Annotated in this window: 44 protein-coding genes, 1 tRNA gene and 3 pseudogenes (2 of these 48 running past the window's edge); 30 read left to right on the top strand and 18 right to left on the bottom strand. The window is 50.3% G+C overall.

Annotated features, from left to right (window positions below; genetic code table 11):
- The 6 genes from LCF41_RS15430 to ppiB form a co-directional block, all read right to left on the bottom strand.
- Positions 1-7: the 5' end (the start) of an L-serine ammonia-lyase gene (locus tag LCF41_RS15430; RefSeq protein ID WP_225085351.1), read on the bottom strand. Its footprint begins 1,361 nt before the window's first position; only the first 7 of its 1,368 coding nucleotides appear in the window; the start codon lies at positions 5-7; its stop codon lies beyond the left edge, outside the window.
- Between the two features lie 65 nt (positions 8-72).
- The gene (locus tag LCF41_RS15425; RefSeq protein ID WP_225085350.1) at positions 73-1,362 is read right to left on the bottom strand and encodes an HAAAP family serine/threonine permease; all 1,290 of its coding nucleotides are present in this window, start codon (positions 1,360-1,362) and stop codon (positions 73-75) included.
- Positions 1,363-1,894: 532 nt separating this feature from the next.
- Positions 1,895-2,965, bottom strand: a complete 1,071-nt coding sequence (gene purK, locus LCF41_RS15420; protein WP_225085349.1) for a 5-(carboxyamino)imidazole ribonucleotide synthase — start codon at positions 2,963-2,965, stop codon at positions 1,895-1,897.
- Positions 2,962-3,471 carry a 5-(carboxyamino)imidazole ribonucleotide mutase gene (gene purE / locus LCF41_RS15415; protein ID WP_225085348.1) on the bottom strand — a complete coding sequence of 170 codons (510 nt, stop codon included), beginning with the start codon at positions 3,469-3,471 and terminating at the stop codon, positions 2,962-2,964. The genes purK and purE overlap by 4 nt, the downstream gene beginning before the upstream one ends.
- A 190-nt stretch (positions 3,472-3,661) precedes the next feature.
- Positions 3,662-4,384: a UDP-2,3-diacylglucosamine diphosphatase gene (lpxH, locus tag LCF41_RS15410; RefSeq protein ID WP_225085347.1), complete on the bottom strand. Its 723-nt coding sequence runs from the start codon at positions 4,382-4,384 to the stop codon at positions 3,662-3,664.
- 10 nt (positions 4,385-4,394) lie between these two features.
- A complete protein-coding gene (ppiB, locus tag LCF41_RS15405; RefSeq protein ID WP_180741836.1) occupies positions 4,395-4,889 on the bottom strand; it encodes a peptidylprolyl isomerase B in 495 nt (164 codons plus the stop codon).
- A gap of 422 nt (positions 4,890-5,311) precedes the next feature.
- On the opposite strand from ppiB, the gene LCF41_RS15400 reads away from it, so the two are divergent.
- Together LCF41_RS15400 and cysS are read left to right on the top strand one after the other, a co-directional pair.
- The gene (locus LCF41_RS15400) at positions 5,312-5,743 is read left to right on the top strand and encodes a DoxX family protein (RefSeq protein ID WP_225085346.1); all 432 of its coding nucleotides are present in this window, start codon (positions 5,312-5,314) and stop codon (positions 5,741-5,743) included.
- 350 nt (positions 5,744-6,093) lie between these two features.
- Entirely contained in the window at positions 6,094-7,479 is a 1,386-nt protein-coding gene (gene cysS, locus LCF41_RS15395) for a cysteine--tRNA ligase (protein WP_225085345.1), read from the top strand.
- A 111-nt stretch (positions 7,480-7,590) separates the two neighbouring features.
- On the opposite strand, the gene ybcJ is transcribed toward cysS, so the two are convergent.
- The 3 genes from ybcJ to LCF41_RS15380 all read right to left on the bottom strand — a co-directional run bounded on the left by ybcJ (position 7,591) and on the right by LCF41_RS15380 (position 10,354).
- Entirely contained in the window at positions 7,591-7,803 is a 213-nt protein-coding gene (gene ybcJ, locus LCF41_RS15390) for a ribosome-associated protein YbcJ (RefSeq protein ID WP_225085344.1), read from the bottom strand.
- Positions 7,804-7,836: 33 nt separating this feature from the next.
- Positions 7,837-8,700 (bottom strand): bifunctional methylenetetrahydrofolate dehydrogenase/methenyltetrahydrofolate cyclohydrolase FolD, encoded by an 864-nt coding sequence (folD, locus tag LCF41_RS15385; RefSeq protein WP_225085343.1) that lies wholly within the window; start codon positions 8,698-8,700, stop codon positions 7,837-7,839.
- 106 nt (positions 8,701-8,806) lie between these two features.
- Positions 8,807-10,354: a sensor domain-containing diguanylate cyclase gene (locus tag LCF41_RS15380; protein WP_225085342.1), complete on the bottom strand. Its 1,548-nt coding sequence runs from the start codon at positions 10,352-10,354 to the stop codon at positions 8,807-8,809.
- 543 nt (positions 10,355-10,897) lie between these two features.
- Between LCF41_RS15380 and LCF41_RS15375 the strand changes: the two genes are divergently transcribed.
- The 8 genes from LCF41_RS15375 (at position 10,898) to arnF (ending at position 19,722) form a co-directional block, all read left to right on the top strand.
- Positions 10,898-12,064 (top strand): nucleotide sugar dehydrogenase, encoded by a 1,167-nt coding sequence (locus LCF41_RS15375; RefSeq protein WP_225085341.1) that lies wholly within the window; start codon positions 10,898-10,900, stop codon positions 12,062-12,064.
- 210 nt (positions 12,065-12,274) lie between these two features.
- Complete coding sequence (gene arnB / locus LCF41_RS15370) at positions 12,275-13,423, top strand: UDP-4-amino-4-deoxy-L-arabinose aminotransferase (protein ID WP_225085340.1); 1,149 nt, start codon at positions 12,275-12,277, stop codon at positions 13,421-13,423.
- Complete coding sequence (arnC, locus tag LCF41_RS15365; protein ID WP_225085339.1) at positions 13,416-14,399, top strand: undecaprenyl-phosphate 4-deoxy-4-formamido-L-arabinose transferase; 984 nt, start codon at positions 13,416-13,418, stop codon at positions 14,397-14,399. The genes arnB and arnC overlap by 8 nt, the downstream gene beginning before the upstream one ends.
- The gene (arnA, locus tag LCF41_RS15360) at positions 14,396-16,414 is read left to right on the top strand and encodes a bifunctional UDP-4-amino-4-deoxy-L-arabinose formyltransferase/UDP-glucuronic acid oxidase ArnA (protein ID WP_225085338.1); all 2,019 of its coding nucleotides are present in this window, start codon (positions 14,396-14,398) and stop codon (positions 16,412-16,414) included. The genes arnC and arnA overlap by 4 nt, the downstream gene beginning before the upstream one ends.
- Complete coding sequence (gene arnD, locus LCF41_RS15355; protein WP_225085337.1) at positions 16,411-17,304, top strand: 4-deoxy-4-formamido-L-arabinose-phosphoundecaprenol deformylase; 894 nt, start codon at positions 16,411-16,413, stop codon at positions 17,302-17,304. Before arnA ends, arnD begins: the two co-directional genes overlap by 4 nt.
- A 17-nt stretch (positions 17,305-17,321) precedes the next feature.
- Positions 17,322-18,992, top strand: a complete 1,671-nt coding sequence (arnT, locus tag LCF41_RS15350) for a lipid IV(A) 4-amino-4-deoxy-L-arabinosyltransferase (protein WP_225085336.1) — start codon at positions 17,322-17,324, stop codon at positions 18,990-18,992.
- Entirely contained in the window at positions 18,989-19,330 is a 342-nt protein-coding gene (gene arnE / locus LCF41_RS15345) for a 4-amino-4-deoxy-L-arabinose-phosphoundecaprenol flippase subunit ArnE (RefSeq protein ID WP_225085335.1), read from the top strand. Before arnT ends, arnE begins: the two co-directional genes overlap by 4 nt.
- The gene (arnF, locus tag LCF41_RS15340; protein WP_225088197.1) at positions 19,330-19,722 is read left to right on the top strand and encodes a 4-amino-4-deoxy-L-arabinose-phosphoundecaprenol flippase subunit ArnF; all 393 of its coding nucleotides are present in this window, start codon (positions 19,330-19,332) and stop codon (positions 19,720-19,722) included. The genes arnE and arnF overlap by 1 nt, the downstream gene beginning before the upstream one ends.
- 29 nt (positions 19,723-19,751) lie before the next feature.
- Here arnF and LCF41_RS15335 read toward each other — a convergent pair whose 3' ends face one another.
- From LCF41_RS15335 to LCF41_RS15325, 3 genes are all read right to left on the bottom strand, one after another.
- Positions 19,752-20,822, bottom strand: a complete 1,071-nt coding sequence (locus LCF41_RS15335; protein ID WP_225085334.1) for an ABC transporter ATP-binding protein — start codon at positions 20,820-20,822, stop codon at positions 19,752-19,754.
- Positions 20,823-20,824: 2 nt separating this feature from the next.
- On the bottom strand, positions 20,825-22,402 hold the full coding sequence (locus tag LCF41_RS15330) for an ABC transporter permease (protein ID WP_225088196.1): 1,578 nt from the start codon (positions 22,400-22,402) through the stop codon (positions 20,825-20,827).
- Positions 22,403-22,585: 183 nt separating this feature from the next.
- Positions 22,586-23,602, bottom strand: coding sequence for an iron ABC transporter substrate-binding protein (locus tag LCF41_RS15325; protein ID WP_225085333.1), 1,017 nt, complete (start codon positions 23,600-23,602; stop codon positions 22,586-22,588).
- A 499-nt stretch (positions 23,603-24,101) separates the two neighbouring features.
- Between LCF41_RS15325 and LCF41_RS15320 the strand changes: the two genes are divergently transcribed.
- From LCF41_RS15320 to LCF41_RS22455, 12 genes and pseudogenes are all read left to right on the top strand, one after another.
- Complete coding sequence (locus tag LCF41_RS15320) at positions 24,102-24,425, top strand: PTS sugar transporter subunit IIA (protein WP_225085332.1); 324 nt, start codon at positions 24,102-24,104, stop codon at positions 24,423-24,425.
- 63 nt (positions 24,426-24,488) lie between these two features.
- Positions 24,489-24,641, top strand: a pseudogene (locus LCF41_RS22290) (LysR family transcriptional regulator); the annotation flags it as partial.
- A gap of 1,250 nt (positions 24,642-25,891) precedes the next feature.
- Positions 25,892-27,028, top strand: coding sequence for a D-alanyl-lipoteichoic acid biosynthesis protein DltD (locus LCF41_RS15310; protein WP_225085331.1), 1,137 nt, complete (start codon positions 25,892-25,894; stop codon positions 27,026-27,028).
- The gene (locus LCF41_RS22285) at positions 27,025-27,147 is read left to right on the top strand and encodes a hypothetical protein (protein WP_005970020.1); all 123 of its coding nucleotides are present in this window, start codon (positions 27,025-27,027) and stop codon (positions 27,145-27,147) included. The genes LCF41_RS15310 and LCF41_RS22285 overlap by 4 nt, the downstream gene beginning before the upstream one ends.
- Positions 27,148-27,157: 10 nt before the next feature.
- Entirely contained in the window at positions 27,158-28,276 is a 1,119-nt protein-coding gene (locus tag LCF41_RS15305) for a membrane-bound O-acyltransferase family protein (protein WP_225088195.1), read from the top strand.
- Positions 28,273-29,706, top strand: a complete 1,434-nt coding sequence (locus tag LCF41_RS15300) for an AMP-binding protein (RefSeq protein WP_225085330.1) — start codon at positions 28,273-28,275, stop codon at positions 29,704-29,706. Before LCF41_RS15305 ends, LCF41_RS15300 begins: the two co-directional genes overlap by 4 nt.
- Before the next feature lie 16 nt (positions 29,707-29,722).
- A complete protein-coding gene (locus tag LCF41_RS15295; RefSeq protein WP_010300175.1) occupies positions 29,723-29,944 on the top strand; it encodes an acyl carrier protein in 222 nt (73 codons plus the stop codon).
- Positions 29,945-30,298: 354 nt separating this feature from the next.
- Positions 30,299-31,177, top strand: a complete 879-nt coding sequence (locus LCF41_RS15290; protein ID WP_225085329.1) for a TauD/TfdA dioxygenase family protein — start codon at positions 30,299-30,301, stop codon at positions 31,175-31,177.
- Positions 31,174-32,607 carry an FAD-binding protein gene (locus tag LCF41_RS15285; protein ID WP_225085328.1) on the top strand — a complete coding sequence of 478 codons (1,434 nt, stop codon included), beginning with the start codon at positions 31,174-31,176 and terminating at the stop codon, positions 32,605-32,607. Before LCF41_RS15290 ends, LCF41_RS15285 begins: the two co-directional genes overlap by 4 nt.
- A 145-nt stretch (positions 32,608-32,752) precedes the next feature.
- Positions 32,753-35,185 carry an EcoAI/FtnUII family type I restriction enzme subunit R gene (gene hsdR, locus LCF41_RS15280; protein WP_225085327.1) on the top strand — a complete coding sequence of 811 codons (2,433 nt, stop codon included), beginning with the start codon at positions 32,753-32,755 and terminating at the stop codon, positions 35,183-35,185.
- 72 nt (positions 35,186-35,257) lie between these two features.
- A complete protein-coding gene (locus tag LCF41_RS15275; RefSeq protein WP_225085326.1) occupies positions 35,258-36,730 on the top strand; it encodes an N-6 DNA methylase in 1,473 nt (490 codons plus the stop codon).
- Positions 36,730-37,761, top strand: a pseudogene (locus LCF41_RS22455) (restriction endonuclease subunit S); the annotation flags it as partial. The gene LCF41_RS15275 and the pseudogene LCF41_RS22455, both read left to right, overlap by 1 nt.
- 564 nt (positions 37,762-38,325) lie before the next feature.
- Here LCF41_RS22455 and LCF41_RS15265 read toward each other — a convergent pair.
- Positions 38,326-39,134: pseudogene (locus tag LCF41_RS15265) on the bottom strand (IS5 family transposase).
- Positions 39,135-39,394: 260 nt separating this feature from the next.
- Here LCF41_RS15265 and LCF41_RS15260 point away from each other — a divergent pair.
- Together LCF41_RS15260 and LCF41_RS15255 are read left to right on the top strand one after the other, a co-directional pair.
- On the top strand, positions 39,395-40,495 hold the full coding sequence (locus LCF41_RS15260; protein ID WP_180741861.1) for a DUF8606 domain-containing protein: 1,101 nt from the start codon (positions 39,395-39,397) through the stop codon (positions 40,493-40,495).
- Between the two features lie 178 nt (positions 40,496-40,673).
- A complete protein-coding gene (locus LCF41_RS15255) occupies positions 40,674-43,691 on the top strand; it encodes a reverse transcriptase domain-containing protein (RefSeq protein ID WP_225085324.1) in 3,018 nt (1,005 codons plus the stop codon).
- A gap of 302 nt (positions 43,692-43,993) precedes the next feature.
- On the opposite strand, the gene LCF41_RS15250 is transcribed toward LCF41_RS15255, so the two are convergent.
- Complete coding sequence (locus LCF41_RS15250; protein ID WP_225085323.1) at positions 43,994-45,208, bottom strand: tyrosine-type recombinase/integrase; 1,215 nt, start codon at positions 45,206-45,208, stop codon at positions 43,994-43,996.
- A 177-nt stretch (positions 45,209-45,385) separates the two neighbouring features.
- Positions 45,386-45,462, bottom strand: a tRNA-Arg gene (locus LCF41_RS15245).
- A 398-nt stretch (positions 45,463-45,860) separates the two neighbouring features.
- On the opposite strand from LCF41_RS15245, the gene LCF41_RS15240 reads away from it, so the two are divergent.
- Positions 45,861-48,314, top strand: coding sequence for a DUF3772 domain-containing protein (locus LCF41_RS15240; RefSeq protein ID WP_225085322.1), 2,454 nt, complete (start codon positions 45,861-45,863; stop codon positions 48,312-48,314).
- Positions 48,315-48,395: 81 nt separating this feature from the next.
- Here LCF41_RS15240 and LCF41_RS15235 read toward each other — a convergent pair whose 3' ends face one another.
- Complete coding sequence (locus LCF41_RS15235; RefSeq protein WP_225085321.1) at positions 48,396-49,256, bottom strand: D-amino-acid transaminase; 861 nt, start codon at positions 49,254-49,256, stop codon at positions 48,396-48,398.
- A 42-nt stretch (positions 49,257-49,298) separates the two neighbouring features.
- Positions 49,299-50,279, bottom strand: a complete 981-nt coding sequence (dgcA, locus tag LCF41_RS15230) for an N-acetyl-D-Glu racemase DgcA (RefSeq protein WP_225085320.1) — start codon at positions 50,277-50,279, stop codon at positions 49,299-49,301.
- Between the two features lie 384 nt (positions 50,280-50,663).
- Here dgcA and alaC point away from each other — a divergent pair, with 384 nt between their 5' ends.
- Positions 50,664-51,905, top strand: a complete 1,242-nt coding sequence (alaC, locus tag LCF41_RS15225; RefSeq protein ID WP_015841055.1) for an alanine transaminase — start codon at positions 50,664-50,666, stop codon at positions 51,903-51,905.
- 120 nt (positions 51,906-52,025) lie between these two features.
- A complete protein-coding gene (gspS, locus tag LCF41_RS15220; RefSeq protein ID WP_225085319.1) occupies positions 52,026-52,439 on the top strand; it encodes a type II secretion system pilot lipoprotein GspS in 414 nt (137 codons plus the stop codon).
- On the opposite strand, the gene gspB is transcribed toward gspS, so the two are convergent.
- Entirely contained in the window at positions 52,436-53,005 is a 570-nt protein-coding gene (gspB, locus tag LCF41_RS15215; protein WP_225085318.1) for a type II secretion system assembly factor GspB, read from the bottom strand. The two genes, gspS and gspB, sit on opposite strands and share 4 nt — an antisense overlap.
- Before the next feature lie 517 nt (positions 53,006-53,522).
- Here gspB and LCF41_RS15210 point away from each other — a divergent pair.
- The 3 genes from LCF41_RS15210 to gspC form a co-directional block, all read left to right on the top strand.
- Positions 53,523-55,091, top strand: coding sequence for a pectate lyase family protein (locus LCF41_RS15210; protein WP_431191540.1), 1,569 nt, complete (start codon positions 53,523-53,525; stop codon positions 55,089-55,091).
- 134 nt (positions 55,092-55,225) lie between these two features.
- Positions 55,226-57,205: a glycosyl hydrolase family 28 protein gene (locus LCF41_RS15205; protein WP_225085316.1), complete on the top strand. Its 1,980-nt coding sequence runs from the start codon at positions 55,226-55,228 to the stop codon at positions 57,203-57,205.
- A gap of 50 nt (positions 57,206-57,255) precedes the next feature.
- Positions 57,256-57,671, top strand: the 5' portion of a protein-coding gene (gspC, locus tag LCF41_RS15200; protein WP_225085315.1) for a type II secretion system protein GspC. Its footprint extends 448 nt past the window's final position; 416 of the gene's 864 nt are visible here — the first part of the coding sequence; it begins with the start codon at positions 57,256-57,258; its stop codon lies beyond the right edge, outside the window.

The raw sequence follows: 57,671 nt of genomic DNA, 5'->3' as shown, positions 1-57,671 counted from the left end.
TGACCATAGCGATTTCCTTAAAAAAACGCCGATAGTTAAATAACGTATCGGCGTTAAAGTCGAGTGGGGGGCTTACAGCAGATCGCGCAGGCTGTAAACGATGGCGGAAATAGCGATCAGTCCCATCAGGGTGACAAAGACGTTACTGATGTGGCCGCTGTATTTCTTCATTGCCGGGACTTTCTGAATGGCGTACATCGGCATCAGGAACAGCAGGCATGCGATAATCGGGCCGCCCAATGTTTCGATCATGCCCAGAATGCTTGGGTTCAGCGTCGCTACAATCCAGGTTGTGACCAGCATGAACAGCGCAGTGATGCGGTTCAATTTGGTGTGGGAAATGGTTTTTCCTCTGCTGCGCAGGGTTTTCACGATCATGCCGTTAAAGCCTTCGCCCGCCCCCAGATAGTGACCCAGGAACGATTTAGAGATCGCGATGGTGGCAATAACCGGTGCCAAATAGCCCATGACCGGGTTGTTAAAGTGGTTCGCCAGATAGGACAGAATAGAAATGTTCTGTGTTTTCGCTTCCATCAGCTCAGCCGGAGACAGGCTCAGTACGCAACTGAAGACGAAGAACATCACGGTCAGTACCATCATGATGTGGCTGTAAGACAAAATGCGTGAGCATTTTTTCTCTGCGTCATCGCCATATTCTTTCCGTTTGGCAACGGCGAAAGAAGAGATGATCGGCGAGTGGTTGAAGGAGAAAACCATCACCGGAATAGCCAGCCATAATGTTGCCAACAGACCGTTGCCCGTGACGCTGGAACTCAGAGAAATGTTTTCAAAAACAGAGGTATTCCAGTTTGGAATTAAATAAAACGCCAGCAACATCAGCACGGCAACAAAAGGATAAACCAGAATGCTCATTGCCTTAACGATCATTGCTTCACCGAAGCGAACAATAAACATTAGCCCGAGAATCAATATTAATGACAGCACGGCACGCGGTGGAGAAGGCAGATGTAATTGGTGAGTAATAAAGCTATCTACCGTATTGGTAATGGCGACGCTATAAACTAATAGGATTGGATAAATAGCGAAAAAATAAAGCAAAGTGATTAATTTACCTGCACCAACACCGAAATGTTCTTCAACAACTTCGGTAATATCTTCGCCACCTTTTTTGCCAGATAATACAAAACGGCATAAAGCACGGTGAGAATAATATGTCATCGGAAAAGCAATCAGCGCCATGGTAATTAACGGAATTAAACCGCCAATACCTGCGTTGATAGGTAAGAATAACACACCAGCGCCGATGGCTGTGCCGTAGAGACCCAGCATCCAGACGGTATCGCTTTTACGCCATCCTGAAGCCTGTTCTAACACCTGGCTGCTATCTTGAATTGTGCTCATTTACTGGTTTCTCCTCGGTGAACACATTAATACCCGTCGTACTGGGGTATAAAAATTACAGTACCGGCAACTTGCCGTTACAGAGTTTGAAAAACGAACAAGACATATTGCTAATTATGTCAACAGGTCAATACTGTTTTGTGGCGGCATTCTATATCGTGGTGGTCAGCGAATAATATTGAGGCGATCACATAAATGAATTGACGGGAAATATTTTAATAAATTTCCGCGGAAATTAAAATATCAATCCTGATACTTTATTTTAAATATTTTTAACGGCTCGTTATTGATACTTTATTTAATTGCTGGGTGATAAAAAATGAGCAATAAATAAAATAAAGGGTAGCTGAAATAATAAACGCAATTTTTCTGATGTCACGCGCAATGATGGTTTTTCTCTGTTTGACGAGACGGTATCGCAAGTGTGCTTCCTGCGCACGCATCGAATCGTGTTGTTATTCACCGTGGACGATTAACAGACGAGGCGGTTATCCGACAGGCTGTAACCTGCCGGATAACGGTTGCCTGGCCGTCAGGCGGTGAGTTTTTCTTCTGCCCACGCCAGACCGCTGTGGTATTCCTCTGGTAAGAGAGGGGCCAGCGATTGCAGCGAGCGTCTTAACTGTGCGGCGTTCGACGACGATAGGTTGAGATGTCCCACTTTGCGACCAGGGCGAACGGCTTTCTCATACCAGTGCAGATGTACCAACGGCAGTGTCAGCCAGTCGATATTTACGTCAGTGCCGATCAGGTTGACCATCACCGACGGTGTTTCGACAACCGGTACCGGCAGCGGCAGATCCAGAATGGCGCGCAGATGCAGCTCAAACTGGCTGATTGACGCACCATTTTGCGTCCAGTGTCCGCTATTGTGCACGCGTGGAGCCAGCTCGTTAATAAGCAGGCGATCGCCGACGATAAAGCATTCCATCGCCATCACGCCTACATAGCCCAGCGCATTCATAATGGCGGACAACATCTGCTCGGCCTGCTGTTGCAACTGTGGATCGGGCTGAGGGAAGGCGACGCTGGTGCGCAGAATGCCATCCTGATGCAGGTTGTGGGTGAGCGGATAGAACACGCATTTACCGTGCGTATTGCGCGTGCCAACCAGCGAGACTTCGCCGGAAAAATTAATGCCTTGCTCAACAATGCATTCGCCGTAGCAGTCAGCGGGCAGCGTCTGTTGTTCGCCGTCGCGCAAGCGCCACTGTCCGCGACCGTCGTAACCACCAACGCGGCGTTTAACGATAGCCAATTCACCTAATGAGGCGAAGACGTGTGGCCATTCATCGGCACTGGCCAGCAATTGCCAGGGGGCGGTTGCCAGATTCAGTGAGTCCAGCAGTTGCTTTTGCGTCAGGCGATCGGCCAGACGGGGGAAAATATCACGGTTCACAAACGCCGTGTGTTCGGCCAACTCACGAGTGAGGGCGGTTTCCGGCCAACGCTCAATCTCGGCGGTAATCACGCTGTTATGAAACGGCACCGATTCCGGCTCAGCATCCAGCCCCACGGGATAAACGGCGATCCCTAACGGTTCGCCAGCCTGACGCAGCATTCTGCCCAACTGACCATTGCCTAATACGCAGACCGGTTTCATGCCTCCTCCCGCGGATCGGGATGAGAGAGCACGTCATCGGTTTGCGCCTGACGCCAGTCGGCTAGTCGGATGGCGATGCCACGATCGTGCAGGGCGAGAATTTGTGCGGCCAGCAGCGCCGCATTTGCAGCGCCCGCTTTGCCAATGGCCAACGTGCCAACCGGAATACCACGAGGCATTTGGACGATAGAATACAGGCTGTCTACACCGCTCAGCGTTGAGCTTTGTACCGGTACGCCAAGCACGGGAACCAGCGTTTTCGCTGCCAGCATACCCGGCAGGTGCGCCGCGCCGCCTGCGCCTGCGATAATCACATCAAAACCATTCTGTACCGCTTGTTCTGCAAAGCTGAACAGCTTGTCTGGCGTCCGGTGTGCGGAAACGACTTCGGTATGAAAAGGAATGTTCAGCGTGGTGAGGATTTCCGCAGCAAACTGCATGGTGGCCCAGTCACTCTTTGAACCCATGACGATGGCAATTTTAGCCGGGGCAACGTTGGATGACATGCCTGTAACGCTCCTGTAGTTGTACCTATAATTGTACGTGTTCGTGACGCGTTCGCGTCGGCCAGACAGGGAGGGTCTGGCGTTGAGGGCGTAGAGCATATCACGCCATTATGGCGAGGAAAACGGTTGCGTATGCGGAAATGCTGGGGGAATAAGGTGAGAGACTGTTAAGTCAATGGCTGGAAACGCATTAAAATGGGAAGGAAATCAGTTCGATATTTTGTGGCGTGACCTTAATCATCGACCCTTCTTCATGCCAGGCTCCCAGAACCGCGCGGCGGCCATCAGACTCACCAAGATCGACCTGATGAATGGCAGGACGGTGGGTGTGGCCGTGGATCATCGTCTTCACCTGATAATGCCGTAGGCGTTCAAGCACGGCGTCGTGATTGACATCCATAATCTGCTGCGATTTTTTCTGGTTTTCCTGCTGGCTGGTCGCCCGCATCTTCGCCGCGATTTTCACGCGTAATGACAAAGGTAATAGCAGGAAGAGTCGCTGAATGAACGGGTTGTGGACCCGGCGACGGAATTGTTGGTAGTGATGATCGTCGGTACACAGCGTATCGCCATGCAGAATAAGGATCTTCTGGCCGTAGAGGTCGAGCACGGTTTCCGTTGGTAGCAGCGTCATTCCGCTTTGTCTGGCAAAACGCTTACCGATCAGGAAATCACGGTTACCGTGTACGAAATAGCAGGGAATACCGCGCTGATGTAAGGCATAGAGTTCCGCAGCAATGGTCGCATGCAGCGGCTGGGGATCGTCGTCACCAATCCAGGCATCGAACAGATCGCCAAGAATATACAGCGCATCGGCATGAATCGCATCATGGCATAAAAAACGCAGAAAACCGGCGGTAATCGCCGGTTCATGAAGACTTAAATGCAGATCGGCAATGAACAGCGTTGCCATGCAAGTCGAATTATTCGCTGACCGTTACGTGGGTAATCACCACGTCTTCTTTCGGTACGTCCTGGTGCATGCCGCTGCGGCCGGTGGCTACGCCTTTGATTTTATCAACGACGTCCATGCCTTCAGTGACTTCAGCGAAAACGCAGTAGCCCCAGCCATCAGCACGCTCTGAACGGAAGTTCAGGAAGTCGTTGTCAACAACGTTGATAAAGAACTGGGCAGTGGCAGAGTGTGGATCGTTGGTACGAGCCATTGCCAGCGTGCCACGCGCGTTTTTCAGGCCGTTATTGGCTTCATTTTTGATTGTCGCGTTGGTTTCTTTTTGATCCATACCGGGAGCGAAGCCGCCGCCCTGGATCATGAAACCATTAATCACACGGTGGAAGATCGTGTTGTCATAAAAACCGCTGCGGCAGTAGTTCAGGAAGTTTTCTACGGTAACCGGCGCCTTGTCTGCAAACGTATTAATAACGATATCGCCGTGATTGGTATGAAGCGTAATCATAATAATGAACCCTAGATAGCCTTAGTGATAAGAGTGTTGTTCACAAAAGGCGGTGAACAACAAGAGCGCTGTTATAGCATAACTGGTCGATTGAGTCAGCAGTTCACGTTTTACCGCGCAGCGGTTGGCGGTTAGCTGGATGAGAAAATCGTATAAAAAGGTTCACTACTCTGATTTTGGTAGGCGTTAGATCACGAGTGCACGGCAGAACAGTGCGCAATTAAGGCGTTAATCAGGTAAGAGAGACTTTTAAAAACAAATAAATTGATCAATTTTCGTAATTATAGTTAATTAATTTGAATGAAATTTTTATTGCCCCAGATCAATGTTTTGCGTAATCAACGTGTTCTTTTTTTGTGGCTCAGATTAATCTGAGAGTAATTCTTATTCTTCCTACATAACTCTAAAGAGATAGGTGAACTATGCTGGGTATTCTGGATGGTGTTAACCGTTTATTAGACAAACCGGACTTTGGCAAACTGTTTTTGCGCGTATCTTTCAGCGTGTTGATGCTGTTTCATGGCTGGCATAAACTACATGGCGGCATTGGTTTCATTGAAGGTATGCTGACCAATGCTGGTATCCCTGCTTTTGTCGGTTACGGGGTTTATATCGGGGAAATCATTATCCCTATCATGATGATTCTCGGTATTCTGACTCGTCCTGCGGCGCTGATTTTTTCTTTCACAATGGTCGTTGCTGCGTTGCTCGTTCATTCCGGCGATTTCTTGTCTCTGGAAAAAACCGGTGCGTGGGCGGTTGAAGGGGCGGCTGTGTTCTTCTTTGCGGGCATCGCCATTGCTCTGCTCGGTAGCGGTAAATACTCTGTGATGTCGAATCCGCGCTGGCGTTAATGGTTTGCTGTCGGCGGATTCTTTTTTGTCAGTAGCAACTAATGGTGTGAAATGACCCGGAAAATCCGGGTCATTTCATTTTTATCCTTTCTCGCCGATTCCCTCTTCTTATTCACCTTGCAATACAGTAGGGTTCAGGTTTCAATACGCCGTTGGGTATCAACCCTGAATGCATTGATGTTACTGACGCTAACGGCGGCTGTGATTGACCTATCGTGTGTATGCTACGTTTTTGAGTGCTATGTTTTTTAACACGATGCCTTTTGAACGTTGTGCGGTTGTGCAAACCATTTCTTTGAAAACCATTTTTTTGTGAAAACCATTTTTTATAAAAACACTGGAACGCCCTGATGCTAAAGATTTTTAATACGCTGAGTCGCCAAAAAGAGGAATTTAAACCCATCCACGCCGGTCAGGTGGGAATGTATGTGTGTGGCATCACCGTTTATGACCTGTGTCATATCGGTCACGGGCGTACTTTCGTGGCGTTTGATGTGGTGGCGCGGTATTTACGGTATCTGGGATATTCACTGAAATATGTGCGTAATGTCACCGATATTGACGACAAAATTATCAAACGTGCGGCCGAAAATGGGGAAACCAGCGACCAACTGACGACCCGCATGATTGCAGAGATGCACGCCGATTTTGATGCGTTGAATATTCTGCGCCCGGATGCCGAGCCGCGTGCGACGCACCACATTGCCGATATCATCGAGATGGTAGAAACGCTGATTGCCCGTCGCCACGCTTATGTTGCGAGTAATGGCGATGTGATGTTCTCCGTTGATACCGCGCCGGGCTACGGTGTGTTGTCTCGTCAGGATCTGGAACAATTGCAGGCTGGCGCACGCGTTGAAATTACCGAAGTGAAGCGCAATCCGATGGACTTCGTGCTGTGGAAAATGTCCAAGCCGGGTGAACCGCACTGGTCTTCTCCGTGGGGAGAAGGGCGCCCTGGCTGGCATATCGAATGTTCTGCCATGAACTGCAAACAGCTGGGCACGCATTTTGATATTCACGGTGGCGGTTCAGATTTGATGTTCCCGCACCACGAAAACGAGATCGCGCAGTCCAGCTGTGCACACGACGGTTCGTATGTGAATTACTGGATGCACTCCGGCATGGTGATGGTTGATCGCGAGAAGATGTCAAAGTCGCTCAACAATTTTTTCACCGTTCGTGATGTGCTGGCGTACTACGATCCAGAAACCGTACGTTACTTCCTGATGTCAGGCCACTATCGTAGCCAGTTGAACTACAGCGAAGACAACCTGAAACAGGCGCGTGCGGCGTTAGAGCGTTTGTATACGGCGCTGCGCGGAACGGATCCGGAGGTTGCGGCGCATGGCGGTGACGAGTTTGAAGCCCGTTTCCGCGAAGCGATGGATGACGATTTCAACACGCCGGAAGCCTACTCGGTGCTGTTTGATATGGCGCGTGAAGTTAACCGCCTGAAAGCGGAAGATGCGCAGGCGGCGAATCAGTTGGCATCGGCACTGCGTAAACTGTCTGGCGTGCTTGGCCTGCTGGAACAGGATCCAGAGCAGTTCCTGCAAAACGGCGCGCAGGTGGATAATGACGAAGTGAAAGAAATCGAAGCGTTAATCCAGCAGCGTAAAGATGCGCGCGCGTCGAAAGACTGGGCGCTGGCAGATCAGGCACGCGATCGACTGAATGAAATGGGGATCGTGCTGGAAGACGGCCCGCAAGGAACGATCTGGCGCCGTAAGTAACGCCGATCTTTCTGCTAATAAAAAGCCCGCAACGTCTACATTGCGGGCTTTTTTTTCACCATCGTCGATATCTTAAATGATCGATGTTTTAAATGATCGATGTCTTCAGTGTTAGTCGGCGATTTTTACCGTTTGGCCAGCGAACTGAACGGTTTGACCTGTGACGATTTTGCAACGCTTACGCGTTTCCGTCTGGCCGTCAACGGTCACGTCGCCAGCGGCGATAGACAGTTTGGCCGCTGCGCCGCTTTCACTCCAGCCCAGCAATTTCAAGAGGTCGCACAGTTCAACGTGCGGATGCTTTTCAAGATGAAACGTTGTCATAAATTCCTGCTTATCGGTGTTCTACCCACGGCGTTACTCGGCGTGGTCGTGATACTCTTCGCACGCCTGTAGCGTATTTTGAATCAGTGTGGCAACGGTCATTGGGCCGACGCCGCCCGGTACGGGGCTGATATAGGATGCTTTTTCCTGCGCGGTTTCAAATTCCACATCGCCGACCACTTTGCCGCTTTCCAGACGGTTGATACCCACGTCCAGCACAATCGCGCCTGGTTTAATCCATTCGCCAGGGATGAAGCCCGGTTTACCCACAGCGACAACCAGCAGATCGGCATTTTCAACATGGTGACGCAGGTTTTTGGTGAAACGGTGCGTGACGGTCGTGGTGCAGCCTGCCAGCAGCAGCTCCAAACTCATCGGACGGCCCACAATATTAGACGCGCCGACGACCACGGCATTCAGCCCGAAGGTATCGATATTATAGCGCTCGAGCAGCGTGATGATGCCACGTGGCGTACAGGCGCGTAGCAGCGGAGCACGCTGGCACAGCCGACCCACATTGTAAGGATGGAAGCCATCAACATCTTTACTTGGCGCGATGCGTTCGATCACTTTGGTGTTATCAATGCCTTCCGGTAAAGGAAGCTGAACCAGAATGCCGTCAATCGTCTGGTCGGCGTTGAGCTGGTCGATAAGCGCCAGCAGCTCAGGTTCCGTAGTGGTGATGGGTAAATCATAAGAGCGAGAGATAAAGCCGACTTCTTCACACACCTTACGCTTGCTGGCGACATAAATCTGTGATGCCGGATTTTCGCCGACCAGCACAACAGCCAGACCCGGTGCGCGTTTTCCTGCTGCTAAACGCTGCGTGACTCGTGCGGCAACTTCGTCTTTGACCTGCTGCGCAATCGTTTTACCATCAATAATCTTTGCTGCCATCTGAGATGAGACCCATCAATGTGAAATAGGGGGGAGATGGCCGCTATTCTGTCAGAAGCTGTGCGTGCTGTCAGGTATTGCATCAATATTATTGAGATTGCTTTCGCTATTCACAGACCTCGATACGATTTTTACCGCCTTTTTTGGCGCGATACAGCGCTTCGTCAGCGATCTCAATAACTTTCGATACCTCTTGTGGTGGGTTTGTCACGTTAAAGATATAGACACCTGCACTAATGGTGACAATTTTTTCCGGGAACAATGTGATTTCATGCGGGATTCGCGCCTCACGCACGGCATCCAATGCCCGTTGAGCCAGCATGATGGCGCCTTGTCTGTCCGTCTCGGTGATAATAATGGCGAATTCTTCGCCGCCGTAGCGGGCAACCAAGTCTTCTTTACGTTTTGGCATGCTTTCCAGTATCTGACCAATCTTGCGTAAGCATTCATCGCCCGCTACGTGCCCGTAATGGTCATTATATTTTTTGAAGGCATCAACGTCGATCATGATCAGTGCCATGTATTGCTCTGTGTTTGAAACACGTAGCAAATTTTGCTGCAAGAAAATATCAAACTGACGACGGTTAGCTAATCCTGTCAGGCTGTCAAACAGAGCCAGTGTGTGAAGGGTGCGGTTGACGGAGGTCAATTCATCACGAACAAGGGTCAAGTTGAGTTGGTTTCTTAAATTGATGCGGATTTGTTTTAGGATGATTAGACTCAGCAGTGTCATGGTGAACAATAAACTTAGCGTAATCACACCGTAGATGATGCTGTCAGTCCTCCATTGACTGAGTGAAAGATTGAGGTCGTAACCTACCGCCATAACAATGGAGTAGCGTTTTAATTTTGTGTAGCCATAAATCCGTTCAATGTTATCCAGTGTGGGGACGAATGTTGTGGCGCCACTTTCGGACTTTTTGAGATATTCAGACACGTGCGAGCCACTGAACAGATTACGGTCGATGTAAGAATCGTCATAAGGGCGGTTGTACAGTATTTTTCCGTCAGAGAGCAGGAGCGCGATCGTGTCTGTGTCTTCCATCGCGTAGTAACCGTAATACTGTTTGAAATAATCGAGAGAGAGTGAGGCGAGCAACACCCCTTTAAAACTGCCGTCTGGATTGTTGATACGCATAGAAACAGGAATGACCAGATCCCCTGTAGAACGGCTTCTGATGACACTGCCGATGTGCGGGCTTTGCCCTACATTATTTTGATGATATTTGAAATATTCTCTGTCTGTATAATTACTCTTTGATGGGTTGGTAATTCCAGAGTTGGTGACCCATTCTCCTTTCTCATTGTAGATAAAAATGCCGTGTAACTGAGGCATTGTGGCCTTTCTGACTTTTAATATTTCACCGAGTTTGATGAGTTGCTCTGGCGCTAACCCCTCTTTATCGATACGTGATTGTAAATCCTGTAACAGAACATCTATTTGCGAAAAGGTATCTTCAGCATGGCGTGCCAGCGACAGAGACAGATTTTTGACATCTCGCTCTGTGGAATTGATAAGCTGTTGACGAGAATTGACGATCTCCCACCCGTTCAACGTCACTATAGTCGTGATAATGAAGAGCATAAAAATGATCATCAATTTTTGCAGCGGCATTTGATAGTGGTCAGCGTTGTCGTGCGTGCTGTCCTTCATTGTGCGTCCCATCCCTAGCCAGAAATATGACTGATGATAAGTGTAGACGTTTCTGCCATTTGCGCTGTGATTGATGAGAATTGCTTATGATTTTTTGCCGGATTTTATCGAACAATAAGTCGCTTTGATAATAAGGTAACCCCTCTGGATTTCGTCTCCATCTACCGTTGATAAAAACGCTAAAATAAAGCGGTATCATCATGCTTATTTACTAAAATCATCTACGATAAATGATGTTGTGTCACATAACGTCATGAAAATTCGTTTTTATGCTAACGATTAGAGAACGTCACAAGGTGTAAGGAGATTTTTATTTATCATTAAACACGCTATGTTTAATTGGCGTTTAACTGTAATTGCTAATGATAAGGCTATTGTGTTTTTTACGTTTCGGATAATGAGAGTGACGTGTATGTGGTGTGACCATCGTGAGAAAGGGACAAGAAATAAATTGAAATGTAACCTCTCTATTCAGAGTGAAAAATAAGAAAGATACTGCGGTGCAATATGGTTTTCAGCCAGTGGTGAAATAAAGAGCCCTTCATGAAAATAGCGATTAGCGGAACGGGATATGTCGGTTTATCGAATGGATTATTATTGGCACAACAGCATCAGGTTGTGGCATTAGATATTGTAGCTGAAAAAGTGGCGATGCTGAATCAACGAAAATCGCCGATTAATGACGCCGAGATTGAGCGTTTTTTACAACACGAAACGCTGAATTTTTCCGCTACGCTGGATAAACATGAAGCGTATGTCGATGCGCAGTTCGTGATTATCGCGACGCCAACAGATTACGATCCGCAGACGAACTATTTCAATACGTCGTCGGTAGAGGCAGTCATTCGCGATGTGCTGGCGATGAATCCGCAGGCCATTATGGTGATTAAATCGACGGTGCCTGTGGGGTTCACCGAGAAAATCAGCCAGCAGTTGGATACGGATAACATCATTTTTTCACCCGAGTTTCTGCGTGAAGGAAAGGCGCTGCACGACAACCTTTACCCGTCGCGGATTGTGGTGGGTGAACGCTCGGAAAGGGCCAGATTCTTCGCTAACCTATTGATGGAATGCGCATTAAAAAAAGATATTCGCGTGCTGTTTACCGACCCGACAGAGGCCGAAGCGATAAAACTGTTTGCGAATACTTTCCTGGCAATGCGCGTCGCCTACTTTAACGAACTGGACAGCTATGCCGAATCGCTGGGGCTGAATACCCGGCAAATTATTGAAGGTGTGTGCCTCGATCCGCGTATCGGCAACTACTACAACAATCCTTCTTTCGGCTATGGCGGCTACTGTTTGCCGAAGGATACCCGACAGCTTTTGGCTAACTATCGTACGGTTCCGAATAACCTTATCAAGGCGATCGTGGACGCAAACCATACGCGGAAAGACTTCATCGCCGACACGATTATCCGCCGTCATCCGAAAACTGTCGGCGTTCATCGTCTTATCATGAAAGCCGGGTCGGATAATTTTCGCTTTTCCTCCATTCAGGGCATTATGAAAAGGATAAAAGCGAAAGGAATCAATGTCGTGGTTTATGAACCGGGGATTGATGGCGATGATTTCTTGGATTTCCCTGTCATTCACCAACTCGATAGTTTCAAACAACAGTGTGACATTATTATTACCAACCGTTATGCCGACGAATTAAAAGATGTGATAGGGAAAGTTTATACCAGAGACTTATTTGGTGAAGATTGATTTCTTGTCGTAAATCAATAAATCGACATTTCGCTATTAGTGGAAAGTTCATTTTTGCATTGTAATTAATTATGTTTTTTGCCGCTTGTCACGTTGTGCCGTTTATCTATGGTTTTATGATTGTCGTAATAAATTAAGGTTGGCTTAAGACTTCGTTATTTAGACTGCTCAATGATGATTTGTCGCCATTATTTATTTTGGGAATACGTTATGACGGATTTTTTGCCTTTTTCCCGCCCGAATATGGGCGAAGAGGAAATTGCTGCCGTGGCGGAAGTATTACGTTCCGGCTGGATAACCACGGGCCCGAAATGCCAGCAATTAGAACAGGCATTTTGCCAGCGGGTCGGGTGCCGACAGGCGATTGCGGTGAGTTCTGCGACGGGCGGGATGCACGTGACGCTGATGGCGCTTGGCATTGGCCCCGGCGACGAGGTGATTACGCCGTCCCAGACCTGGGTTTCAACCGTCAATATCATCACGCTCCTGGGAGCGGAACCGGTGATGGTTGACGTGGATCGGCATACGTTGATGGTGCGACCGCAGGATATCGAGGCAGCCATCACACCGAAAACCAAAGCCATTATTCCCGTGCACTATGCTGGCGCTCCGGCCGATCTGACGGCGCTGCGGGATATCAGCGAGCGCTACGGTATTCCGCTGATAGAGGATGCGGCGCATGCCGTCGGGACGCAATATCGCGATGAGTGGATCGGTGCACGCGGCACCGCCATTTTCTCGTTTCACGCGATTAAAAATATCACCTGTGCGGAAGGCGGCATGGTGGTGACGGACGACGAGGCGCTCGCAGAGCGTATACGCAGCCTGAAGTTTCACGGGCTAGGCGTTGATGCGTTCGACAGGCAGCGACAAGGTCGCAAGCCGCAGGCTGAAGTGGTGATGCCGGGGTTTAAATACAATCTGGCGGATATCAACGCGGCGATTGCGCTGGTTCAACTGGATAAACTCCCGGCAATCAACGCCCGTCGTCAGCAGCTTGCCGCACGTTATCTCACACAGTTGCGCTCGCTGCCGCTCCAGCCGCTGGCGGTTCCTGACTATCCCCATCTGCACGCCTGGCATCTGTTTATGGTGCGCGTGGATGAAACGCGGTGCGGCATATCGCGCGATAGCCTGATGGCGGCACTGCAAGCGCGCGGCATTGGCACCGGGCTGCATTTCAGAGCGGTGCATACGCAGAAATATTACCGTGAGCGCTATCCCCATTTGCACCTGCCGGAAACGGAATGGAATTCGGCGTCGCTGATGACGCTGCCGCTGTTTCCCGATATGCAGGACAGCGATGTCGATCGCGTTGTCGCGGCGCTAACCTCAATTCTGGAGTCTGTTCGTGATTGATGACATCAAAAATGTATCTGTTGTGATTCCCGTTTATAACGAAGAAGAGAGCCTGCCAGCGCTGATTGAACGCACGTTGGCGGCCTGTCGGCAGACTGGTAAACCCTGGGAAATTATTCTGGTTGATGATGGCAGCAGCGATCGCTCAGCGGACCTGCTGACTGAGGCGGCGAACGACCCGGAAAAGCACATTATCGCCGTGCTGCTGAACCGTAACTATGGTCAGCACTCGGCCATTATGGCTGGGTTTCAGCAGGCGGTGGGAGATGTGGTCATTACGCTGGATGCCGATTTGCAAAACCCACCGGAGGAAATTCCACGGTTGGTGGAGTATGCCGCGCAAGGGTATGACGTGGTTGGCACCGTGCGGGCAAACCGGCAGGATTCGCTGTTTCGCAAGCTGGCCTCGAAAACCATCAACCTGATGATCCGGCGTTCGACCGGGAAATCCATGGTGGATTACGGCTGCATGCTACGTGCCTATCGTCGTCACATTGTCAGCGCGATGCTGCACTGTCATGAACGCAGCACCTTTATTCCTATTCTGGCCAACACGTTCGCGCGGAAAACCATCGAGATCGACGTGAGACATGCCGAGCGCGAATTCGGCACGTCCAAATACAGCTTTCTGAAGCTGATTAACCTGATGTACGACCTGCTGACCTGCCTGACGACGACGCCACTGCGCATACTCAGCCTGATCGGCAGCGTCGTCGCGCTGTCGGGTTTCCTGTTGGCGCTGTTGTTGATCGGCCTGCGTTTGTTCTTAGGGGCGGAATGGGCGGCAGAGGGGGTGTTCACGCTGTTTGCCGTGCTGTTCATGTTTATCGGCGCGCAGTTCGTCGGGATGGGGCTATTGGGGGAATACATCGGTCGCATCTATACCGATGTGCGCGCCCGGCCACGCTATTTTGTGCAAAAAACAGTGAGTGCGGCAACGCCACTGACCACCAGTTTACGGGATGAAGAAGAATGAAAGCGATCGTATTTGCCTACCATGATATCGGCTGCGTCGGCCTTGAGGCGTTAAAGCTCGCGGGCTATGAAATTCAGGCGGTGTTCACGCACAGCGATGCGCCGGGCGAAAATCACTTCTATGCGTCGGTGGCGAAAGCGGCAGCCGATATGGATGTGCCGGTGTTTGCGCCGGAAGACGTTAACCACCCGCTTTGGGTGAACCGCATTCGCGAACTGGCACCGGATGTTATTTTTTCCTTTTATTACCGCACGCTATTAAGTGACGACATTCTACAGTTGCCGTCGTTTGGCGCTTTCAATCTGCACGGGTCGCTGCTGCCGCGCTACCGTGGACGGGCGCCGGTGAATTGGGTACTGGTGAACGGCGAAACGCAGACGGGCGTGACGCTGCACAAGATGGTGTCCCGCGCCGATGCCGGCGATATCGTTGCCCAGTCTGTGGTGGCGATTGACGATGAAGATACCGCGCTGACGCTGCATGGAAAATGCCGTACCGCCGCTGCGGCTTTACTGGCGCAGCAGCTACCGCTGATCCGCTCACGTGAGATTATGCTGACGTCGCAGGATGAAAGTCAGGCCAGCTACTTCGGACGCCGTACGGCGGCAGACGGGCTGATCGATTGGCAAAAAAGCGCCCGCGAGATCAATAACCTGATTCGTGCGGTGACGGAACCGTATCCGGGGGCGTTTACGTTCCTCGGTGAGCGTAAAGTGATCGTCTGGCGTGCCCGCGTGGTTAAAAGCAACGATGTGAGCGCCAATGGCGTGAAGCATAAACCGGGCTCGATTATCTCGACATCGCCGCTGGTGGTGGCCTGCGGTGAAGACGCGCTTGAGATCGTCAGCGGACAGAGTGAGACCGGGCTGTATATGTCGGGTAGCCGACTGGCGGCGGAAATGGGCATGGTGCCCCAGGCGAAACTGGGTAACCTCGCCAGCCGTGTGCAACGACGCCGCACGCGCGTCCTGATCCTCGGTGTGAACGGTTTTATCGGTAATCACCTGACGGAACGCCTGCTGCGCGACGATCGCTATGAAATCTACGGGCTGGATATCAGTTCGGATGCCATCGCTCGTTTTCTTGGCGATCCGCGTTTTCATTTTGTGGAAGGCGATATCAGCATTCATAACGAATGGATCGAATATCACATCAAGAAATGCGATGTCATTCTGCCGCTGGTAGCGATTGCGACACCTATCGAATACACCCGTAACCCGCTGCGCGTGTTTGAGCTGGATTTTGAAGAGAACCTGAAAATTGTGCGCGACTGCGTGCGTTACAATAAACGCATTGTTTTCCCGTCCACCTCAGAAGTGTACGGCATGTGTGATGACAAAGAGTTTGATGAAGATAACTCACGCCTGATTGTCGGGCCGATCAACAAGCAGCGCTGGATTTACTCTGTGTCCAAGCAGTTGCTGGATCGAGTGATCTGGGCGTACGGTGCGAAAAGTGGTTTACGTTTCACGCTGTTCCGTCCGTTTAACTGGATGGGGCCGCGTCTGGATACGCTGGATGCCGCGCGCATCGGCAGCTCTCGCGCCATTACTCAATTGATCCTCAATCTGGTGGAAGGATCGCCGATCAAACTGGTAGATGGCGGGGCGCAGAAGCGTTGTTTTACCGACATTCACGACGGCATCGAAGCATTGTTCCGTATTATTGAAAACCGCAACGGCCAGTGTGACGGGCAGATTATCAACATCGGTAACCCGCACAATGAAGCCAGTATCCGCGAACTGGGCGAAATGCTGCTGACCAGCTTTAATGACCATCCGCTGCGTGACCGCTTCCCGCCGTTCGCCGGGTTTATTGAAGTGGAAAGCAGCAGTTATTACGGCAAAGGTTATCAGGATGTGGCGCATCGCACGCCGAGCATTCGCAACGCCAAACGACTGCTGGAATGGGAACCGACGGTGAAGATGGAGCAAACCGTCGCGGAAACGCTGGACTATTTCCTGCGTACCGTTGATCTCCAGCACGCTGATGACGCCACGGATGCGCAGGGATGACGCGCGTCGGCCTGCGCATTGATGTCGATACCTGGCGCGGTACGCGGGACGGTGTGCCCGCGCTGCTGAATGTGTTGGCGGAGTTCGATATCCAGGCGAGTTTCTTTTTTAGCGTCGGGCCGGATAACATGGGGCGTCACCTGTGGCGCCTGCTGCGTCCGCGCTTTTTATGGAAGATGCTGCGCTCCAACGCTGCCTCGCTCTACGGCTGGGATATCTTGCTGGCTGGCACGGCATGGCCGGGGCGCCATATCGGCGCACGGTTTGGTTCGTTAATCCGCCAGACGCACGATGCCGGGCATGAAGTGGGGTTACACGCCTGGGATCATCACGGCTGGCAGGCGAATGTCGCCCGCTGGTCGGATGCGCAATTAGCCACGCAGTTCCGTGAAGGAATAGATGCGCTGACACCGATGCTGCCATCACCGGTGCGCTGTTCTGCGGTTGCGGGCTGGCGAGCCGACTCGCGCGTTGTTGAGATGAAGCAGCGTTGGAATCTGGACTATAACAGCGACTGTCGCGGCACCCGACCTTTTCGACCTCGCCTGAAAAATGGTGAGTTGGGTACCGTGCAGATCCCGGTAACGCTGCCGACTTACGATGAAGTTATCGGTGAGCGCGTGAGTGACGGTGAATTCAACGACTTTATACTTGAGGCGATCCAGCAGGATCGCGGCGTGCCGGTCTACACCATCCATGCGGAGGTAGAAGGGGGCGCGAAGCTGGCGCTGTTCCGCCAATTGCTGCTTCGTGCCCGTCAACAGCACATCGAATTTTGTCCGCTTTCCTCATTGCTGCCTGATGACCGCGCCACACTGCCCGTCGGGCGGATTGACCGTGCGCCGTTTCCCGGACGGGAAGGGTGGCTTGGCGTGCAAACGGAAGAATAAATAAAGCAGGAGATAGCATGGAAAAAGGCATGATAAAGCTAAAAAGTACCGTAATACTGGTGTTATTTGCTTTGCTCTACCTGTTGCCGCTTAATGGCCGCTGGCTGTGGTCACCGGATGAAACGCGCTATGCGGAAATCAGCCGCGAGATGCTTCAGCGTGGCGATTGGATCGTGCCGCATTTGCTGGACGTTCGCTACTTTGAGAAACCCGTTGCAGGCTACTGGCTGAATAACATCAGCCAGGGGTTATTGGGTCATACCAATTTTGCCGTGCGTTTTGGTTCGGTATTTTCTACTGCGCTGAGCGCGCTGCTGGTGTTTTGGCTGGCGATGCTGTTGTGGAAAAACCGGCGTACAGCTCTACTGGCGGCGACGATCTATCTGACATCGCTGTTCGTGTATGGTATCGGCACGTACAGCGTGCTCGATCCGATGGTGACGCTCTGGATGACGGCGGCGCTGTTCAGCCACGTGCTGATTCAGCGTGCCACGCTGACGCGCGAACGGCTTATGGCCTGGGGGCTGATGGGGCTGGCCTGTGGCATGGGATTTATGACCAAAGGCTTTCTGGCGCTGGCCTTGCCGGTCATCAGCGTGCTGCCGGTAGCGCTGGCGCAAAAGCGGATTAAGGAATTGCTGCTGTTCGGGCCGCTGGCGATTGTCGTTGCGGTATTGCTGAGTGCGCCGTGGGCGCTGGCGGTGCATGCGCGAGAAGCCGATTACTGGCATTACTTCTTTTGGATTGAGCATATCCAGCGTTTTGCAGAAGACGATGCGCAGCATAAAGCACCGTTCTGGTATTACCTGCCGGTTCTGATTGTCGGCGCTTTCCCCTGGTTGGCGCTGCTGCCGGGCGCGTTGCGTAGCGGTTGGACGGAACGAAAAGCGAACCCGGAACGGTTCCTCCTGCTGTGCTGGATGGTGATGCCGCTGCTGTTTTTCAGCATCGCTAAAGGCAAGCTACTGACTTATATTTTGCCGTGCTTTGCCCCGCTGGCATTGCTGATGGCGGCATGGATTTCCGGGCTGGCTCCTGCGGTACGCGAGCGTCTATTGCGCATCAATAGCTGGCTCAATATTGCGTTCGGTGGCCTGCTGGCGCTCGCTGTTGCGGCGCTTGGCCTCGGCATCATCATGCCGCATCTCTATCAACCGGGAGAAGGGCTGACTATCGTATCGGGCGTTGTCTGTTTTATCGGTTGGGTAGCCTTTGCCGTTGTCAGCCTGAAAAGGCAGCGATCGTGGGGGTATCTGGTCGCGGGCTGTCCGCTGTTTCTGGCGCTGCTTGTCGGCGGAAGCATTCCGGCGAGTGTGGTCGATTCAAAGAATCCTCAAACCTTCATTCGTAGCCACCAGCCACTGCTGGAGGAGAGCCGCTATGTCCTTAGCGATGAAGTTGGGCTGGCAGCCGGGCTGGCGTGGGAGCTCAAACGTAGCGATATCACCTTATTCAAGGCGCGGGGCGAATTGAATTACGGGCTGAACTACGCCGACTCCACTGACCGTTTTGTGGACGAGGGGGCTTTCCCGGCCTGGCTTGCTGAGAAACGGCGTAGCGGAAATGTTGCGTTGGTGCTGAAGGTTGATAGGGATACCGATGAAGAATATCGTAGCCTGCCCGCGCCCGATCAGTTGAAAAAATCGCACCGCTATGTGTTGCTATTTTATAAGCAGATAGCGCCATGAGTTATCTACTGGTGGCTATCGTCTGCCTGCTGACCAGCCTGGGACAACTGTGCCAGAAACAGGCGGCGGAGTGCTGGCGGCGTTTGCCGACGGCGCGACGCCAGCGCGTAACGCTCGGGTGGCTGATGCTGGCGGCGTTGCTGCTGGGTATCGGGCTATTGCTGTGGCTGGTGGTGTTGCAGCATATTCCGCTCGGCGTGGCGTACCCGTTGCTGAGCGTCAATTTTGTTCTGGTTACGCTGCTGGCGCATTACTGGTTTGGCGAACGCGTGGATCGTCACCACTGGTGGGGCATTGCGCTGATTGTCACCGGTATCTACCTGATGCAGGGGGGATGATGGCGAAGAAAGGCTATGCCTGGGCGCTTGGTAGTATCGTGTTAGCCAGCGCCGCGCAGGTGTTAATGAAAAGTGGGATGCTGGCGCTGCCGAGTATTTCCCTGACGCATTGGCCTCCGCTGAGTACCTTAATGGGCGGCTGGCCTGTGATTACGGTGATCGGCGGGATAGTTTGCTACGGCCTGTCGATGGTGTGCTGGTTCATGGTGCTGCGCTATCTGTCGCTCAGTCGTGCCTATCCGCTGATTAGCCTGAGCTATGCGGTGGTCTATCTGGCGGCGGTTTTCCTGCCGTGGCTGAATGAACCGATGAGCCTGCGTAAAAACCTCGGCGTATTGATGATCATGCTGGGCGTCTGGCTGGTGAGTCGTCACGCTCAGACGGCGCGCTAAACCGCCTGAGCGTGACGCTAGCGTTGATGTTACTGACTGAAGACGTGTGCAGTCCCTGTGACGCTCAGGCTGACCTGTTGGCCAACGGAAAAAGCGGCGTGGCTGACGGTTTTCAGTTCAATGATGTCGGCTGTGGCATGGTGGACGTGCAGCGTCAGCGTAGAGACGAAGCCGGAAAAATCAACTTTACGGATGGTTGCACGAATCGTCGCTGCGCGATTCCCCACAATATTATCGATCTCAGCGCTATCGACCCCTGCATCATGAATCGCGATCTGTTCCGGACGGAGCATGATTCGGGCTTTACCGCTTGCGGTTGGACGATCCACTGCGATGCGCCCAAGCAGGCAGTCGGCCTGACCGCCAGTCACCTGCGCATCGAGAATTAGCGTTTCGCCAAGGAAGGTCGCGATGTCTTCGCTGGCAGGCTGATGGTAAAGCATCCACGGCGAGCCGGATTGCGACAGTTGGCCGTCACGCATGACGACGACCCGATCGGCAAAAGACAGCGCTTCCCCCTGATCGTGGGTCACCAGAATCGATGCCACGTTAGCCTGTTGTAATACGTCCATCACCGCTTTACGGGTGGTGGCACGCAGGCCGGTGTCCAACGCGGAAAAGGGTTCGTCCAGCAGCATCAACGCAGGGCGCTGTGCCAGTGCGCGAGCCAGAGCGACACGCTGTTGCTGTCCGCCGGAAATCTCATGCGGCGAGTGTTTCTGTAAATGCGCGGGAAGGGAAACCAGCGCCATCAACTCATCCACGCGCTTTTGCTTTTCCGCCTTCGCGCCTTTTAGCCCAAAAGCGATGTTGTCCGCGATGGAAAGATGCGGGAACAACGCGCCATCCTGCGGGACATAGCCGATTCCACGCTGATGGGCGGGGACGGAAAGCCCGTTATCGCAGAGCGTTTGTCCATTCAGCGTGATGACGCCGGTATCCGGTTTTTCAAACCCGGCAATCAGGCGCAACAGCGTGGTTTTTCCCGAGCCTGACGGGCCGACAATCGCCGTGCGGCGGCTGTTTTCTAACGTCAAATGAATGTCAGACAGCACGGTGCGTCCGTTAAAGCCTTTACTGACGCGATGAAGTTCCAACATGATTATAGCCCCGCCATTTTTTGTGATTGCGTGTAGAGAAACCAGGTCCACGGTAGTGACAGTAACACCAGAATAAGCGCGTAAGGTGCCGCCGCGGGATAATCGATCTCACTGGTGAGCGCCCAAAATCCGGTTGCCAGTGTACGGGTGCCGTTGGGGGCCAGCAGCAGCGTAGCGGTCAGTTCGTTGACGATCGCCAGAAAGACGAGCGTTGCCCCGGTGGCGACGCCAGGCGCGGCCAGCCGAATGGTCACGGCCATCAGCGTCTGCAACGGTGAACGCCCCAGACTGGCCGCAACCTGCTCCAGCTCTACTGGCGCCTGGGCGATGCCCGCGCGTAGATTAACCAGCGCCCGTGGCATAAACATCAACAGATAAGCCAGCAGCACGGTGAATTCAGTCTGGTAGAGTGGCCTGATGAGGTGAATCGTGGTGGTCACCAGCGCTAGCGCGACGACGATACCCGGCAGAGAACTGGTGATGTAATTGCATCCTTCCAGAAACCGATACAGGCGACTGGGGTGGCGGATCGTCAGCCAGGCCATCGGGATCGCCGCCAGCGTCGTCAGTAGGGCACCGCTCAGCGCCAGCGTCATGGTCTGGCGAAAGGCATCGAGCAGTTCGCGGCGCAGCCAGACTTCCCAGCCGCCAAACCACAGCCAGCGAAACAGCGTAATAAAAGGCACGCCGAGCGTTAGCACGACCAGCGCTGTCAGTAGCAGCAACGCCAGTGAAAGATAAAGCGGCGACAGGCGTATTGGCGTGACAGCCTGCGGTGCGCCGGAACCGACATGTGCATAACGGGTGACGCCGCGTACGCGCGCATCGGCACACAGCAGAAACAGGCACAGCAGTGCCAGTACGCCAGCCAGCATATTGGCCGCCGGGCCATTAAACGTTGACTGAAACTGATCGAAAATCGCGGTGGTAAAGGTATCGAAGCGGATCATGGCGAACAGGCCATACTCCGCCAGCAGGTGCAGCGCAATCAGCAGCAGTCCGCCGCCGATGGCCAGTTTTAGCTGCGGCAGTACCACGCGAAAAAAGACGGTCACAGGGGGGATGCCCAGCGTGGCGGCGACATCTTCCAGCGCGGGATTGAGCCGTCGCAGCGTCGCGGCGCAGGGTAAATAAAGAAACGGTAAATAGGCGACGACGGATAAAAACACGCCAGCCGGTAGACCGTGCAGACCGGGAGCGGTGCTGATCCAGGCATAGCTTTGCACAAATGCGGGGATCGCCAGCGGTGCGGTGAGCAGCAGTGACCACAGACGCCGGGCGGGCAGGGTGGTACGTTCCGTTAGCCAGGCTAGCAGCACGCCTAAAACGGTGCAAATGGGCAGCGTCAGGGCGATCAGCAGTACCGTGTTGGTCAGCAGTTCGCCGACGCGCGGGCGAAAAAGCAGGGCGCGCGCCGTTTCCCAACCGGTATCAATACTTACGCCAATCACAAATCCCAGTGGAATAAACCCTAGCAGGGATAGCGTCAGGGCGACGAGGGTCAGCAATGCGGCTGGCTTACGCCGTGGCGGAGAGGATGCGGTGAGCGTGGTGGTTTCGCTGTAGCTAACGTTTGTCATACGGCTTGTTACTGCCTCGTCAGGACGATGTGTGGTGACGGTGAGGCCCTGCTGAGCAGGCTCTCTGGGTGATGATTCGTCAGGGCGTTCCCGCCCTGACGAAAGGGCTGTCGTTACCATCGGTGCATTGCAATCGATGTATAGCAATCGATGCGTGATAACCGACGTGCTACGGTCTATCGATTACAGCAGACCTGCCTGTGTCATCAGATCCACGACTTTTTTGCTGTTGAGCTTGGCGGCATCGACTTTTGGTGCATCCAGATCTTTCAGCGGAACCAGTTTGTCATTTGAGGCCGCGTTAACGCCAACGGCGTACTCAAAGGCATCGTTGGTGCGCAAGATTTCCTGACCGGACTTGCCCGTAATCCACTTAATAAAAGCCTGTGCGTCTTTCGCATGTTTGCTGGAAGCCAGTACGCCGCCACCGGAAATGCTGACAAACGCGCCCGGATCTTGATGTTTAAAGTAGTACAGCTTCGTGTTGTTACTGTTTTCACCGGTTTTAGCCTGATCGACAAAACGGTAATAGTGATAGATCACGCCGCTATCAATCTGACCCGCGTTTACGGCTTTCATCACCGTACTGTTGCCTTTGTAGGCGGTGAAGTTTTCTTTCATGCCTTTCAGCCAGTCTTGCGTGGCTTTCTCACCTTTCAGCTCCAGATAGGCGCTGACGATGGCCTGAAAATCTGCACCAGACGGGGAGGCGGCCCAGCGGCCTTTCCATTCTGGCTGCGCCAGATCGGCTAAAGATTTCGGCAGCTGCACGTCGGTAAATTTGGTTGGGTTGTAGACAAAGACGGTGGAACGCGCGGCAATCCCGATCCAGCGTCCGTGGGACGGGCGATAGTCAGACGGTACCTGCGCGAGGGTGGCTTTATCCAGCGGAGCAAAGAGGTTGGCGTTATCTACCAGCACCATCGACGGTGAGTTTTCGGTCAGGAACACATCGGCAGGCGACGATTTCCCTTCCTGCACCAGTTGGTTGCCCAATTCGGTGTCGCTGCCATTGCGCAACGTTACCTTGATGCCGGTTTCTTTGGTAAAACCGTCAACCCAGGATTTCACGAGGTTTTCATGTTGGGCATTGTAAATCACAATCCCTTCATCGTTTTCTGCTGCATTTGCCGACGCGCTGAGCGCCAAACCGGATGCGAATAAAACGGCTGAACTCAGTAATCCAAAACCAAGCTTCATATTATTTACCCTTATCAATACCTGTCGTCTTTGCGTATTGCTGGCCTACATGTAAGCCCGTGTGTCGCTCACGATAGCCGCGCTATTTTAGCGACACTGGCCGATATGTAGCGGCAGTCGAGGAGGGATTCTACATATCGGTAATAATAATGATAGTTATTATTATTTCGCTTTCTTAAGGTTAAATTAAGGTTTTGCTGGGTATGACATAGCGGTCATCACTTTATTTCAGTCCATGTCACAGTGTGAAATTGTATAAACCCAATGTTTAAAAAACAGTCGGGTGAGTTTGTGAAATTTATTTCACCAGAAATGAGATATAACATCATGATTTACAGAAACAAATCCTGATTCATCATCTATATTTACTGTGCAGGCTGTGAGTAGCGATACAATAAATGCACCGTATTTCTTCGGTGTCACGTGCGCTTGTCTGCAATTTGGGGTTAATTGACCGACAAAAAAGTGACACAGCAACTGATATTCGGGGGAGTGAAAAATGGATGTAGAAACGCGGATGATTGAGCTCATCGTTAAATCTGGCGAAACACGTTCCTGCGCAATGGAAGCTCTGAGATCCGCTCGCCGAGGGGAGTGGGATCATGTCGATGAATTATTAAAAATGGCTGCGGTGGCGCTGAACCGAGCACAATTGATTCAGACCGGATTTATTGGCAACCAGAGTAAGGAAAAAACGACTCTTGAGCTTATCGTGGTGCACGCACAGGATCATTTGATGAATGCGATGCTGTGCCGTGAACTGGCTGAAGAGATTATTGAGCTCAGGAAAGAGGTCTCTGGCGTTAATCTCCACATACGTTAACCGCATCGCAGAGTAAGTAGAAAAGCCATTCAGTCTTCACGCTGAGTGGCTTTGCTGTTTCTCTCGATTCGTGGCCTGGAAGAGAGACTGGACGTGCGTTTACTGACCCGAACCACACGCAGCGTCGCGCCAACGGAAGCAGGGGAGAAGCTGGCAGATAGCCTCGCCCCGCGCTTTGCAGATATTGAAAACGAGCTGGTGGCCGCTACCCGCGTTAGCGGTTGGAATGTTGATTTTTTTAATATTCAAGGAAATGAAATGCACTCTGATAAGAATGACGCATGTTTCGATGTTTTTTCCGGTGAGTTTAGCGTGAGCGACGATGCCTGGACGCTGGATGCGGTAAGGTGGGTTTTTGTTGAGAAGAAAAGGATTATCGCCAGCCTGAAAGGGAAAATGGGGAGTGGCCCGTTTAGTGCTGAGATAGAGCTGGTATGGCGGGAATCACTCGAGGATTATTTTGGCAGAGGTGAAATCACTTATGATAATTATCGCTCGGAATATAAAACCAATGGTTTTGCAATAAAAATAATGGTATCAGATGTTTATATAGAGGACGGTATCTGTGTCGTTGACGAAGCTGAGTGGCTGGAAAATGGCTATCCGTATTCATTTTATGGCGATTTGGAGCAAGTAGCCACGTGATATAAATAGCGGCCATTTTTAATCATGACTGCTATTTGTTAGCTTATCTCTTAAAGGAATCTTTTTATTTATGGATAACCCTATTTTCTATAAATAAAACGATTCCTTTTTGGCCGCGGATAAAATACCACCGTATTAATATCTGGACTGTTCACACTGGTTTTTTAGCCTCATCACCACCGCTGGTGGCAAGGGCGCTGTCATCATAGAACGGTACTTCATACACGCTGGCGTTTCATCTGTTGGGGGGGGGGGCTGCACCCGATGAACAGGCGATAGCAAACAGGGCTAGCGAGGTAATTAATAGCTGCCGGATACTGGCTTGGTAGCGTTTCATCAACCCCCCTTTTACTTTTTTTTGCAATGACAGATAACTCTGTAAACCGGGAAAGGTATACCGGGCGGGCAGGCAATATTACGAATTTATTAAGCTAACATTAAGAGAACGGTTTGTCAGATGAAATAAAAAAAGAAGGTGAGAATCACACTATTATGACACTTATTCATCGCCTCAAAGATTCTTGAACTCAATCACTCCTGAAATCACTCATAATCCTGAGTGTACGGTGCCTGTCAACGCGCGTTGGCTATGGCATATTCTGACGGCGCAAGTGAGGTTGAATGCCGGAAACCCCTTCTCTTACCGGGTTATCAGCCTGATTATTGTGACGGATGTAAACACTGTACATACCGTTACACAGCAATGCTCATCATCGGCGATAAGCCTGGTATATAATCCCAAAAAACACAGGGATTGATTTACCGTGAAGATAAAAATTCACAAATTTCAAACAATAAATATCATGTAGCCTTATTTTATAATGAAAATCAAAAATACTCTCTGCCTACATATCCTGATGGCGACCCTTGCCATCCTGTTGCTTAGCGTTCCTCCGCTGGTGAAAAGCGTGGATCCGACGCTGACGTTCCTGCCGTTGATTAAAACCATGGAAGGGACAGAAAAGGAGCAAAAGGAAAAGATCGCCACCCTTTCTCATGCGTTGCAGGGCAATGCAATTTTCTTTCTCGGGGCGTCCGAAGTTTCCACATCTGAAGATGAACATTACGCTGTCTATAATTATTTTAATAACCAGCTACAGCGCCCGGTCGTGGCCTATGGCGATAGCTATGTCGATAACGTTACGCATTTTCTACTGCTCTCACGTTTTAAAAATGAGCTGAACGCTAACAGTAAAGTTGTTTTACTGCTGGCGCCCGATAGCTTTTATTCAGACGGCATTCCTCCGGCAATTTTCGCCAACAATTTTCCGGCATCTATTTTTAATCCTTTGATGCAGGATGACCAGACGCGCCCCTTTTTGGTCAATTACTTACGCCATATTGATAAAGACGAGATCAGCCATTTAACGTTCGGCCAAATGAAAGTCTATGGCTGGGATCCGCAAATTATCTGGCAGGAAGTGAGTTATCAATTTGCTAATTTCTGCGAGCTGATAAAAAACGACTGGCTGGCGATGCTGGGCATTATCCCCCAACCGACACAACCGTGGCCTCAGCAGCCAACGGTCAACACGGTCCCCGACTGGCCTCGCGAGTTGGAGCAGGCTCGGGTGCTCAACCAGTCCCGCCAGCAAAGTGCAGATACATTGTGGATGGATAAGTCTGTTTTTGCAGACGATCCAACGCAGGAAGAGTGGGATGACGCGCCGATTGTGCCAGCACAAATGGAGGCATTACGGGCGACGATCCAACTGCTGAAAGCACGCAACGCCCAGTTTGTGGTCATTGTCGATCCGATTAATCCGTGGGCGATTAAGAATTCCGAGAAATTCCAGTCCGTCGACAGCCAAATCAGAACGATGCTGGAAGAAAATCAGGTTCGCTATTTTGATATGTATGCGCAGCCTTATCAGAACGGCTGGAATTGGGATCGCCTGCACCCAACCGATCCGGCATGGGTCGCGATGGATCAATTTATTGCTGAGAGTTTTAAATGATGAAAACCGCCATTCGCCTTTTTTTCCTTTATCTCTTTCTGGCAGTCACCATCGTTGCATGGACCTCTGTTGATGAAAGCATGAGTTTAAAAGTGCATTTTGAATATCAAAAATTCTGAAGGATAAATGATGTACAGCTCCGGAATGTTTTTTTTCCTTCTGTTTTCATCAGCGTTACTGTTCGCGCTGGTTAATCGCGTATTCAGCTATCGACTGACGTATTTATCCGCCTTTTCCGTGCTGGCGGTATTGGGCTGGGGATATATTTTCCAGGGGGATTACATTGTTCCCGTGGCGGTTTTCCTGAGCTTTTATATTCTCGTGACCTTAAAAGAGAAAGGCTGGTTAAAAACCTGGCAGGCGGTCAGCCTGACGCTGCTGCCGCTGTTTTTGGTGAAATTACACCTCAATAACCATTGGGGCATGATCGGTCTGTCCTTTATGACCTTCCGCGCCATTGATGTGCTGCTTTATCGCAGCAAAAAAGACGGGCAGCATTTCCTGCATTACTTCTGCTATCTCTTTATGCCTTTTATTATTTTGGCCGGCCCGATGTATCGCTGGCGGACATGGGTTAATGATATTAATAAGCCCGTCTTCATCATTACCCGTGAGCAGTTTTTAGTGGCGATGGAACAAATTTTTACCGGCATTATTCAGAAGTTCTTATTTGCCATGCTAATCAATAATCTGGTGATTGAATCGTGGAGCCAGCGCCCGTTTACCTTAAGTGTGGGCGTCGTGATGTCGCTGGCCTACAGCGCTTATCTCTATTTTGATTTTGCCGGCTACAGCAATATGGCTATCGGGGCAGGGCGCTTATTTGGCCTGAATATCCCAGCGAACTTTAATCTGCCTATTCTGGCTAAAAACCCGCAGGATTTCTGGCGGCGCTTCCACATCAGCCTGTCTGAATGGCTGAGGGACGTGGTCTTTATGCCAATTTATATGAATCTGATGAAGCTCGACTTTTTCCGACAGAACAAAACGCTGGCGCAGAATATTGGCATCTTCTGCACCCTGTTTTGTATGGGGGCATGGAACGGGCTTGAAAGACACTATGTCATCAGCGGCGCGCTGTTTGGCGCCATTTCCGTTGCTCATAACATGTTGCTGTGGTCAGCCAAACGCAGCCCAGCGCTGAGCAATTGTCTACATCATCCGGTTATTGCGTTCATCGGTCGTATTCTGACGCTGGCAAGCGCTGCGGCCTCCCTTTACATCTTTAGCGGAATGTCTCCTCTATGAACCAACACTGCGAGCTTCAGGAACTGCAAGATTTCCTCCGTGCGGCATTGCTTAACCCCGCTAACCCCGATCGGTTGGCGATTAGTGGCAGCGATGAAGCGATGACCTGGCAACAGCTATCCGTTGCGGTGACAGACTGGGCGCAGCGCTACCAGCAATGTCGGCAACCTGCGGGGCCGCCGGTCGTGTTATATGGGCACCAGCAGGCGGAGTTTGCCGTGGCGATCTATAGCTGCCTATTGCATAACATTCCGTATATCCCGGTGGACTGCATCTATCCGCAGGAGCGGCTTAAAGAGATTTGTCATCTGGCGAGCGCCCCTTACTATTACGATGTCGCGACCCGACAGTTCATTGCGACCGGAGAAGCCGCACAGCCGCTGGTCGAGCAGGATCTCGCCTATATTATGTTCACCTCCGGCAGCACCGGAAAACCGAAAGGGGTGCAGATTGGACGTGAAAGTCTGTGGCACTTCATGAAGTGGGTGCGTCAGGACTTTGCGCTACCGGACGTGCCAGTGCTGATGAACCATGCGGTGTTCAGCTTCGATCTCTCGTTGATCCCGCTGCTGGCAAATCTGGCAACCGGAGGACATATCGTTCTGAATGCGAAAGAGGATATCGCGGCAGAAAACTGGCTCGATCGCCTGAAAGACAACGGCGTTTCCGCCTGGGTGTCAACGCCGTCTTTCGCTTACCAGAGGCTGCTTTCCCCCCAGTTCAACAGTGAATATTTACCTGAACTCAACGTTTTTGTGTTCATTGGTGAAGTACTGAATAAAGCGCTGGTCAAACAGCTACGCCGCCGTTTCCCGCACGCCAAAATTCTCAATTCCTATGGTCCAACGGAAGCGACTATCGCGACCACCGTCATCGAAATCACCGATGAAATCCTGCACAGCGACAACGATCTGCTGCCGGTTGGCGCGATGATGCCGGATTCCAGAATGGAAATTACCGCTGAAGGTGAGCTGATCATTTGGGGTAAAAACGTGATGCGCGGCTACCTTGGGCTGGCGAAAGAGAATGCCGAGAAATTGCTGCATCGGGAAAGTGAAGCGTATCGGGGTTACAGAACCGGCGATCTGGGCTACGAGGACGGGCTGCTATACTGTCAGGGTCGTAATGACAGCCAGATCAAACTGAATGGCTACCGTATTGAAATCAACGAGATTGAAAACCGCCTGCTGGCGATGTCTGATATCAGCGAAGCGGTGGTTCTGCCGCTGATGAAATCGGGCGGCGGTGTGCTGCGTATTGCGGCGTTCTGTGTGACGAATTTAGCGCCTGAAGCGATTAAAACGTCGCTCTCGAAGGTGATTCCGCCCTATATGGTGCCTTCCCAAATTATTATCAAAGATGCGTTGCCGCTTAATCCTAACGGCAAAATCGACCGTAAGCTGCTGGACACCCATGCCCGCACGATCTAATGACTTAGGAAAAATGATGGAACAAGAAATACTCGCGCTGTTTGAAAAGATCTTATCCCGTAAAGTGGGCTTTAACGATGAGCTTATTGAATCTGATATTCTCGACTCTATTCTGGCGGTCGACTTGGTGCTGGAAGTGCAGGACGTTTACGGCTGCGTGATCCCGCCGACCGAAGTCGCTACCGTCCTGAAGACCCCGGCAGACCTGGCTCGCTATATTGAAGAGAATCGCGGCTAAGCCTGAAATGGCAACGGTTTTTCATGATTTAAAAGCCCTGGATATTTATCTGTAATGCTGTTCGCTTAAGCATGGATTTAGGGGGAAACACGGTGATGAGGTTCCCGTAGGGATACCTCGCACCGTGGTAGCTCCCGGTATCTCGATTCTTAAACGATCGGTATTAGGATATTTATCTGGGGTTTTTTTATGGGTTTTTATTAAGGTCTATTATCTATTGGTGAAAAAATAGGGAGAGAGTGATTCTCTATTCAAATCACCCTAATTATTATAATTGTATCCGTGGTGTTGAATATTTGTTGCCGATATTATCTGAAAGATCTTTCAGCAATGGATAATACACGGAGAAGTAAAATGGACTCATTCACTTTAGAAGATCGCTTTGATTATCAACCTTTAATTAACTCTCAAGGTGAAACCTGTCATTTTGGTGTACGTATTGAACCTAAACAGTCAGGCGTGCATATTGGCGAATTATCACCTAACTGGCTGCGTACACTCGTAGAAACCCAGCAATTAGTGATACTGCGGGGCTTTGATAGCTTTACCAGTGCAGAAAATTTAACAACATACTGCACAGCCATGGGTGACATTATGCAATGGCCGTTTGGCTCTGTGTTAGAACTGGTTGAACAACCCGATGCGACCGACCATATCTTTGCTAACAACTATGTCCCCTTGCACTGGGATGGCATGTACCTGAAAACCGTGCCTGAACTACAAGTATTCCAATGCGTATCAGCCATTGGTAAAGAGCAGGGGGGGAGAACCACGTTTTCGAGTACCACCGCGGCGTTACGCCTGGCATCACCCGAAACCAAAGCATTGTGGGAGCGTGCAACCGGTCAGTATCAGCGTGCAGTCGAGTTGTACAGCAGTACCGCACAGGCGCCTATTATAGAACAGCACCCCTACCGCACTTATCCCGTCATTCGTTTTTGTGAGCCACCGATTGCGGGCGATAAAGAATTCCTGAATCCATCGACTTATCACTTCTCAGGTATTGAACCTGAAGAGCAAGAACACCTACTCAGCAGCTTGCAAGACGCCTTATATGATCCACGGGTTTATTATGCCCACCAGTGGCAAAGCGGAGATATTGCGATTGCAGATAACTACTCGTTATTACACGGCCGAGAATCTTATTCGAGCCAAAGTGGTCGCCATCTCCGCCGGGTGCATATCCATGCTAAACAGCCATTGAATAACCCACATTTGGTGCAACCGTCATGAAACCACAGCATGTTGATCTCATGATTATCGGCGCGGGGCCGGTCGGTTTGGCCTGTGCTTATCTTGCCCATCTGTCCGGTTTAAGCACCGTCATTATCGACAAATCGCAAGGGCCGTTAACGGTCGGCCGTGCTGATGCGCTAAACGCCCGCAGCTTGCAACTGCTTGAAATTATAGGTTTATTCGATGATCTTTACCCCTTGGGTAAAACCTGCAATACCAGCTCTGTCTGGTCAAAAGGCAAGTTTATTTCACGCCAGTCTACCTGGTGGGAGGCTCTACAAGGCTGTTTTCACAAACATTTCTTAATGATTGGTCAGGCTTATGTAGAACAAGTGCTCGATACTAAGCTCACCGAATTAAACAAAGACGTGCGCCGCAATACCGCCGTGCAAGATATTGTGTTAGAGGAAGACGGCTGCCTCACCACGCTTTCCAGCGGTGAGGTAGTTCGCTCCCGGTACGTGATTGGCGCCGATGGGTCACGATCGTTTGTGCGCCAACACTTCGCTATCCCGTTTGAGATTACTCGACCACAGATTACCTGGGCAGTGATTGATGGCGAAATAGACACTGATTTTCCCAAAGTTCCGGAAATTATTGTTTTCCAGGCAGAAACCGCCGATGTCGCCTGGATACCACGTGAAGGTAAGATTGATCGTTTCTATATCCAGATGGAAAGTGAGGATTTCACGCAACAGCAGGCGATAGATAAAATTAACCATGCTCTGCAACCACACCGTCTGCGCTTCAAGTCTATTGAGTGGTATTCACAATTCTCGGTTAAAGAGTCTGTAGCAGAACACTATAACCTTGAAAATAAAATATTTATCGCTGGTGATGCGAGCCACATTCACTCGGTAAATGGTGGGCAAGGGTTAAATACCGGGTTGGCTGATGCCTTTAACCTCATCTGGAAAATCGCGATGATTACCCATCATCATGCGCCCCAAACGTTATTACAGACTTACGAAACAGAGCGAAAAGCGGTCGCGCTGGAAGTGGTAAAAACGTCAGCGGAACTCGTGCGTTCAACCAAAACCTCAGATACCGGCACCCATGCCGATGACTACGTCAAGATTGTCGAAAAACGTGCGGGTTACATCACGGGAATGGGCGTTCGCTATGGAACAGGTGGAAGTGTTGGCGACAGGCTGCATGATTTTATGTGGTGTGATTCTCAATCTGGTCAGCCAAACCGCATTTACTCACAGCTAAATTATCACCATTACAGTTTGCTCATCATTGGTACGGCAGATGTTCCTGCATCACTGCCTGATATCGTCAATGTCCTGCACATTGAAGCGGGAAGTAGCCCCTATTCCGATCAGTACCTGTTAGTTCGGCCAGATGGCTATATCGCCGCCACCGCTCCTCTCGACCATCCTTCCGCGATCGGCCATTACTTTAGTGGCTGGCGAGTTCAATAGCATAAACGTTGCCGGCTCAGTGATTGTTGCACTGAGCTGGTCTTATTTTGTCGAGAAGAGTGACAGCAATAAGGTTTCAGGCCATTACCTGATGCACTAATCTGTGTAAAATCAGAGTTAACCCAATATCGTGGAGTGACCTGCTATGGCTGGCGTGAACAAAACGCACCTGACTGAAACGGATATCATCAGCAAATTTATCCTTCCTGCGGTTAAGGATGCAGGCTGGGATGATTTTGCTCAGATTCGTCAGGAAGTGAAACTGCGTGATGGCAAGATTGTGGTTCGTGGAAAACTAGCCTCACGTGTCAAAGTCAAATCTGCCGATATCGTACTGTACCACAAGCCGAACTTGCCGCTGGCAGTCATCGAAGCCAAAGCTAACAAGCACGCCATCAGCAAAGGGATGCAGCAAGGGTTGGACTACGCCAGTCTGCTTGATGTGCCCTTTGTGTTTGCTTCTAATGGCGATGGGTTTGTTTTCCACGATAAAACGAATCCGCAGCAGCTCGAATCCGAAATTGCGCTCAGTGATTTCCCAACACCAGAACAACTCTGGCAAAAATATTGTGTCTGGAAAGGGTTCACTCAGCAGCAGTTGCCCGTAATCAGTCAGGATTATTACGACGACGGCAGTGGGAAATCCCCCCGTTATTATCAGATGCAGGCGATCAACCGGACGGTGGATGCCGTATCGGCAGGTAAAAACCGTATTCTGCTGGTCATGGCGACAGGGACAGGAAAAACCTACACGGCGTTCCAGATAATCTGGCGATTGTGGAAAGCGAAAAACAAAAAACGCATTCTCTTCCTCGCGGACCGCAACATTCTGGTCGACCAGGCGAAACGTAATGATTTTCAGCCGTTCGGCACCGCGATGACCAAAGTCTCCGGGCGCACCATTGACCCAGCTTACGAGGTGCATCTGGCATTGTACCAAGCGATAACCGGACCGGAAGAACATCAGAAAGCCTATAAACAGGTGTCACCAGATTTCTTTGACCTGATCGTGATTGACGAATGCCACCGTGGCAGCGCGTCTGAAGATTCAGCCTGGCGGGAGATTCTGGAATATTTCGGTAGTGCCACACAGGTGGGGCTGACGGCAACGCCAAAAGAAACCGAAGACGTCTCTAATATCGATTACTTTGGCGAACCGGTTTACACCTACTCGCTGAAAGAAGGCATTGAAGACGGTTTCCTCGCGCCTTACAAAGTGGTGCGCGTCGATATTGACGTCGATGTACAAGGCTGGCGGCCCGTCAAAGGTCAGTTGGATAAATACGGCAAAGAAATTGAAGACCGTATCTACAACCTGAAAGATTTTGACCGCACCTTGGTGATTGATGAGCGCACTATGCTGGTAGCGCAGACCATCACCGATTATCTGAAACGCACTGACCCGATGGATAAAACCATCGTTTTCTGCAACGACATCGATCACGCCGACCGCATGCGTCATGCACTGGTGATCCTCAACCTTGAACAGGTATTGAAGAACGAAAAATACGTGATGAAAATCACCGGTGATGACGAGATCGGCAAGGCACAGTTGGAGAATTTTATCGATCCCAAAAAAGCCTATCCGGTTATTGCGACCACCTCAGAGTTGATGACCACTGGCGTCGATGCCCAGACCTGTAAGCTGGTGGTGCTGGATCAAAACATCCAGTCCATGACCAAATTTAAACAAATCATCGGGCGTGGCACGCGTATCAACGAAAAGCACGGAAAACTGTGGTTTACCATTCTCGACTTCAAAAAAGCGACAGAACTGTTTGCCGATCCCCGCTTTGACGGCTTGCCAGAAAAAGTGCTGGTGGTAAAGCCCAACGACATTTCCGATCAAAATTCCGATTTCAATGAAAAACTGGATGAGGAAAATGACGACGATAATGTCGCCAATGAAGCGCGAGAAGATGCCGCTGACTACCAGACCAATCATGATTATCACTGGGGCAGCGGCGAATTTCATGAGGATGATGAAGACAACGTCCGCAAATTCTATGTGAATGGGGTGGATGTAAAGGTGCTGGCTAAGCGCGTTCAGTATTACGATTCTGACGGCAAACTGGTGACCGAATCCTTCCAGGATTACACTCGGAAAACGATGCTCAAAGAGAGTGAGTACGCTTCACTGGATAGCTTTGTACGTAAATGGCAGGATGCGCCACGCAAGCAGGTCATCATCGAAGAACTGGCGCAGCTAGGCGTTCTGTGGGATGTGCTGGCGGAAGAGGTGGGTAAAGATCTCGATCCGTTTGATTTGCTCTGCCATGTGGTGTACGGTCAGCCGCCGTTAACCCGTCAGGAGCGCGTGGCGAATGTGCGTAAGCGTAACTACTTTACGAAATACGCTGAACCGGCGCGGCAGGTGCTTAGCACGCTGCTGGATAAATACGCCGATGAAGGCGTGCAGGAAAGCGAGGATGTTCAGGTGCTAAAACTGAAACCCTTCGATGCGCTGGGCCGCCCCATTGAGATCATTAAAACCCGTTTTGGTGACAAACAGGCGTATGAGAAAGCTGTCAACGAACTGGAGAACGAGATCTACCAGTTACCGCCGCGCTCAGCCTGATAACGCATAAACATTGTGCCACTGGTCGCGCCTGCGTCCGGTGGCATCCTTTTTTAAGAATGGAAAGAAAAGATGTCGATTAGTTCAGTCATTAAATCCCTTCAGGACATTATGCGTAAAGACGCCGGGGTGGACGGCGATGCCCAGCGCCTCGGGCAACTTTCATGGCTGTTGTTTTTGAAGATTTTTGATACCCAGGAAGAAGAACTGGAACTGGAGCAGGATCACTACCAGTTCCCGATCCCACAACGCTATTTATGGCGTAGCTGGGCGGCAAACAGCGAGGGCATCACCGGTGATGCGCTACTGGAATTTGTGAATGACGATCTGTTCCCGACCCTGAAAAACCTCACCGCGCCGATTGATAAGAACCCGCGTGGCTTTGTGGTCAAACAGGCGTTCAGCGATGCCTACAACTACATGAAAAACGGTACGCTGCTGCGTCAGGTGGTCAACAAGCTCAACGAAATCGACTTCAGCAGCAGCCAGGAGCGCCATCTGTTTGGCGATATCTACGAACAGATCCTGCGCGACTTGCAAAGCGCCGGTAATGCGGGCGAGTTCTATACTCCGCGTGCGGTGACGCGCTTTATGGTCAACCGTATTGACCCGAAACTGGGCGAGTCCATTATGGACCCGGCCTGCGGCACTGGCGGCTTTCTTGCCTGTGCGTTCGACCATGTGAAAGCGCATTACGTTAACACCACTGAAGACCACAAAACGCTGCAAAAACAGATCTATGGCGTAGAGAAAAAACAGCTTCCCCATCTGCTGTGTACCACCAATATGCTGTTGCACGGTATTGAAGTGCCGATACAAATCCGTCACGACAATACGCTCAACAAGCCGCTCTCTTCCTGGGACGAACAACTGGATGTGATTGTCACCAACCCGCCGTTTGGCGGAACCGAAGAAGACGGCATCGAGAAAAACTTCCCAGCAGAAATGCAGACCCGCGAAACCGCCGATCTGTTCCTGCAACTGATTATTGAAGTGCTGGCCGACAAAGGTCGCGCGGCGGTGGTGTTGCCGGACGGTACGCTGTTTGGTGAAGGCGTGAAAACCAAAATCAAAAAGCTGCTTACCGAGGAATGCAACCTGCACACCATTGTGCGTTTGCCGAACGGCGTGTTTAACCCGTATACCGGCATTAAAACCAATATTCTGTTCTTCACCAAAGGCCAGCCAACCAAAGAAGTGTGGTTTTATGAGCACCCGTACCCAGACGGCGTGAAGAACTACAGCAAAACCAAACCGATGAAGTTTGAAGAGTTTCAGGCGGAAATCGACTGGTGGGGTAATGAAGCGGATGGCTTTGCCAGCCGCGAAGAGAATAATCAGGCGTGGAAAGTCAGCATCGATGACATCATCGCTCGCAACTTTAACCTCGATAGCAAGAACCCGTATCAGGGCGAAACCCTCAGCCACGACCCGGACGAGCTGCTGGCGCAGTACCAGACGCAACAGGCGGAAATCAGCGAGCTGCGTAACCAATTACGTGACATCCTCGGTGCCGCACTGGCAGGTAACAAGGGGGCGAACTGATGACCGTTGAGACGCTGATTACCGACCATATCGATATCTGGACTTCCGCTCTGCAAACCCGCTCCACTGCGGGGCGGGGCAGCAATGGCAAAATCGACCTCTACGGCATTAAGAAACTGCGCGAGCTGATTCTGGAACTGGCGGTGCGCGGCAAATTGGTGCCACAGGACCCGAATGATGAACCGGCGTCTGAGCTGTTAAAGCGTATTGCCGCTGAGAAAGCGGAGCTGGTGAAGCAGGGGAAGATTAAAAAACAGAAGCCGCTACCGGAAATTAGCGAAGATGAGAAGCCTTTTGAATTGCCGAGCGGGTGGGAGTGGGTAAGGTTGGGGGATATTGCTGAAATTATCCGTGGTGTGACATATGGGAAAGCTCAATCTTCGGAAATAAAGAAAGACGGAATGCTACCCCTCCTTAGAGCGAATAATATCCAATCTGAAATTTTACTTGAGCCTCTTGTCTATGTTAATGAGGAATTGGTTTCCCCTGAACAATACCTACGTATGGGGGATGTATTAATAGCCATGTCAAGTGGTTCGGAGTCACTTGTTGGAAAGGCTGCTCAATTTTTTGAGAATGGAAATTACACATTCGGTGCTTTCTGTGGTGTTGTCAGAATATACTCTAAAATAATCGATGAGTTCATCGGACTCTTCCTCAAAACACCATTGTACAGAGAGCAAACAAGATCTTCGGGTAAAGGTATTGGAATTAAGAATTTAAACAAATCAAATTTGGAAATGCTATTAGTAGCTATGCCTTCCAAGAGAAACTGTGCTCAATTATTAGAAGAGACTACTTTTTTATTATCTTTATGCGACCAACTGGAACAGCAATCGCTAACCAGCCTGGATGCCCATCAGCAACTGGTGGAAACTCTGCTGGCAACGTTGACTGATAGCCAGAATGCCGAAGAACTCTCCGAAAGTTGGGCGCGAATGAGCCAGTATTTCGACACGCTGTTTACTACCGAAGCGAGTATTGACGCGCTTAAACAAACCATTCTGCAACTGGCGGTGATGGGTAAACTGGTGCCGCAAGATCCTAACGACGAACCGGCTTCTGAACTGCTCAAACGTATTGAGCAGGAAAAAGCGCAACTGGTGAAAGAAGGCAAAATTAAAAAGCAAAAACCGTTGCCGCCAGTGAGTGATGAGGAAAAACCTTTTGTATTACCGCAGGAATGGGAATGGATTCGGTTTGGTGAAATTTTAACAGAGTTAAAGTATGGGACTTCTCAGAAATGTGATTATTTAACTAATGGGTATCCAGTCCTGAGAATTCCCAACGTGGTTGGAGGCGAAATTTCTTTAGAAGATATGAAGTTTGGTAATCTATCAGAGCATGAAGTGAGAGAGTTATCACTAGAAAAGGACGATTTGATTTTTATTCGATCAAATGGAAGTCTTAGTATTGTTGGTCAGTGTACTTTACTTCGACGAACTTTAATTAACCATGCTTATGCCGGTTATTTAATTCGCGCAAGAATGTACAATGATTTTGTGTGTGCTGAATATATATCATTAATGATGAAGGCGATTTTTATTCGAGATCAAATCGAAAAGCCAATCAGAACAACTACGGGTGTTAAGAGCCTATCCCAATAGGATTTTATTCCAGACAATAATGCCGCAGGAAAAATGCAGCATCGCCTCATCGTTTTCGACTTTTTTCTCCCAACGAGTCAGAAGCCGACGGAAGCGGTTCATCCAGCTGTGCGTCCTCTCCACTACCCACCGACGGGCTTTGTCATTCATATTCTCTTTGCTGGCATCGGATTCTTCTTTACGCGACTGGATATGCGGTTCATAACGCCGATTTTTCAGTTCACTTTCCAGCCATTCCGCGTCATACCCCTTATCCAGACAGATATTCAGCCTTCTGCCCGGCCTCCCCGTCTGAAGCGCATCAAGGGTCTCTGTGACTAACCTGATATCGTGAGTATTTGCCCCTGCGACAACCACTGAGAGCGGCAGCCCGTTCGCATCGGTCATCAGGCTACGCTTTACCCCCTGTTTCCCCCGGTCCGTGGGGTTCCGGCCTGTTTTTTTGAGCCTGCCAGCGGGGATTTTGTCATACAGCCGTCCATCGACAACCATGACCAGTCGATGGCTTTCAGTTGCTCGCTGGTCATCAATCCGCTCTGCCAGAAACGCTCAAAAACCCCCGCTGCGCGCCATTCCTGAAAGCGGCGGTGTACAGAACTTGATGAACAGATCCCCGTTTAATTCAGTGCGTTCCATTGGCATCCGGTGCGAAGAACAAAGAAAATGGCGTCCATAGCCACTCGGTCATCAACCCGTTTTCGGTGCGTTCCCAGTGGATGGTTAGTTTTATGTTCAGGAATAAGCGGCGCTATTTTTTCCCAGAGTTCATCACTAATCCGCCACTTGCTGCCAGTCATGCTACGTCCTCAAAAATTCTCAGTTACTTATATTCTAACAATTCCTATTGGGATAGGCTCTAAGAATATTAATTCATCTGAACTATCAAATTTAAAATTAGCCTTTCCGCCTTTATCAATGCAGAAGGTGATAGTAGAAAAAACTAGTATTCTTTTGGGTTTCTGCGAGTCTCTCAAATCCCGCCTGCAATCCGCCCAGCAAACCCAACTCCACCTAGCGGATGCACTTACCGACGCAGCACTAAACTAAGGAACAGACGATGCCAGTTCATCATGCTATCTGGCGGGTGGGAGAGAATCCACAGCCACTGACCATCAGCAAACTCGCCACTGAAAAACTGTTGCAGAAGATGATTATTCAAGATTCGTCCATACTGTCCGACCAGTGGATGATGATTGGTGAGGAGGTCAATACGCTCGACAGCGGGCGTATCGACCTGCTGGCAATCGCACCGGATGCCTCGCTGATCCTGATTGAACTCAAGCGTGATCGCACGCCGCGTGAAGTGGTGGCGCAGGCGCTGGATTACGCCTCCTGGGTGGATGACTTAACCGCCGAGCGCCTGTCGCAGATTTATGAAAAATTCTCCGGTGGTGGGAATCTCGGTGAGGCGTTCAAGCGACGTTTTAATTCCGAACTGGAAGAGGAGTCACTCAACCAGTCGCACCAAATCATCATTGTGGCGGCTGAGCTGGATCCGTCCACCGAACGCATCGTCGATTATCTGAGCAAAAATGGTATTTCGATTAACGTGCTGTTCTTTAAGGTATTCCAGCACGGTGATGAGCAGTTCTTAAGCCGCACGTGGCTTATCGACCCGAGTGAGACACAAACCAATGCCGCACAGGCCACAGCCACCAGTGCTAACGCAAAGGAACCTTGGTACGGGGAGTTTTATGTCTCGTTTGGCGACATGCAAAGCCGCAACTGGGAAGAGGCGCGACACTACAATTTTATCAGTGCGGGCGGCGGAAGCTGGTATAGCCAGACGTTAAAACAGCTTCAGCCTGGCAACCGAGTGTGGGTAAAAATCCCAGCGAAGGGCTACGTTGGCGTCGGTATTGTGCAGGGGGCAGTTGAGCCTGCCAGTAGCTTCACCATCAACACTGACGACGGCGAAAAGCTGGCGATGGATGTGCTGAAGTATCGCGATCTCTATCGTCTGAATGCGGATGATCCCGATAAATCCGAGTATTTTGTCCCCGTAAAATGGCTGGAAACCCGCAGTGAGCAAGAAGCGGTGAACGAAGTCGGTTTTTTCGGCAACCAAAATACGGTCTGCAAGCCTACCGCGCCGAAGTGGCGACACACGGTAGAGAAATTAAAGCGTTATTTCAGAAATTGGGATGCGGAATTGTAATGCTCAGGTGATGATTTTCCCGACAAACAAGAAATGAGTACGTCAGTCAGGAGACGTCTAAAAGTGAATGGTTCGGTTTATTGAAACAGTTACATTCTCGCCAATCAAAGCGGTTGTTTCCAACTGGCTGACGGTAATTTAGAAGCTGACAATGTAGTTATTTTTAAAGAGGAATGGCATGATTATTAGCCTTGAAGACCTTGGCCTGGCCTACCGCAAAGCGAAAGTCGATCTGTACTATTCATCCCATGTTTCACTGGAAGCAATTGCGGAATACGAAGAATCCCTCCACTCGAATTTGACGGATCTGCTGGGAAAGATACAGGGAGACGACGAATCATGGGTGGAAGAGAATGAGTTTATTGGAAACTGGTTTCTGGCCACCAAATCTGTAGACATGACTTGCTGGGAACAGCAGCGCGAGCCGCAAGCTAACGGCCTCATATTTTCTTCACCTGCTGAAAAGTGGACGTATGCTTGCAACTCAATTGCTAAGAAAAACGAGCAAAAAAAAATCAAAGCCGAGTTTCGAGTAATGGCTCAATGCAGCCTGGATTTTCATGTTCTCTCGACTCTCTGGATGTTGGAAGTCGGACATCTTTTTGATGCCAAATTATCTACCTGTGCTTACGGTAACCGCCTGCGCCGTACTCTCGATGGAAAGAACATCAATTCACTTTCAATTGGTTCTTTTCAACCTTATCTCAAACCTTTTCGTGATTGGCGTGACAATGGCATTAACGCCATGCGGAGCGCGCTAAGTGACAGCAAAAGAATCGTAGCACTCACTGCTGATGTTAGTTCTTTTTATCACGAACTGAATCCCAGTTTTATGCTTGATCCGACCTTCGTCAAAGATATTTTGGAGTTGGAACTCACTGCTGAGCAAAGCAAACTTAATCGTTTATTTATTAATGCGTTAAAAGCATGGGCAATGGAGACGCCGTTGAAGAAAGGATTACCAGTAGGTCTCCCTGCTTCAGCTGTTGTCGCTAACATAGCTCTGATCGAGCTGGATCGCGTTATTGAGCAACAAGTCGCACCTATCTATTACGGGCGGTATGTTGATGACATCATGCTGGTCATGGAAAATGGTGCAAATTTCCATTCCATGGCAGATCTGTGGCAATGGTTGCTCGCTCGTTCTTCCGGCAAACTGGACTGGGTGAAGGGCGAGGAAAACAAACAGATCAGTTTTCAACCAACCTATCTGAATGACAGCCAGATACGTTTTGCAAATGCGAAGAATAAAGTGTTTATCTTGGCTGGTGATCCAGGCAAAACCTTGGTGGAAGCTATTGCTCATCAGATTTATGAACGAGCCAGCGAGTGGCGAGCCATGCCTCGGTTACCGCATTCCTCCAACAATGTTGGTACTGATTTGCTTGCTGCAACTCAAAGTAATGGCGAAGTCGCTGACAATTTGCGTAAAGCAGATGCACTGACTATGCGTAGGGCTGGTTTTGCCATCAAACTACGCGACTTTGAAGCCTATGAGCGTGACCTGCAACCGGAAACATGGAAAGGCCATCGCCAGGCTTTTTTCCGAGCATTTATTGATCATGTGGTAGTTCTGCCACAATTTTTTGATTTATCGGTCTACCTACCCCGAGTGATCCGACTTGCCACGGCATGTGAGGACTTTTTTGAGTTGAGAAAGCTTATCCTCGCGCTCGAGAATATTTGCATTGAAGTACGAGAAAAATGCCTCCTTAAGATCAAGGCTTGCCCTGATGATAACCTTCCTTCTGAAGAAGATATTATTGGCAAATGGAGGGCTCAGCTATTCAGCAGTGTGCTTGAAGCTATCGTTGCAGCATTTCCTCCGCGTATTTCCAAGGTAGGTAAGCAAACCTGGAATGACCATTTGAAAAATTGGCACAGCCGGTTTGGGCTAGACATAGAATATATAGGGCGTGATTTTTCATTAAAGGGCTACCAAGAACAGCAAGCGAGATTATTCTCGTTCGATTTAGCACATATGCCATTCCGCTTTATCGGTCTGCCAAAAGAGATGATTGCACAACGGGGCATACCCGCTCCGAAAACAGTAGCCCACTGTGCGGAAGCTTCAGAATTACTGCTTGATGATGTCGTTTTTGGTAATCAGATAGTAGCGAAATGGTGTAAATTTAAAATCCTACCACATGGACTATTATTTGCTACACGGCCTTTCAGCCTGCCGGAACTCTTTATCCTAAGCAATGAGGCTTATACAAACTCAGCTCGACAAGAAATGCGGGCTGTTGTTCTCGCAGTTCGTGGTTTTGTCCTCGGTAATAAAACACCTTGCGTCGATAAACAAGGCGTATTGCAAATTCCTGACGGCCAATCTTCTGGAAAATATGGGGTTGCCGTCGCTAGCTGGAAAACCTCAATGGCAAGCTGGACTGCGGCGGTCATGCGTTCAGCCGATCCGGATGCCAACCGTTACACTCGATTATGTCGCTTGCTTGATGGTGTTATAGCCCAACCGCATAACAGTCGTTACTTAATTCTGCCGGAGCTCTCACTCCCTGCGCACTGGTTTATTAGGATTGCCCGTAAGTTACAAGGTCGGGGGATTTCACTTGTCACCGGTATTGAATATTTACATGCCAGTAAAGCACGGGTGCGCAATCAGGTATGGGCTTCCTTGTCTCATGATGGGTTGGGTTTTCCTTCACTAATGATTTACCGTCAGGACAAACAACGCCCAGCATTGCATGAAGAACAGGAATTACAACGACTAGCAGGGCTGGAAATGAAACCAGAAAAGAGGTGGACAACGCCTCCCATCATTCAACACGGTGATTTTCGTTTTTCCTTGTTGATTTGTAGTGAGTTGACCAATATTAGTCATCGCGCAGCGCTACGTGGCAATATTGATGCGCTGTTTGTGCCAGAGTGGAATCAGGATACTGAAACTTTAAATGCTTTGGTTGAATCTGCTGCGCTGGATATCCATGCTTATATTATCCAATGTAATGACCGCCAATATGGCGATAGCCGCATCCGGGGCCCCTTCAAAGATAGCTGGAAGCGTGATGTACTGCGAGTCAAAGGCGGTATTACCGATTACTGTGTAATTGGTGAGATTGACGTACATTCTTTACGACAATTTCAAAGTAGCTATCGTTCTCCAGGTAAACCCTTTAAACCTGTACCAGATGGATTTGAAATAGAGCATTCCCGCAAAATCTTGCCAGAAGGATAAGGGAAACTGCCTTGAAATATCGATTTTAGATTATTGAAAATGGGGCATCATGACATTACGAACGCATAACCAACAGATGTAAGTTGAAATTGAATGTTGATCGCGACCGTTTATTTAAGTAGCTAATTTTTTTATAAAATAAGAGATTGCTCTCATGTGTGTCCTTGAAAAATTACGTAGAACTAAAGCGGGTATACATACAATTTGAAAAATTAAATAGCCATCTAGCTATGAGGATGGCTATTTATATTCTTATGCTAAAAAATATACTTGGATATCCTTTCTGCTAAATGTTTTCCTGCCTACTTCCGTTTCCCCATCACCACAACCTTCTTCACATCCTCATGCTCCAGCCCATCAATAAAATCCCCATACCACTGCAACATACCCCTTCGCTGCTCCAAATACTGCGCATGGTTATAAGTGCCACGAATCGTGTTCTTATCGACATGAGCAAGCTGCAATTCGATCCAGGCAGTGTTATAGCCTTGTTCGTGCAGTATGGTGCTCATTGTGTGGCGAAAGCCGTGTCCTGTTGCTTTGCCATGATAACCAATCCGTTTCAGTACCTGATTAATACTGGCTTCACTCATCGGTTTGGTGATGTCGTTACGTCCAGGGAAAACCAGATTATAGCGTCCAGTAACGGCATAGAGCCGTTGCAGCGCATCGATCACTTGATCGGAAAGGGGCACGAGGTGAGGGCGGCGCATTTTCATGCGTTCTTTCGGTATTTCCCAGAGCCCTTTTTCAAAATCAAACTCTTTCCATTCTGCTTGTCGTAATTCGATAGTACGAACGCCGGTAAGCATCAGGATACGTGTTGCCAGTTGCGTGATCTTACTCCCCGAATAAGTTGATAAAGCACGTAGAAAATCCGGCAGTTCATCAGGTAGCAGGTGAGGGTAGTGCGTAGCCTTTGGTGGGGGAAGGGCGCTTGCCAATTCTGATGCTGGATTGTTTTCCGCTCTGCCAGTGACAATGGCGTAGCGGAACACCTGATTACAGGCTTGGCGGATTTTACGCAATTTGTCGAGTACGCCACGTTTTTCCAGTTTGCGCAGCGAGGTTAGCATTTCCAGCGGCTTAATCTCTGCAATAGGGCGTTTGCCGATATCAGGGAAGATGTCATTCTCAAACGCTTCCATCAGGTCTTCAGCGTAACCCTTCGACCAGTTAGGGCGTTTGTATTCATGCCATTCGAGAGCGATGGCTTTGAAAGTGTTATCGATATTGATTTTCTTGGCCTGTCTTTCGACCTGCTTTTGTTCACTAGGATCGCCGCCTGAGGCGACGATTTTGCGAGCCTCTTCCCGTTTTAGTCTCGCTTCTGCCAGCGAGATATCAGGATAAACGCCGATAGATAATTTTTTCTCTTTGCCTGCAACGCGGTATTTCAAACGCCAGTATTTGGCTCCGTTCGGCTTTATCAGAAGATAAAGGCCTGCGCCGTCAGTGAGTTTGTATTCTTTATCTTGTGGCTTGGCGGTTTCTATCTGTCGAGCATTAAGTGGCATCGTGGGGGCCCCTAATAGTCATTGAACAAGAAGAGCCCCCATAGAGGCCCCCAACATCGACTTGATTTCCGGTATGCTGGGTTGACCTCGGTGGAGCTCAGCGACAGAAAATCCTAGTGGTATCAATGAATATAACGGGGTTTTGTTGAATTCGGTAGAGTCTGGGAGAACTTAAAATGGTACGCCCTACAGGATTCGAACCTGTGACCTACGGCTTAGAAGGCCGTTGCTCTATCCAACTGAGCTAAGGGCGCATTGCGCGAAAGAAGTGGCTGCTGCTTGTCACAACAGTGGGCTGGATTATACCCACACGTCCCAATGAGTCAACGGGTTGGCGCTGGATTTACGCTATACGGTGAATCCCTGTACAACTTTGGCGAATGTCGCTTTTCCTGATGTGACTTTTTTGCACAATTGCGAGCGTCATCCACATGAATGACATAGAGCAGTGAAAATTTCAGTTTTATCTGCTGGATGCGTTCAGTAATTCTTTTCAAGTTATGATCGGACGTATTCTGCACCCTACGCTGTTGGTACACTATGTCCGCATTCGTTGGGTTTTGGATGGGTGTGGGCTGCTTTCACGTATCGGGTTTACCGCTCGGTCATTTGTGGATCCGCTATTTTGTCGAACTTTGGAACCTTCTGATTTATGAACATTCTTTCATCCGCATTCTTGCGTGTTTGTTTGCTGGCAATGTTGATGCTGCCTGTTGGGTATGCATCGGCGGCGAGTGCGGATTCTGATCCTGACCCACAGCCTGTGCAGACCGATGCGCTAGTACAAATCAATGTTGATACCGAGTTGGTCAAGCTGCAAAAACAGTTAGATAACATCAAGCAGCAGGTTTCAGGCACCAATAGCGACAGCAAATTTGGTGCGTTGAATGACACCACGCAGGAATTGGTAAATAGTGCCAATGAGCTTGCTAATGCGGTGGCACCACAGCGCGCTCAAATTCAGGCTCAGTTGGACGTTTTAGGGCCAGCGCCGGAGCCAGGCTCCAGTATTAATGAAACCAGTGAAGTGACGCGTAAGCGCAATAGCCTGAATGCGCAAAAAGCAAAAATGGATGCGCAGATCGAGCAGATTCAGGCTCTACGCACCAGCGCGACTAACTTGTCAGCACAAATTGTTACTCTGCGCCGTAATGCGCTGAAAACACAACTGGCATTGAATTCCGGCAGTATTCTGGGTGGGCGCTTCTGGTCGCCGGTTGTGACTCCGCAGGCTGAAGATGTTCGTCGCCTGAGTGCGTTTCAGGATCAGATCAGTGATGCCTTTAGTGTCGCCTGGGAACCTGACTGGCGTTACGGTTCTGCATTCCTGATTTTGATCGCCATAGTTATGAGTTCGGCAGGGCGCCGGTATTTGGAAAAATATCTGGCCTGGGCGGGAATTCACTGGCTACCGGAAGGGCGTCTGCGGCGGAGTTTTTTAGCCATAGCGTCGGTTATTTCAACCGTGGTCACGATCGGTATTGCGGTAAATCTGATCGACTTTACGTTTACGCGCCACGGCGAGGCTTCTGAACGCGTCGTGTCGTTCCTTGATGCGCTGGTGAAACAGGCCATTTTCTGCTCGATGGTGGCAGGGTTAGGGCGAGCGTTTCTTTCGAATCAGCGTCCTTCCTGGCGTTTGCCTGCGATTGCTAACCCCGTCGCAAAAGCCATGAAGCCGTTTCCTGTGGTTGCCGCAGGCATTATTCTGATCTTTGGTTTTATTGAACAAGTGACCGCGACGGTGGGTACATCGGTCGCGGCAACTATTATGGTGAACGGCTTATCTGCGGTGTTCCTCGCGTTCACCGCAGGGACGATAACGCTGAAAAGCGATCAGATTCGTCGGCAGATGGTGCATTCAGGGGAGCAGCCGGAAGCCCGTTCGACGTTATCCGGCGTGATTCATCTTGCGGTATTAGCGACATCGTTCTCGATTTTGGTGTCGCTGGTTATCGGTTATATCTCACTGGCCCGTTTTCTGGCGTTCGAGCTGGTGTGGATTGGCATGGTGTTCTCCTGCCTGTATTTGTTCTCAACGTTTATTACCGATATCTGCGAAAGCCTCTTTTCCCCTAACAATGCCAGCGGCAAGCGGATGAAAAATTCGCTCAATCTGGACGACCGCCATCTGGCTCAGGCCACCTTGATTCTGTCGGCCAGCGGCAAAGTGCTTTTAATCTTAATGGCAGCGGTTGCCTTACTTAACGGCACGTTTGGTACCACTACGCCTCTGGAACTGGTGCAAAAAGCCGTTGAAATCTGGGGCGGAAAAGGGCTGGAAACGCTGAGCATCGTGCCTGCACATCTGGTCAATGCTGTGCTCTTTCTGGTCGTGGGGGTGTATGTTTTACGCTCCTCAAAACGCTGGTTGGAAGATGAATTCCTTCCGAAAACGACGTTAGAGCGCGGAATCCGAGCGTCGTTGGTGACGCTGTTCAGCAACATCGGCTACATCCTGATTATCCTGCTGACGTTGGCGACATTGGGGATTGAATGGAACAAGCTGGCATGGATTGTCAGTGCGCTGTCGGTGGGTATTGGTTTTGGTTTACAGGAGATAGTGAAGAACTTTATCTCCGGCCTGATTTTGTTGACGGAGCGCCCGGTGAAAGTAGGGGACTCGGTCAGCATCAGCGGGGTTGAAGGGGATATCCGGCGGATTAACGTGCGTGCAACGGAAATCCAACTGGGTGACCGTTCGACGGTGATCGTGCCGAACTCTCAATTTATTTCACAGAATGTGCGCAATATTACGATGGGGAATCCGTTTGGGGTTGCCACGCTGGCGTTGACGTTCCCGCTGGATATCGATCCTGAAGAGGTCCGGGCGCTGCTACTGGATGCTTATATCAACCACGATGCGATTCTGGAATCACCAGCACCGTCAGTGAAGTTCAGTCAGTTGAACCCAACGGGCATGGTGCTGAGCGTAACGGGCTATGTCAGCAGCCCGAGAATGGTATCGGAAGCGAAGAGCGATCTGTTGTTTGCAATCATCAAGCGGCTGCGGGAATCTAATATTCCGCTCGCCGTACCGCAGAAGATGGTGCTGGAAAACTCGGGGTTTGCGCTGCCTGACAGCATTTCGGGTGACGATAAGTAGTGCGCTTAGTCATCCGTTATCCGGCATTGAACGGGTAACGGATGAAGATCGAAAGCCGTGCTTGCAGGATGTGACGCGCGGCTATTTTCCCTGTTGTTTAATCATATCAAGATAGATTTCACGCAACCGCTGAGTGATTTTTCCGGGCTTGCCATCACCGATCGTTTTTCCATCCAGCATCACGACGGGGAGGACTAGCATGGTGGCCGAGCTGACAAAAATCTCTTTGGCGTGATAAGCCTCTTCCGGTGTAAAGCACCGTTCTTCCAGCGTAATGCCATCCTTTTCTGCCAGCTTGAGCAGCGACTGACGGGTAATACCGTGCAAAATATCGTTGCTGAGTGGGCGCGTCACAACTGTGTTGTCATGCAGGACGATATAACAGTTGCAGGAACTGCCTTCGGTAATGAACCCCTCCTCGACAAAGAAGGCGTCATCGGCCTGATTGGCATGGGCGTACTCTTTTGCCAGGCTGGCGGCGAGCAGGCTGACGGTTTTGATATCCCGGCGATGCCAGCGAATATCCTCGGTAGTGACAACATGCAGGCCGGTTGTAGCTTTAGGATTACCGACCAGCGAACGTGCCTGAGTGAATAACACCAGCGTGGATTTGACGTCAGCAGAAGGGAAATAGAAATCACGATCGCCAGCATTACCGCGACTAAGCTGTAAATAGATCGCGCCTTCTTGCAGGTCATTTTTACGGATCAACTCATCGTGAATGTCTTTGAGTGCCTCAGCAGTCACAGGCAACGTGAGTGAGAGTTCGCGGCAGGAGCGTTGCAAGCGAGTGATATGATCGGGGAAATCAACCAGTTTGCCATCAATGACCGCTGTCACTTCATAGACGGCATCGGCAAACAGGAAACCACGGTCAAATACAGAGATTTTTGCTTCATTTTCTTCCAGATACTGTCCATCAACATAAACAAGACGTTGCATCACAACACTCCTTAATAGTTGCTCAATGCAGGTTAACGCGCGTTATCCCCACAATAATGCGTCGGGCGGTAATATTTCGCTACCGTTATAGTGCAGTCCGTTAGCGCGATCGCGTTGCAAAAGCAGCGGACCGTCCAAATCGACTACGGCGGCACCCTGCGCCACGACAAAGGCGGGTGCCATTGAGAGCGATGTACTCACCATGCAGCCAACCATAATTTTTAAGCCTTGTTCCTGCGCGTCGTGACGCAGGCGCAAGGCTTCCGTTAGCCCGCCGGTTTTATCCAGCTTGATGTTGATCATGTCATAGCGCCCGGTTAGGGCAGCCAGCGACTGACTGTCATGACAGGATTCATCGGCACAGACGGGAATCGGGCGAGGCAGGTCTGCCAGCACATCATCTTTGCCCGCCGGGAAAGGTTGTTCGATCATCGTTACGCCAAGTGCGGCGAGTTCAGGAACCAGCGTCAGGTAGCGCTCGGTGTCCCATCCCTCATTCGCATCGACAATCAGGCGGGCCAATGGCGCGCCTTCGCGAACGGCCGCCACTCTGGCCAGATCGTTTGCATCCGCCAGTTTTAATTTGAGAAGAGGGCGATTGGCATGATGTATCGCGGCGTGCCGCATATGCTCTGGCGTATCCAGAGATAGGGTATAGGCTGTCTCCAACGCTATAGGCGACGGGAGATTCAAACGTTGCCAGATGCGCTGCTGATGCTGTTTACACTCCAGATCCCAGAATGCGCAATCCAGCGCATTGCGCGCCGCGCCTGCGGGCAGGATGGTTTGTAGCATCTGTCGATCTAAACCGTTACGGATGTCGCCGTGCAATGCGCTAATTTGCTCCATTACGCTGTCGAGGGACTCGCCGTAGCGTGAATAAGGGACACATTCTCCGTAGCCTGCCATGTCACCGGACTGGAGAGCCACCACAACGACATCCGCCTGACGCTTGCTGCCGCGTGAGATGGTAAATGCGCCCTCTATGGGCCAACTCTCGGTGAAATATCGCATCTCGATCATAAGCTTATTCTCGGTGCCTCTATTTTGAACCTTCGCGCCTTACATGCCTTGTCTGGAAGGCCTGAGCGGGTCGTAAAGTGTAATGCTTATTCTGCTACATATTCTTCATTTTTCGCGATTTTCGTAAGAAATCGATATGGCTTCTTTTGACGCTGGAAAAATTTATCGGCACGGTATCGACAGCGCGAATTATCTGAGATAGCTTGGATAGGTTCATCATACTTTAGGTCGCATGGGCTCTTGTCGTTAATAACGGTTGTGTTCAGTGAACGCCGTGTTCAACGAAAACGACTTTTCTGCGATGTGAAGGATGTTGAGTAGAGTGCTTTTACCAGCACAGCGTCGCTCGGATGGTCCGGGCGCTCACGTTACTTTGAGGATGTTATGGCTGATTCTACTTCCCCGCGCCGTTTTACGCGCATCGATCGTCTTCCCCCGTATGTATTTAATATTACCGCTGAATTAAAAATGGCTGCCCGTCGTCGTGGCGAAGACATTATTGATTTTAGTATGGGTAATCCTGACGGCCCGACACCTCCCCATATCGTGGAAAAACTCTGTACGGTTGCACAACGTGAAGATACTCACGGATATTCGACCTCCCGAGGTATCCCACGCTTACGCCGTGCGATCTCCCGTTGGTACGCCGATCGCTACGAGGTTGATATCGATCCTGAAAGTGAAGCGATCGTCACGATTGGTTCGAAAGAGGGATTGGCGCACCTGATGCTGGCAACGTTGGATCATGGTGATACGGTACTGGTGCCAAATCCCAGTTACCCGATTCATATCTATGGTGCGGTCATTGCCGGGGCGCAGGTTCGCTCTGTGCCGCTGGTAGAAGGCGTCGATTTCTTCAATGAATTAGAACGCGCTATCCGCGAGAGTATCCCGAAACCGAAAATGATGATTCTCGGTTTCCCGTCTAACCCGACGGCGCAGTGTGTCGAACTGGATTTCTTTGAACGCGTGGTGGAGTTGGCGAAACAGTACGGCGTGCTGGTGATCCATGATTTGGCCTATGCCGATATCGTGTATGACGGCTGGAAGGCACCGTCGATCATGCAGGTTCCCGGTGCCAAGGACATTGCAGTCGAGTTCTTCACGCTGTCAAAAAGCTACAATATGGCGGGCTGGCGTATTGGCTTTATGGTCGGCAACCCAGAACTGGTCAGCGCACTGGCGCGGATTAAGAGCTACCACGATTACGGCACGTTTACGCCGTTGCAGGTTGCCGCTATCGCTGCGTTGGAAGGCGATCAGCAATGCGTGCTGGATATTGCCGAGCAGTATCGCCAGCGCCGTAACGTGTTGGTTCGCGGTCTGCATGAAGCGGGCTGGATGGTTGATGAACCGAAAGCATCCATGTATGTCTGGGCGAAAATTCCTGACGCGTATGCGCACCTGGGGTCGCTGGAATTTGCCAAGCGCCTGTTGTCGGAAGCGAAGGTTTGCGTCTCCCCTGGTATCGGTTTTGGCGATTATGGCGATACCCATGTTCGGTTTGCCTTGATTGAAAATCAGGATCGTATTCGGCAGGCGGTGCGCGGTATTAAGACCATGTTCCGCGCCGATGGTATTTTACCGACCACCAAACCGGTATCAGGCAAAGGTTCCGCTGCCTGATAGCGACTTCCCGATAACTGCGGTTCCCGTTCTGTGCTGGGAGCCGCATAAACATGCCGTGACAGCGGCCTATCATTTGCTAGAATGCCTACCGTTAATCTCAATCAGGATGAGTTTGTCATGTCGTTATCTCTGTCTAAATTTTCTGCGTTAACGCTACTTTGCGTCGTGCTGGCCGGGTGCCAACAAACAGGAACGTCTGTCCACAAAGGAACGGTGGCAGGTCAGTCTTCTGCGGTCACGGTGTCTCCTAACGATCAACTGAATCAGCTGTCATCGCTGGTAGCGGCTACCCGCTATCTCAAATCGAAGTGTAACCGCAGCGATCTTCCCGATGATGCGACGATTACCAATGTCGCGTTGACTGTGGCGAAACAACGAGGCTGGAATGTCGCGAGCTATCAGGCTTTACCGCAGCGCAGTGAAAGCCTGTATCAAGGGTTATTAAAAGACAGTACGCCCAAAGAGACGCAGTGTTCTGAATTTAACCGTACCTTGACGCCGTTTATTGATGCCATTCGCAGTCACGGTTAAGGCGCGGCGCTTCCACTTTCATTGTCGGCGGAACGTTCATTCTCGTTGAATTTTCCGCCCGGCCAATCCTCCAACGCTTCCAGAATAAACACCTCGCCCTCAACGCTGAAAATGGTCATATCCTGCTGGATTTGTTCTATGACCAATCCTTCTATTGGCGAATCGCCCTCATGGAATTGCAGCCCGTTGAGTTTGATACTGCGCTTGGCTTCATCCGATGTGTAAACGTGAGCACTGTAGGTCAGCGGGGGAATCTCACCATTGCTGATGGCTGGCAACGGCAGTGTGGTCCTTTTCTCTGGCGGTGCAGGAGTATCTACATAGGCTTCTTCTTGATGAGGTGTTGCCGCGGGTGTTGCTGGCGTTTGTTCTGCTGCCGCAGGTAAGGTCGCGGCTTGAGCCGCCAACGCGGTCGTAGGAGATGTAGGATTCCCCCAGCGCTGATGGCTGAACCAGCCAAGCGCGATAAAAAGCAGAGCATAAATAATCATCAAATACCCAGGCATTGAGTATTTGGCAAGCAGTGCTGGCTGTGAGTGTGTCGGTGCGTCCGGTGCGTTGTCCACGTGCTAATCCTTAATTATCAACCTTAGGTTGTGTAGCCTCACATCATAAACGAAAGTAGGGTGAGTAGGAGGGGGCCGTATGCCTTATTTTGCAAAAAATAGAAAGAGCCAGAAAACTGAATCTCTCGGTTATGTGACAGTTCCTCCATTTTGATTAAAAACTATTGCAATCATAATAATCACAGATGGAATCTTGATGCGGGTCGCAAAAAAAACGTGCGAATTTGCTTTAATGAAACCATGTTTTACCCTTGTAGGTATAACGTTTCTTTTTGTGTTTGCTAGTCAATAAATGTGGAGGCGTCATAAGTCTTTAATTAATCATCCCGCGTGTAAAATCGGCAGTTTTATTGTGTGGTTTTTACTACAGGTATTGTGCTGCTTTTTTATCAATACGGGATGTATAAAACTACCGCTAAATGAAGAATAAAAGCAATTTTAAAGTATGCGATTAATATCGCAGGGTTTCTTGCGGTTTTTTTTCTATTTTGATAATTAAAAAATACTGAGGGATAACATGTTTAGAATGGTTATTGGGACTGGTCGTTTACGCACCTGTGCGGTAGCTATTGCCTTTTCCGCGCTCGTGCTTTCCGGGTGTGATAATAGTCAGCAGCCAGTGGCAGAAGCGGCACCGCCAGATTTACAGGTGAAAACGGCACCGTTTGGCTGGGCTGCACAATATCAGAATACGGATGGTAAATTTTATGCAACAACGGGAGGCGAAGGCGCACATGAAAATAGTATTTATGTCGTAACCAGCCGCCAGGAATTAAAAGATGCGTTAAATAATATCCGCAGCCCCCATTATATTGCAGGCGATGCCGATGCGGAGTTGAAGGCAAAATTAGAACCCAAAATTATCTACTGGCAAGGCACTATTCGCGGCGATGATTTAGGTAATGGACGCTATGCGGATGCTGAGTATTATAAAACCAAGCCGAATAAAACAACGTTTGATTTTGATTTATATGTCAAAGCGTTCGATCAGGATTATATGGCGCAGTTGAAAGCGACGGCGGATGCGGGTGGCAGCGATGCGGCGGCGGCTAGCGCTGAGCTTAGCCTGCTTAAGAAGCAAAATGGCCAACGCTCGCAGTATGCCAACAACCAGAAGGCGCAAATTCAATTTCAGGTCCCACCGAATACCACGATTTTAGGCGTGGGTAGCGAAGCGAAACTGGTGGAAGGTTATTTATCCCTCAATACCTTAAGCCACACGTTTGGCAAAACCGATAACAGCAACATCATTATCCGTAATATTACGTTCCAGGCTCCGCGCGACTTTGCCCCGGCTTGGGACGGCAGTGACGGCGATAAAGGAAACTGGAATGCCCGCTATGATGCGGTATCGATTAATGCCAGCAAAAATGTCTGGGTTGATCACTGCACCTTTACGGATGGTGAACATCCTGATTATCAGGAGCCGGTGCTATTTGGCAAGCATATCCAGCGCCACGATGGTTTGCTGGATATCGAAGATGGAGCCGATTATCTGACGATTTCCTACAACATTTTCGCTCAGCATGACAAAACGGTATTAATTGGCTCAGGTGATGGTGATAAAGGAGAGTATCGGATTACCTTTGAAGGGAATTTATGGGACAACAGCGTGCAGCGTTCGCCGCGAGTGCGCTTTGGTCAGGTGCATTTGCTCAACAACTACCATCGTGGGGCAACGGATACGAATTACCCTATTCTGTATGCGATTGGGATGGGGTTCGATTCATCCATTCTTTCCGAAAGTAACGTGTTTAATTTCCAGGGCGGCGGTGCGGATGAAAAGCTGATTATTGGTGCCTACAAGGGAAGCAAATTTAAAGACAACGGCTCCTGGTTTAATGGCAATCCGGCAAGCAATGTGAATCAAATCGCAGTAGACAAATGCAGCGCCTTGCAAGACGCCGAGAAAGCCGCCGCCACAAGTTCCGGGAAGGCCATACCCGCATGGGCGCTGGAAACCTGTACCAATGAACTGGAATGGAGCCCACCTTATGCGTATAGCGCAGGGAAATCTGTCGCCACCGTTGAGAAATATGTGCTGGAAAATGCCGGTGCGGGAAAACTGGAGATTGCCCTGCCGTAGTCACCCGACCTCATTCATTATTTTTTATTTAATTTTTTATCTGTAAACCCTCAGCCCGATGTGTGTCTCCCCCGCGGTAGTGGCTCTGCCGTAGGGAAACATAGGTCGGATGACATAAAAATACAGGAAATGCTATGACTGACTTTTTACGCCGTACTCGCCTGACGCTCTGCGCGACACTTGTTCTGAGCGGCCTGATTGCCGGATGCAGCGATAGCGACTCAACGCCGAATGTGAGTGTTGATCGTTCTGCTGCGCCACAAAATCTTAAAGTGCCGACGTTGGCCTATGATGACAACAGCGTGGTACTTGCCTGGGAAAAACCGACCAAACCTGCTGCGGGTATTAAGGATTACCGTGTCTATATGAATGGAACCTTGCTGGGCGGCACGATTGATAACCAAAACACCCATTCGCCCGCCAAGCCTTATATCGATAATTTCTACAACGCGATTGATACTGATAACTGGCATGTCCGCGTCAGCTTCCATAATTTTAAGGTGACGAATCTGTCGCCGGAAACAGAATATCGCTTCACGGTGCGTGCGCTTTATGACGACGGCAAAGAATCCGTAGATAGTGAAACCGTCGTGCAGAAAACGACGGCGACGCCAGCGTCACTGAATGTGACCAACTACGGTGCGAAAGGGGATGGCGTAGCCAACGACACGCTGGCGATTCAGAAGGCAATTGATGACTGTACGCCAGCCGCGTATCCGAAAGGGTGTAAAGTCGTGGTTGAAGGGGGAACGTTTAAAACTGGCGCGCTGTTCCTGCATAGCGACATGACGTTTGAAGTCGCGAAAGGGGCTACGTTGCTGGGCTCGGCAAATGGCGACGACTATCCGCTCGCTCGCGGCTATTATCTCTACCCTTACACGTCACCTCAATTACCTAAGCGCCCACCGTCACTGATTAACGTGCTGGAAGCCGACGATCGGGGCAATAGCCATGCAGGTACGTTTAAAAATATCCGTATCGTCGGGCAGGGCACGATTGATGGCAACGGTTGGGTGCGTGGCATCAAATCTGGCGATACAAACATTACTGAAATTGATGAATTAAAGAATGAATTACCGCTCTACCGTGCGAGCAAAGCGACCAATGTTGGCAGTGACGGTATTCTGGCAAAAGACCAAACGGCAAAAGCCGTTAATGAAGGCATGTCACTGGATGAAGCGTACAAAAACCGACGCTCCAGTCTGATGACGCTGCGCGGCGTGAGCAACATGTATCTGGAAGGGCTGACGATTCTGAACCCGGCTTACCACGGTGTGATGGTGCTGGAATCCGAAAATGTGGCGATGAATGCGCTGGTGCACACGACGTATGATGCGAATAATGCGGACGGTATTGAATTCGGAAACAGCCAAAATGTCATGGTATTCAATAACTTTTTCGATACGGGTGATGACAGCGTAAACTTTGCGGCAGGATACGGTGCCGAGGTGGCGACGCTGGGGCAAAAAGCGCAGAGCGGTGCCTGGATCTTCAATAACTACTTCCGTCGCGGGCACGGTGCGGTGGTCACGGGTAGCCATACTGGTGCCTGGATTGAAAAAATTGTTGCTGAAGATAATGTCATGAATAAGACGGATGTTGGCCTGCGCATGAAGAGCCGACCTTATTATGGTGGCGGCTCGCGTGACGTGGTATTCCGTAATAACGCGATGCGTGATATTGTCAACGAGCCGTTCGTGTTCACGATTAAATATAAAGCGGACGTGAACGATACCCAGCCTGCGGCCGAACCCGCACAGTTCCGTGATGTGACCGTTTCCAACGTCACGGTGGATGGTTCAGCCAAGAAAAACAGTATTCTGGTTGATGGCATGACCATCGCTGAGATGGCTGATGCGTATAAGTTCTCCTTTGGACGCGATGCTTATCACCAAGGCTTGCATTTTGAGAATGTAAAATTCAAAAATGTAAAAGCCACGGACATTACGTTCCTGAAGAACAGTGAATTTAAAAATGTCATTTTTGAGAATGTACCGGGAGCCTGGAATTTCGGTCATATTGAAAATATCCGGCTCGAAGACCGTGTAAATAATGATGCCGCGCTGGCGACCAGCGGTGATGAAACGCTCACCCGAGAAGCCGCAACGGAATAAGGCATTTTCCCCACGCCAATGGGCGTGGGGAGTATTATGGATGATTATCTATGGCACGATTGCAAGTTTTCAAAGAACCGTCTTTTAATTCGTTGGTCGCCACTCTCCGGTCACTGCCAGCCCCTCTCATCCGACGTATTGTGTTGGGGCTGATTTTGCTGCTGATTTGTCAGCAATTGGCCGTCTTGACCTGGCGCTTTCTCCTCCCTGAAGATTCACGCCTTGTTGGCGTGTCGGTAACGCCTGCCCAGGCGAAAGAAAAGCCTGCGACGCCAGGCGATTTTACGTTGTTTGGCCATGCCCCCGATGCGGATGCTTCTGCGGTTAATGACGCTGCATTATCCGGTGATATTCCGCTGACATCGTTAAATATCAGCTTGACAGGGGTTCTGGCTAGTGGGGAAGCTCAGCGTTCGATTGCCATCATCTCTAAAGATGGTCTGCAATACAGTCGCAACGTCGGCGA

Origin of the sequence: Pectobacterium colocasium (assembly GCF_020181655.1) — a bacterium.
Taxonomy (GTDB): Bacteria; Pseudomonadota; Gammaproteobacteria; order Enterobacterales; family Enterobacteriaceae; genus Pectobacterium; species Pectobacterium colocasium.
Note: the sequence above shows the minus strand (reverse complement) of the source record. Positions and strands in the feature narration are given on the sequence as shown.

What these genes read in the sequence shown, in the direction of transcription:
- LCF41_RS15425 (WP_225085350.1), bottom strand. Translation starts at nt 1,362, where the DNA reads ATGAGCACAATTCAAGATAGCAGCCAGGTGTTAGAACAGGCTTCAGGA.
- purK (WP_225085349.1), bottom strand. Translation starts at nt 2,965, where the DNA reads ATGAAACCGGTCTGCGTATTAGGCAATGGTCAGTTGGGCAGAATGCTG.
- purE (WP_225085348.1), bottom strand. Translation starts at nt 3,471, where the DNA reads ATGTCATCCAACGTTGCCCCGGCTAAAATTGCCATCGTCATGGGTTCA.
- lpxH (WP_225085347.1), bottom strand. Translation starts at nt 4,384, where the DNA reads ATGGCAACGCTGTTCATTGCCGATCTGCATTTAAGTCTTCATGAACCG.
- ppiB (WP_180741836.1), bottom strand. Translation starts at nt 4,889, where the DNA reads ATGATTACGCTTCATACCAATCACGGCGATATCGTTATTAATACGTTT.
- LCF41_RS15400 (WP_225085346.1), top strand. Translation starts at nt 5,312, where the DNA reads ATGCTGGGTATTCTGGATGGTGTTAACCGTTTATTAGACAAACCGGAC.
- cysS (WP_225085345.1), top strand. Translation starts at nt 6,094, where the DNA reads ATGCTAAAGATTTTTAATACGCTGAGTCGCCAAAAAGAGGAATTTAAA.
- ybcJ (WP_225085344.1), bottom strand. Translation starts at nt 7,803, where the DNA reads ATGACAACGTTTCATCTTGAAAAGCATCCGCACGTTGAACTGTGCGAC.
- folD (WP_225085343.1), bottom strand. Translation starts at nt 8,700, where the DNA reads ATGGCAGCAAAGATTATTGATGGTAAAACGATTGCGCAGCAGGTCAAA.
- LCF41_RS15380 (WP_225085342.1), bottom strand. Translation starts at nt 10,354, where the DNA reads ATGAAGGACAGCACGCACGACAACGCTGACCACTATCAAATGCCGCTG.
- LCF41_RS15375 (WP_225085341.1), top strand. Translation starts at nt 10,898, where the DNA reads ATGAAAATAGCGATTAGCGGAACGGGATATGTCGGTTTATCGAATGGA.
- arnB (WP_225085340.1), top strand. Translation starts at nt 12,275, where the DNA reads ATGACGGATTTTTTGCCTTTTTCCCGCCCGAATATGGGCGAAGAGGAA.
- arnA (WP_225085338.1), top strand. Translation starts at nt 14,396, where the DNA reads ATGAAAGCGATCGTATTTGCCTACCATGATATCGGCTGCGTCGGCCTT.
- arnD (WP_225085337.1), top strand. Translation starts at nt 16,411, where the DNA reads ATGACGCGCGTCGGCCTGCGCATTGATGTCGATACCTGGCGCGGTACG.
- arnT (WP_225085336.1), top strand. Translation starts at nt 17,322, where the DNA reads ATGGAAAAAGGCATGATAAAGCTAAAAAGTACCGTAATACTGGTGTTA.
- arnE (WP_225085335.1), top strand. Translation starts at nt 18,989, where the DNA reads ATGAGTTATCTACTGGTGGCTATCGTCTGCCTGCTGACCAGCCTGGGA.
- arnF (WP_225088197.1), top strand. Translation starts at nt 19,330, where the DNA reads ATGGCGAAGAAAGGCTATGCCTGGGCGCTTGGTAGTATCGTGTTAGCC.
- LCF41_RS15335 (WP_225085334.1), bottom strand. Translation starts at nt 20,822, where the DNA reads ATGTTGGAACTTCATCGCGTCAGTAAAGGCTTTAACGGACGCACCGTG.
- LCF41_RS15330 (WP_225088196.1), bottom strand. Translation starts at nt 22,402, where the DNA reads ATGACAAACGTTAGCTACAGCGAAACCACCACGCTCACCGCATCCTCT.
- LCF41_RS15325 (WP_225085333.1), bottom strand. Translation starts at nt 23,602, where the DNA reads ATGAAGCTTGGTTTTGGATTACTGAGTTCAGCCGTTTTATTCGCATCC.
- LCF41_RS15320 (WP_225085332.1), top strand. Translation starts at nt 24,102, where the DNA reads ATGGATGTAGAAACGCGGATGATTGAGCTCATCGTTAAATCTGGCGAA.
- LCF41_RS15310 (WP_225085331.1), top strand. Translation starts at nt 25,892, where the DNA reads ATGAAAATCAAAAATACTCTCTGCCTACATATCCTGATGGCGACCCTT.
- LCF41_RS22285 (WP_005970020.1), top strand. Translation starts at nt 27,025, where the DNA reads ATGATGAAAACCGCCATTCGCCTTTTTTTCCTTTATCTCTTTCTGGCA.
- LCF41_RS15305 (WP_225088195.1), top strand. Translation starts at nt 27,158, where the DNA reads ATGTACAGCTCCGGAATGTTTTTTTTCCTTCTGTTTTCATCAGCGTTA.
- LCF41_RS15300 (WP_225085330.1), top strand. Translation starts at nt 28,273, where the DNA reads ATGAACCAACACTGCGAGCTTCAGGAACTGCAAGATTTCCTCCGTGCG.
- LCF41_RS15295 (WP_010300175.1), top strand. Translation starts at nt 29,723, where the DNA reads ATGGAACAAGAAATACTCGCGCTGTTTGAAAAGATCTTATCCCGTAAA.
- LCF41_RS15290 (WP_225085329.1), top strand. Translation starts at nt 30,299, where the DNA reads ATGGACTCATTCACTTTAGAAGATCGCTTTGATTATCAACCTTTAATT.
- LCF41_RS15285 (WP_225085328.1), top strand. Translation starts at nt 31,174, where the DNA reads ATGAAACCACAGCATGTTGATCTCATGATTATCGGCGCGGGGCCGGTC.
- hsdR (WP_225085327.1), top strand. Translation starts at nt 32,753, where the DNA reads ATGGCTGGCGTGAACAAAACGCACCTGACTGAAACGGATATCATCAGC.
- LCF41_RS15275 (WP_225085326.1), top strand. Translation starts at nt 35,258, where the DNA reads ATGTCGATTAGTTCAGTCATTAAATCCCTTCAGGACATTATGCGTAAA.
- LCF41_RS15260 (WP_180741861.1), top strand. Translation starts at nt 39,395, where the DNA reads ATGCCAGTTCATCATGCTATCTGGCGGGTGGGAGAGAATCCACAGCCA.
- LCF41_RS15255 (WP_225085324.1), top strand. Translation starts at nt 40,674, where the DNA reads ATGATTATTAGCCTTGAAGACCTTGGCCTGGCCTACCGCAAAGCGAAA.
- LCF41_RS15250 (WP_225085323.1), bottom strand. Translation starts at nt 45,208, where the DNA reads ATGCCACTTAATGCTCGACAGATAGAAACCGCCAAGCCACAAGATAAA.
- LCF41_RS15240 (WP_225085322.1), top strand. Translation starts at nt 45,861, where the DNA reads ATGAACATTCTTTCATCCGCATTCTTGCGTGTTTGTTTGCTGGCAATG.
- LCF41_RS15235 (WP_225085321.1), bottom strand. Translation starts at nt 49,256, where the DNA reads ATGCAACGTCTTGTTTATGTTGATGGACAGTATCTGGAAGAAAATGAA.
- dgcA (WP_225085320.1), bottom strand. Translation starts at nt 50,279, where the DNA reads ATGATCGAGATGCGATATTTCACCGAGAGTTGGCCCATAGAGGGCGCA.
- alaC (WP_015841055.1), top strand. Translation starts at nt 50,664, where the DNA reads ATGGCTGATTCTACTTCCCCGCGCCGTTTTACGCGCATCGATCGTCTT.
- gspS (WP_225085319.1), top strand. Translation starts at nt 52,026, where the DNA reads ATGTCGTTATCTCTGTCTAAATTTTCTGCGTTAACGCTACTTTGCGTC.
- LCF41_RS15210 (WP_431191540.1), top strand. Translation starts at nt 53,523, where the DNA reads ATGTTTAGAATGGTTATTGGGACTGGTCGTTTACGCACCTGTGCGGTA.
- LCF41_RS15205 (WP_225085316.1), top strand. Translation starts at nt 55,226, where the DNA reads ATGACTGACTTTTTACGCCGTACTCGCCTGACGCTCTGCGCGACACTT.